Annotated in this window: 56 protein-coding genes, 1 tRNA gene and 1 other RNA gene (2 of these 58 cut by a window edge); 48 read left to right on the top strand and 10 right to left on the bottom strand. The window is 66.7% G+C overall.

The annotated features are described in order from the left end of the window. The 5 genes from ACZ5V4_RS02200 to moaC form a co-directional block, all read left to right on the top strand. Window positions 1-1854, top strand: partial view of a DUF6785 family protein gene (locus ACZ5V4_RS02200; protein ID WP_464316544.1) — the 3' portion only. It extends 126 nt beyond the left edge of the window; 1854 of the gene's 1980 nt are visible here — the last part of the coding sequence; the start codon falls outside the window, past its left edge; it ends in the stop codon at window positions 1852-1854. Between the two features lie 27 nt (window positions 1855-1881). Next, window positions 1882-3837, top strand: a complete 1956-nt coding sequence (locus ACZ5V4_RS02195) for an OPT family oligopeptide transporter (protein WP_464316543.1) — start codon at window positions 1882-1884, stop codon at window positions 3835-3837. Window positions 3838-3986: 149 nt separating this feature from the next. Next, complete coding sequence (gene rpoZ, locus ACZ5V4_RS02190) at window positions 3987-4211, top strand: DNA-directed RNA polymerase subunit omega (RefSeq protein ID WP_464316542.1); 225 nt, start codon at window positions 3987-3989, stop codon at window positions 4209-4211. 9 nt (window positions 4212-4220) lie between these two features. Beyond that, the gene (gene dnaJ, locus ACZ5V4_RS02185) at window positions 4221-5336 is read left to right on the top strand and encodes a molecular chaperone DnaJ (RefSeq protein ID WP_464316541.1); all 1116 of its coding nucleotides are present in this window, start codon (window positions 4221-4223) and stop codon (window positions 5334-5336) included. Further along, entirely contained in the window at window positions 5336-5818 is a 483-nt protein-coding gene (gene moaC, locus ACZ5V4_RS02180) for a cyclic pyranopterin monophosphate synthase MoaC (RefSeq protein WP_464316540.1), read from the top strand. The genes dnaJ and moaC overlap by 1 nt, the downstream gene beginning before the upstream one ends. A gap of 106 nt (window positions 5819-5924) precedes the next feature. On the opposite strand, the gene ACZ5V4_RS02175 is transcribed toward moaC, so the two are convergent. The 8 genes from ACZ5V4_RS02175 to ACZ5V4_RS02140 all read right to left on the bottom strand — a co-directional run bounded on the left by ACZ5V4_RS02175 (window position 5925) and on the right by ACZ5V4_RS02140 (window position 13359). Next, window positions 5925-6914 carry an HD-GYP domain-containing protein gene (locus tag ACZ5V4_RS02175; RefSeq protein WP_464316539.1) on the bottom strand — a complete coding sequence of 330 codons (990 nt, stop codon included), beginning with the start codon at window positions 6912-6914 and terminating at the stop codon, window positions 5925-5927. A gap of 98 nt (window positions 6915-7012) precedes the next feature. Further along, the gene (cysS, locus tag ACZ5V4_RS02170) at window positions 7013-8470 is read right to left on the bottom strand and encodes a cysteine--tRNA ligase (RefSeq protein ID WP_464316538.1); all 1458 of its coding nucleotides are present in this window, start codon (window positions 8468-8470) and stop codon (window positions 7013-7015) included. A 101-nt stretch (window positions 8471-8571) separates the two neighbouring features. Further along, window positions 8572-9795, bottom strand: a complete 1224-nt coding sequence (gene ispD, locus ACZ5V4_RS02165; RefSeq protein WP_464316537.1) for a 2-C-methyl-D-erythritol 4-phosphate cytidylyltransferase — start codon at window positions 9793-9795, stop codon at window positions 8572-8574. 68 nt (window positions 9796-9863) lie between these two features. Continuing rightward, window positions 9864-10230: RNase P RNA component class A (gene rnpB, locus ACZ5V4_RS02160), an RNA gene on the bottom strand. Window positions 10231-10263: 33 nt separating this feature from the next. After that, complete coding sequence (locus tag ACZ5V4_RS02155) at window positions 10264-11022, bottom strand: zinc ribbon domain-containing protein (RefSeq protein WP_464316536.1); 759 nt, start codon at window positions 11020-11022, stop codon at window positions 10264-10266. Between the two features lie 94 nt (window positions 11023-11116). Continuing rightward, complete coding sequence (locus ACZ5V4_RS02150; RefSeq protein ID WP_464316535.1) at window positions 11117-12148, bottom strand: Nif3-like dinuclear metal center hexameric protein; 1032 nt, start codon at window positions 12146-12148, stop codon at window positions 11117-11119. 130 nt (window positions 12149-12278) lie between these two features. Beyond that, window positions 12279-12354, bottom strand: a tRNA-Ile gene (locus ACZ5V4_RS02145). Between the two features lie 90 nt (window positions 12355-12444). After that, entirely contained in the window at window positions 12445-13359 is a 915-nt protein-coding gene (locus tag ACZ5V4_RS02140) for an NAD(P)/FAD-dependent oxidoreductase (protein WP_464316534.1), read from the bottom strand. A 218-nt stretch (window positions 13360-13577) separates the two neighbouring features. Between ACZ5V4_RS02140 and ACZ5V4_RS02135 the strand changes: the two genes are divergently transcribed. The 12 genes from ACZ5V4_RS02135 (at window position 13578) to ACZ5V4_RS02080 (ending at window position 30199) form a co-directional block, all read left to right on the top strand. After that, entirely contained in the window at window positions 13578-15857 is a 2280-nt protein-coding gene (locus ACZ5V4_RS02135) for a Rossmann fold nucleotide-binding protein (RefSeq protein WP_464317803.1), read from the top strand. Window positions 15858-15926: 69 nt separating this feature from the next. Beyond that, window positions 15927-18617, top strand: coding sequence for a PAS domain S-box protein (locus ACZ5V4_RS02130; protein ID WP_464316533.1), 2691 nt, complete (start codon window positions 15927-15929; stop codon window positions 18615-18617). A 629-nt stretch (window positions 18618-19246) separates the two neighbouring features. Then, window positions 19247-20905 (top strand): DNA primase family protein, encoded by a 1659-nt coding sequence (locus ACZ5V4_RS02125; RefSeq protein ID WP_464316532.1) that lies wholly within the window; start codon window positions 19247-19249, stop codon window positions 20903-20905. Window positions 20906-21248: 343 nt separating this feature from the next. Next, window positions 21249-22943 (top strand): CHC2 zinc finger domain-containing protein, encoded by a 1695-nt coding sequence (locus tag ACZ5V4_RS02120; protein ID WP_464316531.1) that lies wholly within the window; start codon window positions 21249-21251, stop codon window positions 22941-22943. Window positions 22944-23016: 73 nt separating this feature from the next. Next, window positions 23017-24354, top strand: coding sequence for a DNA modification methylase (locus ACZ5V4_RS02115; protein ID WP_464316530.1), 1338 nt, complete (start codon window positions 23017-23019; stop codon window positions 24352-24354). Further along, window positions 24351-25061: a hypothetical protein gene (locus ACZ5V4_RS02110; RefSeq protein WP_464316529.1), complete on the top strand. Its 711-nt coding sequence runs from the start codon at window positions 24351-24353 to the stop codon at window positions 25059-25061. The genes ACZ5V4_RS02115 and ACZ5V4_RS02110 overlap by 4 nt, the downstream gene beginning before the upstream one ends. A gap of 237 nt (window positions 25062-25298) precedes the next feature. Continuing rightward, window positions 25299-25547: a hypothetical protein gene (locus ACZ5V4_RS02105; RefSeq protein ID WP_464316528.1), complete on the top strand. Its 249-nt coding sequence runs from the start codon at window positions 25299-25301 to the stop codon at window positions 25545-25547. A 3-nt stretch (window positions 25548-25550) separates the two neighbouring features. Continuing rightward, complete coding sequence (locus ACZ5V4_RS02100) at window positions 25551-25961, top strand: hypothetical protein (protein WP_464316527.1); 411 nt, start codon at window positions 25551-25553, stop codon at window positions 25959-25961. A 57-nt stretch (window positions 25962-26018) separates the two neighbouring features. Beyond that, complete coding sequence (locus ACZ5V4_RS02095; protein ID WP_464316526.1) at window positions 26019-26324, top strand: hypothetical protein; 306 nt, start codon at window positions 26019-26021, stop codon at window positions 26322-26324. Beyond that, on the top strand, window positions 26321-27736 hold the full coding sequence (dcm, locus tag ACZ5V4_RS02090; RefSeq protein ID WP_464316525.1) for a DNA (cytosine-5-)-methyltransferase: 1416 nt from the start codon (window positions 26321-26323) through the stop codon (window positions 27734-27736). Before ACZ5V4_RS02095 ends, dcm begins: the two co-directional genes overlap by 4 nt. Continuing rightward, window positions 27733-29643 carry a terminase gpA endonuclease subunit gene (locus ACZ5V4_RS02085; RefSeq protein WP_464316524.1) on the top strand — a complete coding sequence of 637 codons (1911 nt, stop codon included), beginning with the start codon at window positions 27733-27735 and terminating at the stop codon, window positions 29641-29643. Before dcm ends, ACZ5V4_RS02085 begins: the two co-directional genes overlap by 4 nt. 289 nt (window positions 29644-29932) lie before the next feature. Continuing rightward, a complete protein-coding gene (locus ACZ5V4_RS02080; protein WP_464316523.1) occupies window positions 29933-30199 on the top strand; it encodes a hypothetical protein in 267 nt (88 codons plus the stop codon). On the opposite strand, the gene ACZ5V4_RS02075 is transcribed toward ACZ5V4_RS02080, so the two are convergent. Next, window positions 30189-31300, bottom strand: a protein-coding gene (locus ACZ5V4_RS02075; protein WP_464316522.1) for an IS3 family transposase whose coding sequence is annotated in 2 segments (ribosomal slippage) — window positions 30189-31042 and window positions 31042-31300 — 1113 coding nt in all. Because the reading frame shifts where the segments join, the coding sequence is not laid out codon by codon here. The genes ACZ5V4_RS02080 and ACZ5V4_RS02075 overlap by 11 nt on opposite strands. A 356-nt stretch (window positions 31301-31656) precedes the next feature. Between ACZ5V4_RS02075 and ACZ5V4_RS02070 the strand changes: the two genes are divergently transcribed. The 31 genes from ACZ5V4_RS02070 to ACZ5V4_RS01920 all read left to right on the top strand — a co-directional run bounded on the left by ACZ5V4_RS02070 (window position 31657) and on the right by ACZ5V4_RS01920 (window position 56081). Beyond that, window positions 31657-32181, top strand: a complete 525-nt coding sequence (locus ACZ5V4_RS02070) for an AAA family ATPase (protein WP_464316521.1) — start codon at window positions 31657-31659, stop codon at window positions 32179-32181. A gap of 98 nt (window positions 32182-32279) precedes the next feature. Next, window positions 32280-32504 carry a DUF6148 family protein gene (locus ACZ5V4_RS02065; protein WP_464316520.1) on the top strand — a complete coding sequence of 75 codons (225 nt, stop codon included), beginning with the start codon at window positions 32280-32282 and terminating at the stop codon, window positions 32502-32504. Continuing rightward, window positions 32501-34036: a phage portal protein gene (locus ACZ5V4_RS02060; RefSeq protein ID WP_464316519.1), complete on the top strand. Its 1536-nt coding sequence runs from the start codon at window positions 32501-32503 to the stop codon at window positions 34034-34036. The genes ACZ5V4_RS02065 and ACZ5V4_RS02060 overlap by 4 nt, the downstream gene beginning before the upstream one ends. Then, the gene (locus ACZ5V4_RS02055; protein ID WP_464316518.1) at window positions 34033-35289 is read left to right on the top strand and encodes a S49 family peptidase; all 1257 of its coding nucleotides are present in this window, start codon (window positions 34033-34035) and stop codon (window positions 35287-35289) included. Before ACZ5V4_RS02060 ends, ACZ5V4_RS02055 begins: the two co-directional genes overlap by 4 nt. Further along, window positions 35289-35654, top strand: coding sequence for a head decoration protein (locus tag ACZ5V4_RS02050; protein WP_464316517.1), 366 nt, complete (start codon window positions 35289-35291; stop codon window positions 35652-35654). Before ACZ5V4_RS02055 ends, ACZ5V4_RS02050 begins: the two co-directional genes overlap by 1 nt. A 13-nt stretch (window positions 35655-35667) precedes the next feature. After that, entirely contained in the window at window positions 35668-36702 is a 1035-nt protein-coding gene (locus ACZ5V4_RS02045) for a major capsid protein (RefSeq protein WP_464316516.1), read from the top strand. 11 nt (window positions 36703-36713) lie between these two features. Next, a complete protein-coding gene (locus ACZ5V4_RS02040; protein WP_464316515.1) occupies window positions 36714-36968 on the top strand; it encodes a hypothetical protein in 255 nt (84 codons plus the stop codon). Window positions 36969-36976: 8 nt separating this feature from the next. Continuing rightward, entirely contained in the window at window positions 36977-37279 is a 303-nt protein-coding gene (locus tag ACZ5V4_RS02035) for a hypothetical protein (RefSeq protein WP_464316514.1), read from the top strand. After that, a complete protein-coding gene (locus tag ACZ5V4_RS02030; protein WP_464316513.1) occupies window positions 37279-37728 on the top strand; it encodes a putative holin in 450 nt (149 codons plus the stop codon). The genes ACZ5V4_RS02035 and ACZ5V4_RS02030 overlap by 1 nt, the downstream gene beginning before the upstream one ends. 86 nt (window positions 37729-37814) lie before the next feature. Then, a complete protein-coding gene (locus ACZ5V4_RS02025; protein WP_464317802.1) occupies window positions 37815-38429 on the top strand; it encodes a transglycosylase SLT domain-containing protein in 615 nt (204 codons plus the stop codon). After that, on the top strand, window positions 38426-38983 hold the full coding sequence (locus tag ACZ5V4_RS02020; RefSeq protein WP_464316512.1) for a hypothetical protein: 558 nt from the start codon (window positions 38426-38428) through the stop codon (window positions 38981-38983). The genes ACZ5V4_RS02025 and ACZ5V4_RS02020 overlap by 4 nt, the downstream gene beginning before the upstream one ends. After that, window positions 38983-39201, top strand: a complete 219-nt coding sequence (locus tag ACZ5V4_RS02015) for a TraR/DksA C4-type zinc finger protein (RefSeq protein ID WP_464316511.1) — start codon at window positions 38983-38985, stop codon at window positions 39199-39201. The genes ACZ5V4_RS02020 and ACZ5V4_RS02015 overlap by 1 nt, the downstream gene beginning before the upstream one ends. After that, window positions 39198-39521, top strand: coding sequence for a hypothetical protein (locus ACZ5V4_RS02010; protein ID WP_464316510.1), 324 nt, complete (start codon window positions 39198-39200; stop codon window positions 39519-39521). Before ACZ5V4_RS02015 ends, ACZ5V4_RS02010 begins: the two co-directional genes overlap by 4 nt. 2 nt (window positions 39522-39523) lie before the next feature. Then, window positions 39524-40099, top strand: coding sequence for a phage tail protein (locus tag ACZ5V4_RS02005; RefSeq protein ID WP_464316509.1), 576 nt, complete (start codon window positions 39524-39526; stop codon window positions 40097-40099). Further along, window positions 40099-40647 (top strand): hypothetical protein, encoded by a 549-nt coding sequence (locus ACZ5V4_RS02000; RefSeq protein ID WP_464316508.1) that lies wholly within the window; start codon window positions 40099-40101, stop codon window positions 40645-40647. The genes ACZ5V4_RS02005 and ACZ5V4_RS02000 overlap by 1 nt, the downstream gene beginning before the upstream one ends. Beyond that, the gene (locus ACZ5V4_RS01995; protein ID WP_464316507.1) at window positions 40628-40927 is read left to right on the top strand and encodes a hypothetical protein; all 300 of its coding nucleotides are present in this window, start codon (window positions 40628-40630) and stop codon (window positions 40925-40927) included. The genes ACZ5V4_RS02000 and ACZ5V4_RS01995 overlap by 20 nt, the downstream gene beginning before the upstream one ends. Beyond that, window positions 40928-42388, top strand: coding sequence for a phage tail sheath family protein (locus tag ACZ5V4_RS01990; RefSeq protein ID WP_464316506.1), 1461 nt, complete (start codon window positions 40928-40930; stop codon window positions 42386-42388). Window positions 42389-42399: 11 nt separating this feature from the next. Beyond that, complete coding sequence (locus ACZ5V4_RS01985; RefSeq protein WP_464316505.1) at window positions 42400-42924, top strand: phage major tail tube protein; 525 nt, start codon at window positions 42400-42402, stop codon at window positions 42922-42924. Window positions 42925-42933: 9 nt separating this feature from the next. Continuing rightward, window positions 42934-43230, top strand: coding sequence for a phage tail assembly protein (locus ACZ5V4_RS01980; protein ID WP_464316504.1), 297 nt, complete (start codon window positions 42934-42936; stop codon window positions 43228-43230). Further along, window positions 43230-43373, top strand: coding sequence for a hypothetical protein (locus ACZ5V4_RS01975; RefSeq protein ID WP_464316503.1), 144 nt, complete (start codon window positions 43230-43232; stop codon window positions 43371-43373). Before ACZ5V4_RS01980 ends, ACZ5V4_RS01975 begins: the two co-directional genes overlap by 1 nt. 3 nt (window positions 43374-43376) lie before the next feature. Next, a complete protein-coding gene (locus ACZ5V4_RS01970; protein WP_464316502.1) occupies window positions 43377-45860 on the top strand; it encodes a phage tail tape measure protein in 2484 nt (827 codons plus the stop codon). Between the two features lie 8 nt (window positions 45861-45868). After that, window positions 45869-46078 carry a tail protein X gene (locus tag ACZ5V4_RS01965; protein ID WP_464316501.1) on the top strand — a complete coding sequence of 70 codons (210 nt, stop codon included), beginning with the start codon at window positions 45869-45871 and terminating at the stop codon, window positions 46076-46078. Next, window positions 46078-47460 carry a phage late control D family protein gene (locus ACZ5V4_RS01960; RefSeq protein WP_464316500.1) on the top strand — a complete coding sequence of 461 codons (1383 nt, stop codon included), beginning with the start codon at window positions 46078-46080 and terminating at the stop codon, window positions 47458-47460. The genes ACZ5V4_RS01965 and ACZ5V4_RS01960 overlap by 1 nt, the downstream gene beginning before the upstream one ends. Beyond that, window positions 47457-48113: a phage baseplate assembly protein V gene (locus ACZ5V4_RS01955; protein WP_464316499.1), complete on the top strand. Its 657-nt coding sequence runs from the start codon at window positions 47457-47459 to the stop codon at window positions 48111-48113. The genes ACZ5V4_RS01960 and ACZ5V4_RS01955 overlap by 4 nt, the downstream gene beginning before the upstream one ends. Next, window positions 48114-49079, top strand: coding sequence for a phage tail protein (locus ACZ5V4_RS01950; RefSeq protein ID WP_464316498.1), 966 nt, complete (start codon window positions 48114-48116; stop codon window positions 49077-49079). It begins immediately after the preceding gene. Beyond that, entirely contained in the window at window positions 49079-49438 is a 360-nt protein-coding gene (locus ACZ5V4_RS01945) for a GPW/gp25 family protein (RefSeq protein WP_464316497.1), read from the top strand. The genes ACZ5V4_RS01950 and ACZ5V4_RS01945 overlap by 1 nt, the downstream gene beginning before the upstream one ends. Further along, window positions 49425-50543 (top strand): baseplate assembly protein, encoded by a 1119-nt coding sequence (locus ACZ5V4_RS01940; protein ID WP_464316496.1) that lies wholly within the window; start codon window positions 49425-49427, stop codon window positions 50541-50543. Before ACZ5V4_RS01945 ends, ACZ5V4_RS01940 begins: the two co-directional genes overlap by 14 nt. Continuing rightward, window positions 50544-51863 (top strand): phage tail protein, encoded by a 1320-nt coding sequence (locus ACZ5V4_RS01935; protein ID WP_464316495.1) that lies wholly within the window; start codon window positions 50544-50546, stop codon window positions 51861-51863. Then, window positions 51860-54130 (top strand): hypothetical protein, encoded by a 2271-nt coding sequence (locus ACZ5V4_RS01930; RefSeq protein WP_464316494.1) that lies wholly within the window; start codon window positions 51860-51862, stop codon window positions 54128-54130. Before ACZ5V4_RS01935 ends, ACZ5V4_RS01930 begins: the two co-directional genes overlap by 4 nt. Before the next feature lie 11 nt (window positions 54131-54141). After that, window positions 54142-55182 (top strand): zinc ribbon domain-containing protein, encoded by a 1041-nt coding sequence (locus tag ACZ5V4_RS01925; protein ID WP_464316493.1) that lies wholly within the window; start codon window positions 54142-54144, stop codon window positions 55180-55182. 8 nt (window positions 55183-55190) lie between these two features. Continuing rightward, the gene (locus ACZ5V4_RS01920; RefSeq protein ID WP_464316492.1) at window positions 55191-56081 is read left to right on the top strand and encodes a DUF4376 domain-containing protein; all 891 of its coding nucleotides are present in this window, start codon (window positions 55191-55193) and stop codon (window positions 56079-56081) included. A 15-nt stretch (window positions 56082-56096) separates the two neighbouring features. On the opposite strand, the gene ACZ5V4_RS01915 is transcribed toward ACZ5V4_RS01920, so the two are convergent. Then, window positions 56097-56238, bottom strand: partial view of an SOS response-associated peptidase gene (locus ACZ5V4_RS01915; RefSeq protein ID WP_464316491.1) — the final stretch only. Its footprint extends 551 nt past the window's final position; 142 of the gene's 693 nt are visible here — the last part of the coding sequence; its start codon lies off the right edge, out of view — the gene reads right to left on this strand; its stop codon occupies window positions 56097-56099.

Raw genomic sequence — 56238 nt, 5'->3', positions numbered from 1 at the left:
CCCCTGGCCCCGTTCATCCTGCTGGTCTGCCTCACGGTGGCCGTGGCGCTCGGCGCGCGCGTCTTCAGGGCCAAGCCGCTGCTCACGGGCGCGGAACTCCTGGTGGTCTGGATGCTGGCCGTGGTGGTCTCGGGCATCGCCTACACCGGGCTCTTCAGGACGTTCCTCATAAACGTCACGGCCGTGGAGCACTTCGCCACGGCGGGCAACCGCTGGTCCGAGACCCTGGCCCCGCTTTTGCCCGGGGCCTGGACCGTCTCCGACCCAAAGGCCGTGGAGCTCCTCTACAACGGCCTGCCCGACGGGCGCAGGCTCGGCTGGCTGGAGATACTGAAGGCCGTGCCCTGGAGCGCCTGGGCCGGTCCCATGGCTGCCTGGGGCGTGTTCATCGGGCTTTGCTACCTGGTGATGATCTGCCTGGTGAACCTCTTCAGCAGGCAGTGGATCGTGAACGAGCGCATGAACTTCCCGCTCCTGCGCCTGCCGCACATGATGGAGGAGTCCTTCCAGGAGGGCCAAGTGGGCGGCTTCTTCTCGGACCGCTTCCTCCTGGCCGGGCTTCTCATCCCGCTTCTGCTGCACACCATGAACGGGCTCGCCACCTACATGCCCACCATCCCGCAGGTGCCCACGGTGCTGCTGGCCGGGCCGTATTTCTCCAAGACCGGGCTCTTCTCGGGCTTCACCAAGCTCAAGATCTACTTCATCCCGGCCTTCATCGGCTTCGCCTACCTGACCTCGCGCCAGATCTCGCTGTCGTTCTGGGTCTTTTTCATCCTGGGCGGGCTTTTCTCCGGGGCCCTGTCCATGGTGGGCTACCAGGTGCCGCAGTCGGCGCTGGGCGTGACCTTCGGCCCCACCCTGACCATGGCCGAGGAGACCCAGATGATCGGGGCCTACGGGGTGTTCTTCCTGTTCATCGTCTGGCTGTCCAGGCACCATCTGCTGGAGGTGCTGAAAAGCGCGTTCAGCCGCGCCCCCGTGCACGCGCGCGAGTCCGAGTGGTTCTCGGTGCGCGCGGCCTTCTGGGGGCTGGTGCTGGGCGGGTGCGGGCTCGTGGCCTGGTGCGCGTGGTTCGGAATGCCCTTTCTGGTCTCGGTGCTGCTCATCGGGGCCTTCTTCATCGTCATGCTGGTGGCCACGCGCGTGATCTGCCAGGGCGGCATCGCCTACTTCACCCTGACCGCAGCCCCCACGGACGGCCTGCTGGCCTTCTTCGGCTCGGGCTTCTTCACCCAGGCGGGCCTCGTCATGGGCGCGGTGATGCAGAAGGTGCAGTTCCTGGACCTGCGCGAGTCGCTCATGCCCTCGCTGGTGCACGCGGCCAAAGTGGGGGAGCCGATTGCGCGCAAGCGCCTCTATTTCTTCGGCATGTGCCTGGCCCTGGGCGTTGGCGTGGTGGCCTCGTTCGCGGCCATGCTGGTGCTCTGCCACAAGGTGGGCGTGCGCGACCTGCAGGCCGAGTGGGAGATATCCTCGGTGCTTCGCGTCTACGAGGACGCCCAGCGCCTCATGGACGCCCCCTCGGGGCTCAACCCCTGGATCGTGACCTTCGCCAGCCTGGGCGCGGCGGTGATGCTGGCGCTGGTGCTCTGCTTCCAGCGCTTCTACTGGTGGCCGCTGCACCCGGTGGGCTACCTGACCATGTACAGCTCGGCCATGCGCATCCTCTGGTTCAGCTTCCTGGTGGGCTGGCTGTGCAACCACGTGACCCTGCGCTACGGCGGGGTGGAGCTTTTCAGGAAGGTGCGCATGTTCTTCATCGGGCTCATCCTGGGGGACTTCCTGATGGGCGGGGTGTTCGCGGCGGCGGGGCTGTGGCTCGGCCAGAGCTACCAGGTGCTGCCGTCATGACGGCCGGGACGAACGCGGGGCCGACCCATGTATGACGACAAGGAACTGAAGGAATACCGGGACCTCCTGGAGGCCCCGGCGCACTTCGAGGAAGGCTTCGACTGGAAGGCCATCGTCGGGGCGATCTTCATCGGCTTTTTGATGATGCCCGGGTCCATGTACCTGAACCTGGTGATCGGCGCGGGCATCGGCCCGGCCGCGCGCTGGGTGACCATCATCCTCTTCGCCGAGGTGGCCAAGCGGGCCTTCACGGACCTCAAGCAGCAGGAAGTCTTCATCCTGTACTACATGGCCGGGGCGGCCATGCATTCGCCGTTCTCCGGGCTTTTGTGGAACCAGTACCTCGTGCAGTCCGACGCGGCCAAGATGCTCGGGCTCACGGAATTCATACCGTCCTGGGTGGCCCCGGGCATCGGCTCGGAGTCGCTGGTCGAGCGCACGTTTTTGCACAGCGACTGGCTCACGCCCGTGCTCCTGCTCATCGGCTCCCAGATCGTGCAGCGCGTGGACCACTTCGGCCTGGGCTACGCCCTCTACCGCATCACCTCGGACGTGGAGAAGCTGCCCTTCCCCATGGCCCCGGTGGGGGCGCTCGGCACCATGGCCCTGGCCGAGTCCGCCGAGGAGCGCAAGACCGGCTGGAAGTGGCGGGTGTTCTCCATCGGCGGGGTGATCGGCATCCTCTTCGGCTGCTTGTACGTGCTCTTCCCCGTGGTCTCGGGGCTCATCTTCACCGAACCCGTGCGCCTGATCCCCATCCCCTGGATCGACCTGACCCGCCACACCGAGGAAGTGATGCCCGCCGTGGCCACTGGCCTGCAACTGGACCTGGGCCTGGTGTTCACGGGCATGGTCCTGCCGTTCTGGGCCGTGATCGGCGGGCTCATCGGCCAGATCATCACCTTCGTGGCCAACCCCATGCTCTACAAGCACGGCATCCTGCACCGCTGGCACCCGGGCATGGGCACCGTGGACACGGTCTTCGCCAACAACTTCGACTTCTACCTGAGCTTCGGCCTGGGCCTGGGCCTGGCCATCGGGGTCATAGGCATCTGGCATGTGGTCAAGAGCTTCCGCAAGGGGCCGGGCAGGGTGGACTACCGCGAGGTGTTCAAGAGCCACCCCAGCCGGGGCGACATCAACTTCTGGGTGTCGGTGGCCATCTACGTGTTCTCCACCCTGGCCTACGTGCTCATGTGCCTGTGGCTCGTGCCGGATTTCCCCTGGATCTTCTTCGTGCTCTACGGCTTCGTGTACACGCCGGTGATCTCCTACATCACGGCGCGCATGGAGGGCATCGCGGGCCAGTTCGTGAGCCTGCCCCTGGTGCGCGAGGCCAGCTTCATCGCCGGCGCGCGCTTCTTCGGCTACCACGGCATCGAGATATGGTACGCGCCCATCCCCATCCACAACTACGGCAAGGCCACGGTGGACTTCCGCGAGATCGAGCTCACGGGCACGAGCCTCAAGGGCATCATCAAGGCCGAGATAGTGGTCTTTCCGGTGGTGATGATCGCGAGCCTGCTTTTCTCGCAGTTCATCTGGCAGCTGGCCCCCATCCCCTCGGCCGCCTACCCCTACGCGCAGGAGCTCTGGCACCTCCAGGCGCTGAACAGCCTGCTGATGCAGACCTCCACCCTGGAGGGCAACTCGCTCTTCTTCCAGGCCCTGAACGGCGGTTACCTGAGCGCGGGGCTGGGCCTCGGGCTCGTGACCTACGCGGCGCTCAACGCCTTTGGCCTGCCCGTGCTCCTGGTCTACGGCGTGGTGCGCGGCCTGGGCCAGCACATCCCGCACGGGCTGGTGCTGGAGGTGATCGGCGCGCTGCTCGGCCGGTACTATTTCCACAAGAAGTACGGGGCCATGTGGCGCCAGTACGCGCCGGTGCTCCTGGCCGGGTTTTCCTGCGGCATGGGGCTCACGGGCATGTTCGCCATGGGCTGCACGCTCATCCTCAAGAGCCTGGGCAGGCTGGCCTACTGAGTGTTGACCCTGGGGGGCGCATCGGCTAATAAATCCTGTTTCCGTCTCGCGGGCAAGCTTTTCGACCGCCCCTTGACGGCTCCACTATTCTGATTATTCACACATTCTGACCGGCGGGAGATCCCGCGCGGATAAAGCGAGAGGAAAACATGGCCCGCATCACAGTCGAAGATTGCCTCGAGCGTATCAACAACCGCTTCATGATCGTCCAGATGGCCATCAAGAGGGTCCATCAGTTCCGCGAGGGCTACGACCCCCTGGTGGAGTGCAAGAACAAGGAAATCGTCACCTCCCTGCGCGAGATCGCCGGGGGCAAGGTGCTGCCCGCCGAGTCCATCGAGGAAGCCGGCATCTACGTGGCCAACCCCCAGTAAGCGCAGTTCATGTCCAAAGCCGATTATTACGAGATCCTGGGCGTCCCCAAGGACGCGAGCGAGGACGAGATCAAGAAGGCCTACCGCCAGATGGCCTTCAAGTTCCACCCCGACCGCAACCCCGGCGACGACGAGGCCGAAGCGCGCTTCAAGGAGGCCGCCGAGGCCTACGAGGTGTTGCGAGACCCGCAGAAGCGCGCCCGCTACGACCGCTTCGGGCACCAGGGGCTGGGCGACACGGGCTTCGGGGGCTTCTCCAACGCCGAGGACATCTTCAGCACCTTCTCCGACATCTTCGGCGAATTCTTCGGCTTCGGCGCGGCTCGCGGCCGAGGCCCCAGGCCCCAGGCCGGGAACGACCTGCGCTACGACCTGCGCGTCTCCTTCCGCGACGCCGCTTCGGGCACCGAGGCCGCCCTCAAGATCCCCAAGAACGTGCCCTGCTCCGAGTGCGACGGCACGGGCGCGGCCCCCGGCACCAAGCCCGAGACCTGCCGCCAGTGCGGCGGCATGGGCCAGGTGCACCAGAACCAGGGCTTCTTCCGCATCGCCGTGACCTGCCCGGTCTGCCGTGGCGAGGGCACGGTGGTCGTCACCCCCTGCCCGCGCTGCAAGGGCCGGGGCCAGACCCCGGACGTGCGCGAACTCAAGGTGCGCATCCCCGCCGGAGTGGACGACGGCTCGCGCCTGCGCCTGCGCGGCGAGGGCGAGCCCGGCATGCACGGCGGCCCCCCGGGCGACCTCTACGTGGTCATCCACGTGGAGGAGGACAAGGTCTTCCGCCGCCAGGGCCAGGACCTGGTGGTCTCCCTGGAACTCACCATGGTTCAGGCCGCGCTGGGCGACAAGGTCAAGGTGCCCACGCTGGAGGGCGACGAGACCATGGAAATCCCCAAGGGCACCCAGTCCGGCGAGGTCTTCTCGCTTCGGGGCAAGGGCTTGACGCATCCCGGGCGCAACGTGCGCGGCGACCTGCTGGTGAAGGTGACGGTGCTCACGCCCAAGGGGCTCTCCAAGAAGCAGGAGGAGCTCCTGCGCGAGTTCGCCAAGCTCGAGGAGGACAAGCCCCTCAAGAAGGTGAAGAACTTCTTCAAGAAGGCCAAGGACGCGGCCATGGGCTCCTGATGGCTGGGGAACTGACCCACCTGGACGAGAAGGGCCAGGCCCGCATGGTGGACGTGGGCGGCAAGGCCGCGACCGTGCGCACGGCCGTGGCCGAGGCCTTCGTGCGCCTCTCGCCCGAGACCTACCGCATCCTCACTGGTGAGGGCATGCCCAAGGGCGACGCCTTCGCCTGCGCGCGCATCGCCGGAATCATGGCCGCCAAGAAGACTTCCGACCTGATTCCCCTTTGTCACCCGCTGGGGCTCGACTCCGTGGACGTGCGCTTCGAGCTGGATGCGGAAGGACCGGGCGTGCGCATCGAGGCCGAGGCCAGGCTCTGCGCCAAGACCGGCGTGGAGATGGAGGCCATGACCGCGGCCAGCGTGGCCGCGCTCACGCTCTACGACATGTGCAAGGCCGTGCAGAAGGATATCGTGATCGAGCGCGTGCGGCTTCTGTACAAGTCCGGGGGCAAGAGCGGGGAGTTCCGGGTGCAGGGCTGACGCTTGCGAGCGGGAAGGTTTTTCTGGGCCTCGCCGGGTGACCGGCGAGGCTTTTTTCTTTCGAACGGCGCGAAGCCGTTGGCGGGGGGCCGGGGCGGCGTCCCGATCAGAGCGTGTCGATCTGGCCGTCGGAGAGGATCAGCACGAACTGCCTGCTGAGGTCCTTGTCCAGCCTGCCGGCCTCGGCGTCCTTGCTGATGATCTTGAGGGCCTCGAAGGCCGTGTAGGCCTTGGAATAAGGCCTGGCCGAAGTCAGGGCGTCGAAGATGTCCGCGATGGTCACGATGCGTACGTATTCCGGGATGCGCCGGGTCTGATATGGGTAGCCCGAGCCGTCCAGCTTCTCGTGGTGCTGGACGATGCACTCCTGGGTCAGGGTGTCCAGGTCCATGTCCCGGCAGACGTCCAGGCCGTGGGCGGGGTGGGTGTTGATCACGTCGCGCTCGGCGTCGGTGAGGGGGCCGGGCTTGTCGAGGATCTGCCTGGGGATCTTGGTCTTCCCGATGTCGTGCAGCAGCGCGCCCGTGCCGATGAGCTTGGCCCGGTGCTTGCCGTAATCGAGCGCCACCATCACGAGTATCGAATAGATGGAGACGTTCACGCAGTGGCTGTAGGTGCGGTAGTTGTGCGAGAGAAGCCCCGCGATGCTCTTGGCCGCGCCTTTCTTGCGCGTGATGTACTCGTAGGTGTTTTCCGTCAGCGCTTCGAGTTTTTCCCTGTACTTCGGCGTCGGGAGGCTTTTTTCTCCGGAATTCAGGAGCGTCCTGCCCATGCCGAGCGAATAGTCGTAGAGCATTCGTGAGCGGTGGTGCAGGGGGATGCTGTCGTTGTCCAGGAGCGTGGCGAAGTTGCGCTCGATGTACTCGTCGTAGGTGGCCACGTCCTGGGAGTGGATGAAGAGTTCGTCCACGTCGTGGGCGCGCAGGCGGCACTTGTGTCCTTCGCTCAGCTCGCCGTGGCGGGCCAGGAGGAAGTAGTTGTCGCCCTTGCGGATGTAGACGTCGAACTTGATGCCGCAGTCGTAGGACACCAGCATCGTGGGGATCTTGATGAACTCGTCGGGATCGACGTGAAACAGCTTGTTCAACTCATGCACTGCGAAATCCGTGCGTTCCCCGGGGTGACTTCCCCGCGCGGCCCCGGTCTCGGGTTCGAGGCGCGCGCGGGCATCCGGGCAGAACGCGTCTAGTCCTGTCAGGCCACGTCCCAGACGGCTCCGGCCGGGGTGTCCTTCACTTCGACGCCCATGGCGGCCAGCTCGTCGCGGATGCGGTCGGACTGGGCGAAGTCCTTGTCCGCGCGCGCCTGCTTGCGCGCTTCCATGAGGCCTTCCACCCGGGAAGCATCTATTCCCTTGCGCGCGGCCTTGCTGTCGCGCAGATCCAGCAGGAACCTCGCGGGCTCGGACCCGAAAACGCCGAGGATTTCCGAGTAGCGGGCCATGCCCGCCTTGATGCGCTCCAGGAGCTCCTTGCCGCCCACGCTCTTGCGCAGCCCCTTGTCCTCCATCACGCGCCCGGCCAGGCGGACCATGCCGAAGATGTGGCCCAGGGCCGCGGCGGTGTTCAGGTCGTCCTCCATGGCCTGGGCGAACCCGGCTTCGAGGGCGGCGAGTTCCTCGAGAAGCTCCTTGGGCGCGGGCGAGGCGGACCACTTGCTCCCGGCCAGCACCTCGCCTGCTTGGGCCAGGGCGGCGTAGACGCGCCTGATGCCCTTCTCGGCCTCGTCCAGGGCCTCGGTGGAGTAGTCCAGGGGCGAGCGGTAGTGCGAGGTGACCAGGAAGTAGCGCAGCACCTCGGGCAGGCAGTAGCGGAAGATGTCGCGGATGGTCACGAAGTTGCCCAGGGACTTGGACATCTTCTCGGAGTTGATCTGCACGAACCCGTTGTGCACCCAGAAGCGCGAGAAGTCCTTGCCCGTGGCGGCCTCGGTCTGGGCGATCTCGTTCTCGTGGTGGGGGAAGACCAGGTCCTGGCCGCCGCCGTGGATGTCCAGGGGCAGGCCCAGGAGGTCCTCGCTCATGGCCGAGCACTCCAGGTGCCAGCCCGGGCGGCCGGGGCCCCAGGGGCTGTCCCAGGTGGGCTCGCCGGGCTTGGCGCCCTTCCAGAGGGCGAAGTCCAGCGGGTCCTCCTTCTGCTCGCCCGGGGCCACGCGCGCCCCGGCCTGGAGCTCCTCCAGGTTGCGGCCGGAGAGCTTGCCGTAGGGCGAAAACGAGCGCACGCGGAAGTACACGTCGCCGTCCGGCGTGGCGTAGGCGTGCCCGGTGTCGATGAGGTGGGACGCGAGCTTGATCATCTCCCCGATGTACTGGGTGGCCTTGGGCTCCAGGTCCGCGCGCAGGATGCCCAGCTTGTCCATGTCCTCGTAGAAGGCGGCGATGTATTTCTCGGACACGGCCTCGGAGGACGTGCCTTCCTCGTTGGCGCGCCTTATGATCTTGTCGTCCACGTCGGTGAAGTTGCGCGCGAAGCGGACCTCAAGGCCCTTGGAACGCAGGTAGCGCACCAGGACGTCGAAGACCACGGCCGAGCGGGCGTGGCCGATGTGGCAGTAGTCGTAGGCGGTGATGCCGCAGACGTACATGTTGACCCGGCCCTCGGTGAGGGGGGTGAAGGCTTCCTTGGAGCGCGTGAGGGTATTGTAAAGCTGCATGGCTCGTCCTTGAAGTCTCGTTGGGGGAAAACCCGTTGCAGAGCGGGGGGCAAAAGTCAAGAATCCCCCTGCCCGGGCCTGTCCGGCCTCGGCTCGCCGCCTCAGGCCGGAAAGTCCCTGGCCAATTCCACGGCCGTGGCCGTGGCGTAGGCCTTGATTCCCTTCTTCTCGCCCGTGAAGCCGAGCTTCTCCTCGGTGGTGGCCTTCACGTTCACGCGCTCCTCGGGCAGGCCCAGAAGCCCGGCCACGTTGCGGCGGATGTGCTCGCGGTGGGGTCCGATCCTCGGGACCTGAGCCACCACGGTCAGGTCCACGTGCGTGAGCGTGAGCCCGGCCAGGGCGAATCTCGCCAGCACCTCGCTGACCAGGATGGAGCTGGCCACGCCCGAGAATTTGGGGTCGCTGTCCGGGAAGTGCGCGCCGATGTCGCCCTGGCCCAGGCAGCCGAGCAACGCGTCGGCCAGGGCGTGCAGGAGCACGTCGCCGTCGGAGTGGGCCAGCACGCGCGGCGCCCCCGGGATGGGCGTGCAGCCGAGCACCATGGGCCGCGAGTTCTCCGGATCGGGCGTAGCGGGCGATTCGTAGCGGTGCACGTCGTAGCCGAAGCCCACGCGGGGCAGGGCCACGGGGGCGCCTTGGCGGCAAAGCAGGCGCAGGTCCTCGGGCGTGGTGATCTTCACGTTGTCCTCCGATCCCTCGACCACGCGCACGGTGAGGCCCAGGGCCTCGGCCAGGCTCGCGTCGTCGGTGACGGTGAGGCCCTCGCGCCGGGCCTTGTCGAAGCCTTCGCGCAGCACGGAGAGCGCGACGCCCTGGGGGGTCTGCACGGCCATGAGCCTGCTTCTGTCCGGGGTGGCCGTGACCACGCCGTCCCGGACTTCCTTGATGGTGTCCTTGACGGGCACGGCCGGGACCACTGCCTCGGCCCCTTCCTTGAGGGCGTCGGCCACGCGGGCCACCACGGCCGGGGTGACGAAGCAGCGCGCCGCGTCGTGCACGAGCACGTGGGTGCACCCTCGCGGCAGCACGGCCAGGGCGTTCTCCAGCGAATCCTGCCTGCGCTCGCCTCCGGGCGCGGCCTTCCAGGCCAGGCCCAGGGGGGCGCAAGCGTCCAGGCGGGCGATTTCGGCCGAGGCGGCCTCGAATTCGTCCGGGGGCAGCACGAAGACCATGCCCGCTATCCCGGCCGTGCGCGAAAACGCCCTGGCGGATTTCCAGAACACGGGCTCGCCGCCCGCGTCCAGGAACTGCTTCTTGCGGGGCGCGCCCGCGGCGGCCATGCGCGAGCCGCTTCCGGCGGCCAGGAGGATGGTCCAGAGGTTCATGCGTTCAGGCTCCGTGCGTTCAAACCGGTTGCGGGGCGCAGCCCGAGGGGTGCGCCCCGCGAAACGAGAGGGGGAGCCGGCCATAAGCCGGATTCTGTTCCCCGGTTGCCCGGGGCGGCCATCATTCCTCTAGGGCGGCGGTCACCCGCCGCCTCAAGCAACCTACCCGGAAGCATCGGCCGGGCCGGCCTCGGGCGCTTCCCTATTTGGTCTTGCTCCGGACGGGGCATGCCTAGCTTGCCGCGTCGCCGCGGCAACTGGTGGGCTCTTACCCCACCGTTTCACCCTTACCCGCCGGGACGTGCCCGGCTGGCGGTCTGCTTTCTGTGGCGCTTCTCCGGGGATCGCTCCCCCTGGGCGTTACCCAGCGTCCTGCCCTGCGGAGTCCGGACTTTCCTCCCCGGGTTTCCCCGCGGCGACGGCCTGTCCGGCTCCCCCGTCAAACAATAAGCGCGTTGCGGCTCCAGGCTAGCCCTGGGCCTCGGCCGGGGCGGCCTCGGGGGCTTCCTCGGTGACGATGTGCTTCACCCAGTAGATCAGGCGCTGGCAGTTGGGGCAGGAGAGGATCTGCTGCCCTTTCTGGAGCTCGATGTAGTACTGGGGCGGGATGGAGATGTTGCAACCCGAGCACACGCCCAGGTCCACGGACACGATGACCGGGTTGGCCAGGCGCGAGCGGATGAACTCGTAGCGCGACAGGATCGGCGGAGGCAGGACCTTGCAGGCCTCCTTGCGCCGCCCGCCAAGCTCCTCGAGGCGCTTCTGGGCGGCTTCCATGCGCTCGGCCAGGCCCGCGCGGGCGGCCTCCAGCTCGGAGCTCACGGCCTCCACCTGCTCGGAGACTTCCTTGTCGGCGGTGGTCTGGCGCTCGAACTCCTCCTGGAAGGCGGCCTTCTCCTCGTCGCGGGAGCGGTTGAGCTTCTCCAGGGAATCCATCTCGCGCACCATGGCGTGGTATTCCTTGGAGTTGCCCACCATCATCATCTTGCTCTTGGACTTGCGCAGGCGGACATGGTCTTCCTCCATGTCGTTCTCCAGGCGCTTGAGCTGTTCGGTGAGGTAGCCGAGCTTCTCGCGCACGACGTTCCTGGAGGTTTCCATGTCCTGGTATTTCTTTTCCAGGCTCTGGATCTCCTGCGGGGCGTTCTCCAGTTCCGAGCGCAGGGAGAGCATCTCCCCGTCGATCAACTGGAGCATCACCAACTGTTCGATCTGCTTCTGGTACATTGCCGTCTCCGATGTGTTCGCCGGTTCCGGGTGATCCCGCGCCTAAGGCGCCCTCGCCGTGGAGCCGGATGGGTCGATGGTCTTGCCGTGAAAACTAGAGCGCCGCCTGGTCCCTGAGCACGGCCCGCATGGGGTCGGGGCTCTCGAAGAAGCGCACCTCCAGCCCCTGGCCGGCGCAACGCTTCTCGATGGCCAGGGCCGCGCGCCGGGTCATCTCTTCTTCCAGGGAGCGGTGCCCGGCGTCGATGGTCAGGCCCAGGCCCATGACGTCCAGGGCCGCGTGGTGGGTGACGTCGCCGGTTATGTACACGTCCGCGCCCATGGCGAAGGCCTTGGCCGCCAGCGACGCGCCCGAGCCGGTGCAGTAGGCCACCGTGCGCACCGTCTCCGGGGCCTTGCCCACGAGCGTGGCGAAGGAGCGGGGCACGGCCTTCCAGAAGGCCTGCATGAAAGCCTCGAAGCCCATGGGTTCGGGCAGCCTGCCCACCAGCCCGAAGCCGTGGGGCTCGGCGGGCTCGGTCAGGCGCACGGCCCCGGTCATGGGCGAGACGTCCTGGCAGCGGGCCAGGATTTCGCGCATTTCGGGCCACTGGGGCTCGGGGCAGGTGAAGGCCTGCGGGGCGTGGCGCAGGGCGTCGCGGTCGAAGTGCATGCGGTCCACGTCCAGGTGGTCCGGCAGCACGAGGCCGTCGAAGCCGTCCGTGGCCACTTCCTTGTAGAAGGCCATGACGCGCGGGGTCGCGCCCTGGGGGTCGAGGATGGCCCTTCCGGTCAGGCCCAGCTCGTCGGCCAGCCAGGCGGCCGGGCCGCCCGGGGCGCAATCGAGCGAGGTGTGCGCGGCGAAGAGCCAGGCCCCGTGGCCAAGCAGCAGCCTGAGCGCCTCGTGGTGCGTGTCCAGCCTGTCGGGCAGGCGCGGGGTCTTGCCCAGGGGATGGTGGGTGAGCACGGCCTGCGCGCCCCACTGGAGCGCCCTGGCGAGGGTCTCCGGGGTGGGGTCCAGGGCCACGGCCAGCTTGGAGGCCTCGGTGGCGGCGGAGGCCACCTGGACGCCGCAGCGGTCCCAGGAGGCGGCCATGCGCGGAGGCGCGATATCTTCGATGACGGAAAAAAGTTCTGAGATTTTCATTATTCCAAAAAAGAAGGCGCTTTCCGGGTAGACCCCTGGGAAAGCGCCTTTTCACGTGCGTTTGGCGTTTTGCTGGAAAAAAGAAGCTGCAACGCGTCGTTTCTTGTCAACGAATCTTCCTTGAGAAGCGTGGTGGGCCCACCAGGATTCGAACCTGGGACCACCCGGTTATGAGCCGGAAGCTCTGCCAACTGAGCTATAGGCCCCCATGCTCATGTCTGAATCAGGACTCATAGCTTCCCAGTGTGGTCATGTCAACCTGTTTCGTTTCGAACGCCGGAAAAAAACGGCATGTTTCAGGAACCCTTGGCCGCCCTGGCCGGGCATTGCTCCTTGAGCCAGGTGATGGCGGACTTGCCCGCCAGCGCCCCCTCGCCCACGGCCACGGCGATCTGGAGGAACCCGCCCGTGCAGTCCCCGGCCGCGAACACGCCCTCGACGTTGGTCTTCATCTCCGGGTCCACCTCGAGGAAGTTGCCCTTGCGCGAAACGCCCAGGGTGTAGGCGAAGTCCGTGGAGGAGGCCTCGCCCAGGGCGATGAACAGCCCGTGGGCAGGCATGGTCCTGCCGCTTGCGAGCGTCAGGGATTCGAGCCCCGGGTTGCCGGAAAGCGCCGTGACGTTCTCGCGCACCACCTCGATGGAGGCTGCCTCCAGCCTGGCCATGAACTCCGGCGGGATGGCGGGCTCCTTGCCCAGGGTGCAGACGCGCACGTCCGGTGTGTAGTTCAGCAGCTCCAGGGCCTGGTTGGCCGCGAAGATGCCTTCGCCCGCCACCACCACGGGCTTGCCCCTGAAGAAGTAACCGTCGCAGGACACGCAGTAGGACACGCCCTTGCCCTCGTAGTCCGCGAGCCCCGGGATTTTCGGCTTGTTGCGGCTCACGCCCGTGGCCAGGATCACGGCGCAGGCCGAGTACTCGCCCGCGTCCGTCTTCACCGTGAAGCCGCCCTCGTCCCCGTGGTGCACGGAGAGCACCTTCTCGCGCCTGACCTTCACCCCGAAACGCTCGGCCTGCCTGAGGCCGCGCTCCATGAGCTCACGGCCGGTGATGGTCTCCTCGAAGCCGAAGTAGTTGTCTATCTCGTAGTCGCCCGCGATCTTGGGCTCGCAGCCGATGACGACCGTGTCCATGCCCGCGCGGGCGGTGTAGATGGCGGCGGAGAGCCCTGCCGGGCCCGCGCCGACGATGACGCACTGGGTCTTTTCCATGACTGAAGCTCCTGGGCCGGTCCGTAAGTTGCAAAAACTGTCTCCCAGTATAAGCCTTTGCCGGAAAAAAGGAAGGGCTATGCCGGGTTACGCGCGGGACACGCTTTTGGAGGCTGTCCGGAATTACGGGATTTCCGAGGGTTGTTGCCACCGCGTGCGTTTCATCGTAACATCCTGGCAGAGTTGAGATTAGAAACTAGAAGGATTTCGTGCCCCAAATGAAACAGGCTCCTTTCGTTACCGGAGACGGGCAGCTGGTGGAAGCCAGCGTCATCCATTTCAACCAGGAACTCGCGGCCCCCCAGCTGTTCGGGACCATGCGCTTCAGCCAGGTTTCCGACGCCCTGCGCGGGCTGGTGCGAGACATGGCCGACAGGGCCAGGCAGTCCGGGCGCCCCCTGGAGGACTTCCTCGACATCAGCGGCCGCAGCGGCCACTCGCGCATAGGCATCGACATACACCTGGGCGAGGGCGAGCCCGTGATCTCCGACGCGGGCAAGTGCATCGAGCTGCCCGTGGTGGTCACGGCGCTGAACAAGCACCTTGCCGAATCGCTCTCCAACCTCCAGGCCCTGGCCAAACGCTCGCCCGTGGACATCGGGCGGCTCTTCGTGCCCATGGGGCAGCACCTGGGCCGCTCCGAGGTGATGGCGGCGCTCGAGCGCGAGGAGCTCCTGCTGCCCGAGCACTACGAGATCGGCCCGGACGGCGTGGTGGAGATTCCGCTGGAGAACGTGCGCTACATCATCTCCCAGAGGCTCATCTCCATCCCCAACAACTTCAACGAGATGATCGTGCGCGGCAAGCACGGCCTGTCCATGTTCCAGCAGCCCGCGCCCTCGGGGCTGCCCGAGGTCATCGCGCCCAAGGAGTTCATGGTCAGCGCGGTGCGCATCTCGCTTGGGCCCTACATGGCCTTCATCTCGCGCCAGCTCTCCAACCCGGCGGTGTTCCACCTGGCCTCCAGGCTCCTGGACGGCGTGCGCACCACGGGCATCGGCACGCTGCGCCAGGCCGAGATCTACAACAAGGGCGACGACCCCGTGGACTGCCGGGGGCTGCGCATCCGCATCAAGCTCTACCCGGCCGACGAACTGGTGGCCTCAATCTCCTCCCGGGTGCTCAAGCCCGGCAAGGCCACGGCCATCCTGGCCAGGGGCGTGGACTTCGCGGAGATCACCGACATCTTCAACCCCAGCGCCTGCAACGCGCTCTTCGACGAAATATCGCCGGCCCCGGGCCGGGGCGGCATGTACGGGCGCATCCTCATGCCCGGGCGCATCGTGAACATCCCCTGGGAGCAGGAGGACGGCCGCTGGATACCGGAGTTCCAGTGGCGGCTCGTCTACGAGTGCGCGCGCGGCAACGTGCCCGAGTCGGTGCTGGCGGGCGAGGAGATCCCCAAGCGCTTCAGGGGCTTCTTGCAGGACCTCAAGTACGTGGGCGGGGAGCAGAGCCTCTCCAAGGTGTTCGCCTCCGACTCGCTGCCCCCGGTGGACGCCCTGCGCGTGCTCAAGCGCAACGGCGTGGGCGTGGTGGTGATAAAGAGCATCAACATGCGCGCGGGCGGCAACGGCATGAAGCCCGAATACTATTTGGACCAGTCCTCCTACGAGGAACTGGCGCGGCTGTGGCGCGAGGGCATGCGCTTCTACATGATCTTCGGCGACGAGGAGCGCTGTCACGTGCGCGAGTTCAGGGGCGGGTTCTGGGTCAGCGCCGAGGGCAAGGAGCGCATCGCCAAGGTGCACACCACCGTGGCCTTCTTCGGCTCGGCCGTGGATGAAATAAAGCCGCTGCTCTTGCCCCAGTTGGAGACCTTCTTCGCGGCCCTGGCCTCGGACCCCCGCCTGGGCGAGTCCCTGGCCGTGGCCCACGGCAGCGGCCCCGGCGTGATGAAGGCCGTGGACGACGCGGCCGCGCGCCACGGCATCTGCCGCATCGGCGTGGGCATCGACGGCGAGAGGATCGGCCAGGAGACCAACTTCTCCCCCGAGGCCGTGGTGCAGTTCGTGAACATCGCCCTGAACACGCGCCAGGACATCCTGGACCGCCGCTCGCTGTTCAAGGTGTTCAACATCGGCGGCTACGGCACCTGCTACGAGATCAACATGGCGCTCACGTTCATGAAGATCGGCCACTGCCTGCCCGCGCCCTACGTGTTCGTGGACCCGCTCGGGCTGGGCGGCGACGCGGGCAACCTGTGGCGCAAGTCCATCGAGCAGTTCCAGGAGATCTCCACGGCCCACGACGTGGGGTCGGTGGAGATCCCGCCGCTCGGGCCCATGTGGGTGGTCAACTGCTGCCACCTGGTGCGCACCTACGAGGAGGCCCTGGAAGTGATCAAGGCCTTCCTGGACGACCCGGCCGCCTACTGGCGCCAGGCGGGCATCTCCCTGGACAAGGTGGCCTCGGCCAGGGACAACCTGGCGCGCGCCGGGGTGGCCATACCACCCTATATTGACAGGGCTCTGGAAATGGCCGAGGCAAGAGGATAGCCGGGGAGTCCGCCCCGTCCCCGGGGACAACCCGAACACGGTGGAAGCCGTCGCCGCACGGAGCGCTCGATGCGCCTCGATGACCAGATGAGCCGCGAGGAGATCCTCGAAGAGCTGCGCTCCCTGCGCAAGAGCTACGCCGTCCTCCACGAAGGCGAGGAGCTGACTGGCTCGGGCTCCTGGCTTTGGGACATCGAGAACGATTCCGCGCTGTTCTCCCGCCAGTGGCTGGACATCCATGGGGTGGAGCAGGCCGGGCTGTCCATGGACGAGATGTTCACGCTCATCCATCCCGACGACCGCCTGGCGGTGATGGCCGCGCTGCGCGACGCGCTGGACGGGGCCGCCCCCTTCGACATCGAGCATCGCGTCGTGCGCCGCTCCGACGCGGAGACGCGCGTGGTGCACGCGCGCGGGCGGGTGCGGCGAGACCCGTACGGCCGGGCCGCCGCCTTCCACGGGGCGGCCACGGACATCACCGGCCGCGCCCAGGCCGCCAGGGACCTGCGCCGCGCCAACGCCTTCCTGGAGCAGCTCATCGAGTCGGCCAAGACCCTGGTGGTCTGCCTGGACGCCTCGGGCAGGGTGCTCATCTGCAACAAGGCCGTGGAACGCCTCACGGGCTACAGCCGCACGGAGCTCATCGGCACGGACTGGTTCGAGGCGCTCGTTCCCCGCGACCGCTTCCCGGACATCCCCGAGACCTTCCGCTCGGTGCTCCACGACACCGACTTCCCCGAGTTCTACGAAAACCCCGTGGTAACCAAGGGCGGCGTGCTGCGCTTCATCTCCTGGCAGAACAGCCGCTTCCCCGGCGTGGACGGCCAGGTGTTCGTGGTCTCCTTCGGCCACGACATCACCGAGCAGGTCAAGGCCGAGGAGGCGCTCAAGAAAAGCCGAATCCAGGCCGCTCTGCTCTCCGACTTCCTGGAGAACTCGCTCCAGCCCTTCCTGGCCGCCCAGGCCGACGGCCGCATCGCCATCCTGAACAAGGCCTTCGCGGACCTTTTGGGCTACTCCCGGGACGAACTGCTCTGGCTGGACTGGATAGAGGACCTGAGCCCCCCCGAGAACCTGGCCGCCGAGCGCGAGCACCTGGGGCGGCTCACGCAGACGGGCCAGCCCGTGCGCTACGAGAAGGAGTTCCTGCGCAAGGACGGCTCGCGCGTGCCCGTGGAGATGTACGTGCACCTGCACAAGCGCGCCAGCGGCTCCGTGGACTACTGCTACGCCTTCATAAGCGACATGACCGAGAGCAAGGCCAGCCGGGAGCGGCTCCAGGCCGCCCTGGCCGCGGTGGAGGCTTCCAGCAGGGCCAAGAGCGAATTTTTGGCCAACATGAGCCACGAGATCCGCACGCCCATAAGCGCCATCCTGGGGCTGGCCGAACTCTCGCTGCGCGTGCCGGACCCCGAGTCCTCCAGCCAGCACCTGCGCATGATCTCGGAGTCGGCCAAGACGCTCCTGGCCATCATCGGCGACGTGCTGGACCTCTCACGGGTGGAGGCGGGCAAGCTGGAACTCGAATGCAGGCCGTTTCGGCTCGCGGACGTCATCCAGAAGGCCCTGGCCCCGTTCCGTTCGCCCTGCGAGGCCAAGGGGCTGGGGCTCTCGGCCAGGGTGGAGCCCGGCGTGCCAGAATTCCTGCTGGGAGACCCCGTGAGGCTCGGCCAGGTGCTCACCAACCTCCTGGGCAACGCCTGCAAGTTCACCGGCGAGGGCCGCATCGAGGTGGCTGTCGCGCGCATGGCCGCCGTGTCGCCGAGCCTGGCCATGCTGCACTTCTCCGTGGCCGATACCGGCATCGGCATCGCTCCCAGCCAGACCGCGCTCATCTTCGAGAGCTTCCGCCAGGCGGATTCGTCCTATTCCAAGTCCTACCAGGGCGCGGGCCTGGGGCTGGCCATCTGCCGGGAGCTGACGGCGCTCATGGGCGGGCGCATCTGGGTGGAGAGCACGCAGGGGCAAGGCAGCACGTTCCACTTCAACTGCGTGTTCGAGCTGGCCAAGGGCCTGGAGGCCACCTTGCCGCAGGCCCTGGACACGCACCCGGCCGTGTCGCGCGCCCGGGTGCTCGTGGCCGAGGACAACCCCTTCAACCGCCACGTGTTCGAGCAGTACCTGAAGCTTTTGGGGCACGACGTGAAGGGGGTGGCCGACGGCCAGGCCGCCCTGGACGCGCTGCGGCAGGACGAATTCGACATGGTGTTCATGGACGTGCAGATGCCCAAGCTCGACGGGCTGGAGGTCGTCCGGCGCATCCGCTCCGGCGATTGCGGCCTTGCCGCCGCCAGGCTGCCCATCGTGGCGCTCACGGCCTACGCCATGCAGGGCGACCGGGAGCGCTTCCTGGACGCGGGCATGACCGAATACCTTGCCAAGCCCGTGACCCTCGAGTCCATCAAGAAGGCCGTGGAGCGCCTGGCCGGGCAGCACGACGCCCAGGCCGCCCCGCCGCCCGCGACCGGCGTGCCCGACCCGTTCAAGCCGCTGCTCAAGGACTACATCCTCTTCATCCGCGAAAAGACGGACCTCGCCCAGCAACTGCTCGAGGACGGAGACCTGGCCAACGCGGCCAAGGTCGGCCACGACATCAAGGGCACGTCGCTGGCCTTCGGCGTGGAGGGCATCAACCAGGCCGGGGCGTCGTTCGACATGGCCTGCCGCGCGGGCGACCAGGCCGGGGCGTCCGTCTCCCTGGCCGAGATCAGGACCGCCCTTCAGAAGTTCGAGACGGGGTACGCGGTGGGGCAGGGGTGAAGGGGTATTGTTTCCACTCTGATCGGTAAAAGGAGTTGGCCTCCGGAGCCAACGGCCCAGGGTATCCGCGCCCGAATTACAGAAAAAGAAGAGGGGTTGCGACATTCCGTCGCAACCCCTTGAAATCTTTCTGGCGGGCAGTACAGGATTCGAACCTGTGGCCTTTGGCTCCGGAGGCTGGCGGCCCAGATACTCGACGTTCCCACGTCCTACTCTCGTCTTGCTCTCAGAAATTGGTGAAGAATGTGCGAAGTGCCAGTTCGCCCTCTTTTCAAGTTCAGCTGTTAACCTCTGCGTTAACCCCAGTGTCGTCACGATAAACCACACCCACCATGTCTGGCATCTGAATGTCTGCAGCCGCATTGCGGCTGCAACCACTCGCTTTGCACTTCGCCGCTCCCCCTCTCCCACCCCCTGGTCAAAAAGACCAGGGAATGGTCGTCAAGCCGAGTGGGCTTGGCGCTTGCCCTTGTCGGCTGGCCCCGTTCCCTCGGGTCCTTCCAGGGGCATCCCACCATGCGGGCGCTTGCGACCGCAAGACCTCGCGGATTTTCATGGAATAATTCCGCCGGACAAACGGACAAAAGGGGTTCGTTCCCCTCTGACACCCAGTTGTAACGGGTGTCGTCATGAACAATGATAAGCTCATCTGTGGTGGATCTTGTGGTATTGCAGAAGAAGTTCAGAATGCAGTTGTGCAAGAGTCAAGTGCGTTTTGCAGTGTTCAAGGTGGGAGTTCAGATGAATTAACTAGTCATGAAGTTGCAATACATCCTGATGAAATTGAAGCAGCATATTATCAAAACCAGTACGGTGACGCTGATCTAACCATCAAATTGTTTCGCGGTAAGTATGTCCATGACAATACTACCGATGAAACATATAGATTCAATTGTACACACTTTTATAAGGCCAGAAACAAGGAGCTTGTGCATGATATGCGCAAGGTCTCTGACCTTTATGCAAGTCGTGGAATACATTATGCTAAAGCGGCAAAAGAGATTGAGCATGCTGACAAGAAGGACGAATACAATAGGCTGAAGAAATTATCGGCGAATTTCAACGGGCGAGCTTGGTCATTGCTTGATTACCCGAGGGTGACCAAAGTCCTGAAGATAGCCACGTCCGGCCCCAACTCTCTCGGGATATCTGGAGACGAATGGAACCGCCACACCACGCTTCTCCCCTGCGCCAATTGTGTCATTGACCTGGAGACCGGGAAAAAGCTGAAGGCTTCCCCGGAGCAGTTCTTCAACAAAGCCTCGCCAATCGAGTACCGAGGACTTCTCGAAGAATCCGCGCTCTGGGACGAAATCCTGGCCAAGGCGCTTCGGTACCAGGACGACTTGATCGAGTACTTCGGCTGCTTCGCCGGGTCAGCGGCCACCGGGATCCAGACCAAAGACTTCTTCTGCGCCTACGGCCCCGGAGGAAACAACGGCAAGTCGCTCATCTTCGACTGGATGGCGGCAGTGCTGGGCGATTTCTCGGGAACGATTCGCGTGGAGTCGCTCCTGGAGGAGAAGCAAATCCGAGCCAGTTCGGGCGCGACCCCCGACGTTCTCGAGTTTCGAGGCTTGCGCCTGGCCGTGACCTCGGAGGCGCAACGCAACCACCGGTTCTCCCTGGCGAACATCAAGCGATACACCGCTGGCGGCGACCGGTTGAAGGCTCGAGGTCTCTACTCTCGCGAGTCGGTCGAATTCGACCAGACTCACACGCTCCTGCTGCACTCGAACTTCCTCCCCAAAGCCGAGGGCAACGACAACGCGTTCTATGACCGCCTGAAGGTCCTCCCTTTCAAGGCGAAGTTTATCCGCTCCGACGAAGGGCCAGAGCGGCCGTCCGAGCACGTCTATCACGCAATCCCCAGGCACCTCCTGGACAAGCAGTTCAAGGAGATCGCGCCGGCCATCCTTTCCTGGTTCGTTCGCAACGCAAAGAAGTTTCTTGATCGAGGAGGAGTCATGCCTAAGGCGCCGCCGTGCGTGCTGGCAGAGACCAACGAGTACCGCGAGGAGCAGGATCTGGTGGGCCAGTTCCTGCGCGAATGCTGCGACGCGGACCCGGACCACCAGGAGCAGATGAAGGAGCTCTATGACGCGTTCCACAAGTGGTGCGTCAAGGAGATGCGCATCCCTGAGAAGCACGTGAAGACCATGAAGTCGCTGGCTGGCGAACTGAAGATGCGCCCCGACATCGAGAAGATCGAGAGCCGCCTGGTCTTTTACCGCGGCTTACGGATCCGTGACGAGTGGAGGGCGGATTCCCAGAGGGGGCTGTGCTGATGCACCCTTCGCACCATTTCATCAGGGATCGTTGGGAAAGGGTGCAGCCTGTTTCTCCTGAAATGACAGGTTGTTGCCTTTCGACATTCACCCATTCGACCTTTTTACCCTTAAGTAAGGAAATAATAAAAAGTATAGTAGTATTAAGGGACAATAGGTGTTTTTGCGATAGTCGCCGATTGTCGCCTGAAAAGGTCGAATGGTCGCAGTTTCATGCTTATATCATTAACATAGTTTACATTTTCTGTCTTCTGTGCCCGCACGGATGGTCGCATACACCTGCGGGTTCATCTGTCCATTCGCCCATTCGCGGGATTTCCCGTGGAGAAAGGGGGTAGGGGTGATGGGCAAGTCGGAAGACTGGTTCGGCGTCGCCGACCGTGAGCGCATTGCCCTGGAGATTCTCGTGGGCGCGAAGCTCCACGGGGGCAAGGTCGCGGCTCATTGCCCCTTCCACGTGGAGAGCACCCCTGGCGGCGCATTCTTCTACGACCCCGCGAAGGATTGCGGCCATTGCTATTCCTGCGGGCAAGCCTCGGACCTCATCGGGATCTATTGCGCCCTGCAGGGCCGCCCTCTTGACGACACAGCCGGCTTCACGGAATTCCGTGACCGCTTCGCCCCTGAACAGGCGGGCAAACACATCAATCCCCGGCGGCCGTTGCGGGCCAAGCCTCAGCCTCGGGGCTGGACACCCGAGGAGAAGGGCGTCCCTCCGAAAAGGTGGCGCGAGAAGGCGGCTACGTTCGCTCGAGAATGCGCCGAGGTCTTGGAGCGCACCGTCTCGGTGCAGGAGCAGCTGGCGGCCTGGGGCATCCCAATGGACGTGGCCAGGGCCTGCCGCCTGGGTTGGAACGTAAAGGACACGTTCCGGCCGGTGACATCCTGGGGCCTGCCCTTTGCCACCGGCAACGGCGGTCTGGAATCGAAAATCTGGATCCCCGAAGGCCTGGTGCTGCCCTTCGCCAGCGACGGCGAGGTGATCAAACTGCGTATCCGAAGGCCGAACCCAGACACGGGCCCGGAATGGGCCAGGGGCAGACGATACCATGCCGTGGTCGGCAGCTCCACCAGGGTGTCACTCTACGGCGACAAATCCTGGCCTGTGTGGGTGCTGGTTGAGTCGGACCGGGATGCTGCCATGGTCTGGGGCGTCGGCCGCAGGCTCCGTGTGGGAGCGGTCGGGCTTGCCTCAGTGTCGGTCCGGCCGGACGCCGAGGCCGCCGCGGTGCTCCGCAGGGCCGAGCTCATCCTGAACTCCCTGGATCTGGACGCCGCCGGCGCGCAGCACACCCACTGCTTCTGGGAGAAGGAATTCCCCAACGTCCGCCGCTGGCCGGTCCCGCCCAGGTTCGGCAAGGACCCCGGCGACGCGGTGAAGGCCGGTCTCGATATCCGGGAATGGCTTCTCTCGGGTATGCCCTCGTTCGTGCGGCGCGAGGCGGAGAGGGCGGAGAGGCGCGCGCTCTGCCGTGATTCAGCCGAAACCGCAGGTTTGTCCGCCTCCGGAGATCGCGCCGGACTTGTTCAGGCCGTACCGCCAACCTTCGAACCTACCCGTCCCTCTGTGCTTCTTCCATCCTGGATGCACCAGCTTTCCGAACAGGACCTGGACTTTTTCGGCGGCGTCCGCGCTCCGCTTGAGGATCTGTGCGGCCTTATGCGCGAGCTCAGGGTCTATCCTGTCCTGCTGTCCGGAAGGGGGGAGGGGCAGGCTCTGGCTCTTTGGGCAGATGCGGCTGTGGTTCTCGAGCAGGGCATGAAATGGGCGAAGGTGCGCGAGCAGTTCTTCGGCCCATGCCTGGAAGCGGTTCTCGCCCTGATCGATACCGAGCGGTTGCGGGCGGTGGACGGCCGGGACTGCCACGGCGCGCCGGACGGTGACGGCGGGGAGTGGGCGGTGCTGGTGACTGTGGACGGTGGGCTGGCCTTCGAGGGCTGGACCCGCGTGGACTGCTGGAGGCCCGGGTTCAGGTCCGGGGCTCGATGTGAGGAGGGCTGCCGGTCGGAGTTGCAGCTCCTTCCGGCGGCCGGATGAGAGGGCATCCGGCCAGGAAACCCCAGCCCTCCAGCCACGCGTGGCGCGGGGGACGTAGCACGGGGACCGACGGATGGAAAGACTGAGGCTCGAATACTGGGCTGTTGAAAGGCTGAGAAACTACGGGCGCGCCCTGCGCAGCTTCGACGGGGCGACGGTGAAGCGGATGATGGACTCGATAAACGAATACGGCTTCCGGGTGCCGGTGCTCGCCAGGGGGGACGGAGAGGTTGTGAACGGCTGCCTGCGCCTTGAGGCCGCCAGGCGGCTGGGCATGGAGTCCATCCCGGTGGTCCTTGCAGACGGGCTTTCGGAGGCCCAGGTCCGGGCGTTCCGGCTGCTGGTCAACCGCTCCGCCACCTGGGCGTCCTGGGACGATGAGGCCGTCGCCCTGGAACTCGCGGATCTGCGTGACCTGGATTTCGACCTCGGCCTGACCGGGTTCGACATTCCCGAGTTGGACGCGTTGCTCGCGCTCATCCCAGGCATGGGCCGCACCGATCCTGATGACGTGCCTCCTGTTCCGGTAATTCCCTTCACCCGCCCCGGGGACGTGTGGACTCTGGGCGCTCACCGTCTGCTCTGCGGGGACGCCACTTCCGCAGCGGACATGGCCGCCCTGCTCGGAGGGGAGCGACCGGCCCTGGCCGTCACCGACCCGCCGTACAACGTGGCCGTGGAGGGCAAGGCCGGCAAGATCCTCAACGACGACTTGCCCGAGGCGGATTTCCGGGGCTTCCTCGGCCGCGCCTTCTCGGTCCTTTATGAGGTCCTGGCTGACGGGGCTCCCGTTTACGTGGCCCACTCCGACACCGAGGGACTGGCCTTCCGGGATGCCTTCCGGGCCGCAGGCTTCAAGCTGGCCTCATGCCTGATCTGGCGAAAGAACATCCATGTCCTGGGCCGCGCTGACTATCACTGGCAGCACGAGCCCATTCTCTACGGCTGGAAGCCCACCGGCCGCCACTCCTGGTTCGGCGGACGCCGCCAGAGCACCCTGATCGAAGAGCTCCCGGGCGTGCTCCTCCTGGACGACGGCCGCGTGCAGATCCCCGCCGGGGATGACCTGCTCATCCTCTCGGGCCAGGACCTCGTCGTTGAGGTGGTCTCGGGATCGGTGGTGAGCGTGGACAAGCCCGCGCGCAGCGACGCTCACCCCACCATGAAGCCCGTGGCCCTGATCGAGCGCTTCATCCGCAATTCCAGCAGGCCCGGTGCGCTCGTCATCGACCCGTTCGGCGGCTCCGGATCCACGCTCATGGCCTGCGAAACCCTGGGGCGGCCCTGCCGCACCATGGAACTGGATCCGCGTTTCGCCGACGTCATCGTCCGCCGGTGGCAGGCCCACACCGGGCGGGAGGCGGTCCGCCATGACGGCGGCACGTTCGCGGAAGCGGGAGGCGCAGCATGAGCGAGGACCTCAAGCCCATAATCGAACGCAGCGCCGCCACGGACCTGCCCTCCCTGCTCAAGGCCAAGGAGGAGGCCAAGAAACGCATGAGAGACCATCCAACGAAGGACAACATCGACGCGTTCCGCAAGGCCCGGGACGAGGTGAACCTCGCCTCGTCGGAGGTCTCCCCGCCCGGCGGCCGCCTCTTCGCCAAGCGCAAGGACGCCCTGGCCTACCTGCAGGGACGCGGCTTCAAGCTCGGGCGGAGCAAGTTCCATGACGACTGCAAGGCTGGGGCGATCCCCACCGATCCCGAGGGGCGCTTCGAGGAGAAGGTACTCCTGGCCTACGCCGCGAACCTGCCGACCGTGGCCAGGGAGGAGGAGGTCGAGACCACCAAGGCCACCCGGCAGCGCCTTGAGGCGGACGCCGACCACAAGGCGGAGCAGGCCAAGCTGGCCAGGATGCGCCGGTTGAAGCTCGAGGGCGAGCTGATCTCCCGGGCCGAAGTGGAGCGCGGCTTCGCGGCCAGGGCCCAGCACCTCAGGTCGCGGGTCGAGAACTGGGGGACGCTTTTGGGGCCGAAGCTCATCGAGCTGTTGAAGGGCGACCCCTCCACGCTGCCGGCGTTTCTCCGGTTCTGGGAGGAGTCCACGGAGGAGTGGCTGGACGTCTACGCGGCGGACCAGGAGTTCGTGGTGGATCTGCCGGATGACCCGGCCTGAAACCGAAACGGAGGAGTACCAGATGCACGCCGTTCACCCTGAAATCCGCATGGCCCTTGGAATGCCCGAGGCGACGCTCTCTGAGACCTGTGAGCGCATCCGTCAGCTGCGTCAGGTCGAAATTTCCGCGACTCATCTGTTGGCTGTTCGGGCAGACCGGAGGGGTCAGGAATCAGCCCCACTCGTGTCCTTCCCCGCCGTCAGCCAACACCGCCCCGACCCGGGGCCGGAGGCCGCGTGACTCCCCGGGAGGACGGGATCACCCGCGCGGAGGTCCGCCGCGAGGCCCTGGTGACGGCCCTGGCCGTCGTGCTCGTGGTCCTGGCCGGGTGGATGCTCGCCCGCTCGGTCGAACCACCGGAGCCCACCTGGCGCGAGCGCGCCCTGCGCCCGCATATCGGGCGCCCGGACGTGGAGCTGCTCCTGCGGGCCACCCGGCCTGTGCAGGGCCAGGATGCAAACCAGCGTGCGACTTCGTGGAGGTGACCGATGCCTGCTTCCCACACCGGTGTCAGTTTCCTGAGCGCTCACCTGGACGACTCGCGGGCCGCTCTGGCCCTGGCCTGCCGCTCTCCCCAGCTGCGCTGCGAGGAGTTGCGGGAACTCGCCGTGGTGCGCGGGGCGCTGATGTTCCTGCGCTCCCAGGCCTTCGGGGACGTTCCCTTTTTCGAGGCCGCGCCCGGTGGCACCGCGGCGTCCCTGCTGGCCAGGGCCGAGTCCGGCCTCAGGAGGCTTCTGGCGCGCGGGGACTTCTCGCGCCCGCAGATCAAGATGCTGCGCGGCTGCCTGTCGCGTGTGGCCACCGTGCGCAGGCGCGTGGACAGTGGCCCCGCACCCGGCGCGCTGGCCGCTGTGTGCGACTGGCGCGCGGCCCAGCTTCCTGCGGGGGACAGGTCGTGATCCCCGCGACTGCCGGCAAGGACTCTCCCATGAAAGGCCTTCGGTTGGAGGTGCTCCATGACCGATGAACAGCTCTTCAGGCTCGCGGAGGTTCTCGGTTGCGCCACTCCCGAGGCCATCGTGCAGGCATGGCGCTACGACGAGGGCAACGACCGCCAGATTCTCGCCTGGCAGGTGATCGAGGCGATGACTCGCGGCGGCTGGGGCTGCTCCGTGGATTTCGGCCATGACGTGTTCGCGGACATGTGGGCGGCGATGTTCACCGACATGGCCGCAGGTCGCGGCAACGGGTGGTCGGTGAGCAACCGCATGCCGGAAGCGGTGATCGAGGCGGCCGTCATGGCCCTGGAGGGGCGGCAATGAAGGCGCTTTCCGCCGGTACATTCTTCTCGGGCGTCGGCGGAGCCGACATGGGCCTTGTTGCTGCGGGCATGGTCCTGCACTGGGCGTGCGAGATCGACCGCAAGGCCAGGGCCGTCTTCCGCCGCCATTTTCCCGGCGTGCCCATCCACCATGACATCAAGGAGTTGAGAGGTGCAACGCTTGAACCTGTTGACGTACTGTTCTTCGGGAGCCCCTGCCAGGACCTCAGCATCGCTGGAAGGCGGGCCGGACTGTCGGGGGAGCGATCAGGACTGTTCTTCCATGCGATGCGCGTCGTTGACGAGATGGCTGTACCGCCTCGAATCGCAGTCTGGGAGAACGTGCGCGGCGCCCTGTCCAGCAACGGGGGAGAGGATTTCGCGACCGTCCTCACGGAAATGGGGAAGAGGTGGAGCGGGATCGCTTACCGAGTTCTGGACCTTCAATACTTCGGCCCTCCCCAGCGACGCGAGCGTGTCTTCGTTGTCGGTCATTCTGGAGGGTGGCAACGTGCCGCAGCGGTACTTTTTGAGCCCGAAGGCGTGCGCTGGAATCCTCCAGCGCGCCAAAAACCGGGGAAAACAGCTCCCACCATCCCTAGTCGAGGCTCTGGAGGCGGTGGCCTCGGCACGGACTTCGACCTCGATGGCGGCGTGATACAGGCTTTCGGCGGCAACAACACATCCGGTCCGATTCAGGTCGCCTCCCGGGTTGGTTGCAACGAATCCGGAAGCGGGTACCGAATCGATTTCGAATCCGACACGCTGGTGACCCATTCTCTCCGGGGTGAAGGTGCCGACGCCAGCGAGGACGGCACCGGACGAGGCACGCCGTTGGTACCGGTTTCAGTCGCTTTGCGTGGCCGGGAGGGAGGAGGCGCCGCCGAGATATCCGGCGACGTGGCCACTGCTCTGCGCTCCAGCCAAGGGGGAGGGGACAAACCCCACGTGCTCGCTCCCGTAGCGTTCGACACGACGCAGATCACGAGCCCGAATAACCGATGCAGCCCTCGCCCTGGTGACGCATGTCATCCGCTTGCATCCAGTGCGCACCCCCCGGCATTGGTGTTCCAGGATCGATTTCGTGGAGACGATGGTCGAGGCTACGACAGGCCCCCCCAGGCGTCGAACAACACTATCGGGGCTCTTGAGACCGTCAAACCGTGGAATGTCGTGCACTCCATGCAGGTGCGCCGTCTGACGCCAGTGGAGTGCCACCGGCTCATGGGCTGGCCCGACGACTGGTGCGCTTGGGGCGTGGACGACAACGGGCACCGGATAACCTTGAAGGATGGTCCGCAGTACAAGATGATCGGCAACGGCGTCGGAAAGCCCCACGCCGAGTGGATCGGGAGCCGAATCAACGAAGTGGAGCGAGAGGCCGCACGGGCAATGCAGGAGGCCGTCCCGTGACCTCAGTCTCTTTCAGGTACTCCGACGCCGAACGCTCCATCTTCCGCAAGCGCGTTCGCCCCCGGGTCTCGACCTGGGCGTCGCGCAACATCATCGTGCAGGACGGCCCCTACGCGGGCTCCCGTCTGCGCCTGGACGCCACGCCCTACCTTCCGGGCATCATGGACACGCTCTTTCAGCCGGGCATCCAGGAAGTGGCCGTGTGCGCCAGCCCGCAGATCGGCAAGAGCGAGCTGCTGATGGCCTGCCTGTTCTACTCCATGGAGCATTTTCCCGGACCGAAGCTCCTGGCCATGCCCGATGAGGACACCCTGGCCAGGGCCGTGCAGAAGAAGCTCCTGCCGCGCATGCGGGGTTCCGCGACCTTGCGCCGCCTGCTCCACCGCGACACGCGCAACTCGCTGGAGCTGCGCGACGGCTCCTCCCTGGTGCTGGCCTCGGCCCAGTCCCAGAGCCAGCGCGCGTCGGTTTCCATCCTGCACGAGTTCCTGGACGAGGTGGACCTCTACCGCCAGATCGCCGGGCAGGGAGCTCCCGTGCACGAGTTCCGCGAGCGCACCATCAGCTACAAGGACAAGCGCAGGGTTCTGCTCATCTCCAAGCCCATGGGCGACGAGACAAGCGCCATCTGGACCGTCATCACGCTCGAGTGCGACGAACTGCGCCACTACCACGTGCCCTGTCCTGCATGCGGCGTGCACCAGGTCATGGACATCGACCGCATCAAGGTGGTGGCCCCGGACAGGCCCAGGCCCGGTGACGACATCGAGGACCCGCGCACCGTCAGGCGTCTGCACCTCGGCCGCTATCCGTGCGAGCACTGCAAATACCTCTGGACCGACCACGCCCGCGACGTGGCCGTCGGGCGCGGGTTCTGGCGCGCCGACACCCCGGTGCCGGATCCCATCAAGGTGGGGTTCCAGCTGCCGTCCATCGTCTCCCGGTTCGTCTCCCTGTCCGAGATCGTGGCGGACCGCATGGAGGCCGAGGCCTCCGGCGACGACAGGAAGCTGCGCGACTACAACAACGGGCGCGGGGCCAGGCCCTTCAAGCAGAAGGAGATCGAGACCGACGAGCAGAAAATCCTCGCCCTCAAGTGCGACCTGCCGCCGCGCACCGTGCCGCGCGGGGCCATCGCCCTCACCTGCGGCGTCGACGTGCAGAAGCGCGGCTTCTACTTCGCCGTGCTGGCCTGGACCGAGGCAATGGAAAGCTGGCTGGTGGACTACGGCTACATCGCCGGGGACTGGGAAGACGTGGAGGTCATTCACTCGGCCCAGTACACGGGCGAGGGCGGGGCCCACTCACTTGGCCTGTGGCGGGTCGCCTACGACTCGGGCGGCGGCGAGACCGACTCCGGCCAGTGGACCCGCACGGAGGAGGTCTACCTCCACGTGCGCAAGCACGCCCGGACCCGCAAGGTCTTCGCCACCAAGGGCGCGAGCAGGGAGCAGCTCTCGCCCGTGCGCTGGACCACCATCGACAAGCTGCCGCGCTCGGGCAGGCTGCTCCCTGGCGGCCTGCAGCTGGCCGTCATCGACACAGCCTATTTCAAGGGGCTCATCCACGGGCGCATGAGCCCGGACTCCCGCCAGCCGTTCCACCTGCACGCGGAAACGGGGGAGGACTTCGCCGCCCAGATCGCTGCGGAACGCTTGGTGCGAACGAAGAACGGCGAGTTGGTCTGGGAGCGCACAAGCAGGAACAACCACTACCTGGACTGCCTGGTGATGGCGTCCGCCTGCGTTGATCCGAGCTGGCTGCCCAACCTGAAGATGCTGAACGCGGCGCAACGGCGGCGCGGGGTGGAGGGGGAGGTCCAGTCGCCCGGGAGGCAGCAGCCCGTCGGGGGCGGGCGGCCCGTGGCGGGGGGGAGTGCGAAATCGAGAATTCTTGGGAGGAGGTAGGAGAGATGGCTGCTGAACAGGGGAAGAGGGATGAGAGGTTGCGGGGGTGGAAGTATTTCTGTGAGAAGTGCGGGTTTTCGAAAACGGAATTTTACCGAAAAGTAGGGAGTGGAGAATTGGCACCGGCATATCGAATAGGCAAGAAAAAGGGGATTAAGCTACCGGCTTGGGTGGCTCAAGAATGGTTGGATAAGCGGTTGATCGGCTTATAATTTGAGCTGTGGTCTCGGTTTGATGGTGCATGTTTGGCTCGTGTCCTGCACTATTGATTGGATTGAAGGGTTCTTCGATGCTTGATCATTTGTTGCAATTCCTCGGCATTTTTTGGGTGGACAAGATTATTGGGATCGGTGTGGCAGCGATAATTTCAAAGTACTATGTTGATGATTTGATACAAACCATGCACGATCAAGTTCTGAGGAGGCATTGGGATGATTTAGAAAATGGTCAAGCAGTTGAAGTTCAGATTCAACAGTTTATTAAAGGTCTTAAACTCAATTATGGTGCAGAAATTGGTGGTGACCTGCCGGGTTTCTTCGGACCACTCAATTCTTGAGGGTGGCCCCCTGGTTCAGGTTGTTGCCGATCATTCCCGCGTAGGCCTTGGGGGTCATCTTTCCCAGGCTTGAGTGGGGCCGGACCTCGTTGTATAGCCTGCGCCAGTCCTCAATGACGACCTTGGCTTCCACTCTGGAGCGAAACCACTCCATGGACAGGCACTCGTCCCGGAACTTCCCGTTGAAGCTTTCGACCATCCCATTCTGCCAGGGCTTGCCAGGATCAATCAAGGCGATGCCCAGCGATTCGTTCGTTGCCCAGCGCAGCAGCGCCTTGGATACAAACTCCGGTCCGTTGTCGGAGCGCAGGTATCGCGGCGCTCCCCGCTCGCTGGCAAGGCGCGCCAACACCTCGATCACCCGCCCGGAACGTATGCTCCCGGCCACATCGATGGCCAGGCATTCGCGGGTGTATTCGTCAATGATCGTCAAGCATTTCAGCTGCTGTCCGTTGGCGCAGGCATCAAACACGAAATCGTAAGCCCACACCTCATTGGCTCCGCACGGCAGTTGTGGCCGGGGACGTGACCCCGCAACGCGTTTCCTGCCGCGTTTCTTCGGCACTTGTAGGCCCGCCTTGCTCCAGAGCCGGAACGTTTTGTCAGGCCCCATGAAATAGCCCAGATGCTCCATGAACACCTGTATCCGGCGGTAGCCGTACCGGGGATACAGGTTCGCCAAGCCGGTCATGGCCTCGATGAGCGGGCTGTCACGGGCTTCCATGCGCGACTCGTAGTGCAAAGTCGAGCGGGAGGTGGACAACAGCGCACACGCCCTGCGTTGTGACAAGCCGCGCTTCGTCGCGAACGTCACCTGCTGGCGGCGGACGGGTGCGCCTACCATTTTTTTGCCGCGATCTCCTTCATCACCTCGATTTCGAGGTCCCGCTCGGCCAGCAACTTCTTCAACCTGGCGTTTTCCTGCTCCAATTGGCGGAGCTTCTTCACGTCATCGGCTGTCATGCCGCTGAAACGCTGACGCCAGGTATAGATCGTCTGCTCGCTGACGCCGTGACGCTTTGCCACCTGGGGCACCGGATCGCGGTCGGCCTCCCGCAAGATGCCCACCATCTGCTCTTCCGAAAATCGTGACTTCCTCATGGCTCCCTCTTTGTCGGCGAGAGCCACCTTCTCAAGTTTCAGCTGGTCTGAAAAGAGCCGAGCAGGTCAGTGGACTTGAGCGCTTGTTGTATATTGGGTCTGTTTATGGGGGTGAATACTCATTGGTAGGTGGTTGGATGGTGCTTAAGGGTTTTTTTGGATGGATCAAAAGTGAGCGGCTTGGTTATGGGATACCTGATGATCTTAAAGACAAGAGAGAGAGCTTGGTGATGACAAAATTCTATATTTATATATATGGGAATGTTCTGTCTCTTATTTTTGGTTTGGCCCTTGGTTTCTTTGCGCTCGGATTTTCTAATCTGATTAAGATGCAATTGTTTTGTGGTTAGTCTGTTGTGAAGTACGTCATAACGGGAGCCCCTTCTTCTGGCAAGACTACGCTTGTTGATGGATTGTCTGGGGTTGGGTATTCTGTATTCCATGAGTCTGCTCGGATATACATAGAGAATTGCATTGGCCTTGGCCGAGATATTGATGAGAGTTCCATTCAGTTCCAGCTTGATATTATGAATTTGCAACTTAGTCGCGAGATGCAAATTCCTAAATCTCGCGTGACTTTTTTGGATAGAGGTATCCCAGATTCATTTGCGTATCTTCGTTTGTTGGGCGTTGATCTTGATGATGTCCTTGCTAAGACTGGTCTGCCGGATTACACAAAAGTTTTTTTTCTGGAACAGCTGCCAATTGTGTCGGACGGTATCCGTGTTACTGACAAGGTTGTTGTTGAATCAATTGGTAGAAACATATTTGATATTTATGCTGGGCTTGGTTATGATGTCGTTACTGTGCCAATGTTCGCAGGTGATGACATTGAATCCAGTGTTTCAGAACGTATTCAGTTTATTCTAGGCAATATGTAGCGAGCTGATACTGTGTCTGGAACTTGCTGCCATAACATTTGAACCTCACGTCCCCATAGCTCCGTCATCCGCCATGCGAATCGGCTATCCCGATTCGCATGGCTTCCATCTGGACCCCGACCGAACTCGAAGAGCAGATCGCCGCCTACAAGGCCGCCTCCCTGGCCTGTGCGGGTGGCCAGTCCTACCGCATCGGCACGCGTGAACTGACCCGCGCCGACCTGCCTGAGATACGCGCCCACCTCTCCTATCTCGCCGAAGAGAAAGACCGTCTCAACGGCGTGCCGCCCCTGGCCGGGGTCCGGGTGAGGCCTCGCAGATGAGCGGTGGCGGCCTGATACTCGACAGGTGGGGCACGCCCATCTCCGGCCAGGTTCTCCCTGTGCGCCGGACAGCGGCCACCAGCCGCGACACCCTCTCCAACTGGCATCCGGGCCGGGTCACCGCGCTCCTTGAGGAGCGCGACCGCAAGCTCGTGCACATGCGCGCCGAGGACCTGGTGGCCAGCGACGCCCACGCGGCCGGGCTGGTCGATTCCATGGCGGTCAACACCGTCGGGGTGGGCCTCGCCCCCCAGAGCAGGGTGGACGCCAGACGCCTTGGACTCACGCCGGACCAGGCCAAGCAATATCAGGCCTCGGCCGAACGCGCCTGGAAGATCTGGTGCCGCGAGGCGGACGCCGGGGGGCGCATGACCTTCGGCGCCTTCCAGTACCTGAACATCCGCTCCATGCTCACGCACGGTGAGTTCATCTCCCTGCCCCTCATGAAGAAGAACAAGCAGGGCCGCACCTTCTCCCTGGCCTTGCAGGATGTTCACCCCGCGCGGCTGGCCACGCCCGCTGACAAGGCCTCGGACCGCAACGTGCGCGCCGGGGTGGTCCTGGGCGATTGCCGCGAGCCGGTGGGCTACTACATCGCCAATCCGCGCGACGGCCTGCTGTCCTCCTCCCTGGATTCCTCCGGGTTCCGTCTTTACCCGGCCTGGCGCGGGCACCGCCCCCAGGTGCTGCACCGGTTCTTCGTGCGCGAGTGTGAGCAGGTGCGCGGCGACTCCATGTTCATCCCGTCCATGAAGGGCTTCCGCGACCTCAACGACTACCTGGACTACGAGCTGGTGGCCAACGTCATCACCAGCATGTTCCCGGTGTTCATCGAGACCTCGGACCCCAGCGGCATGGCGGCGGCCTTCTCGGGCGACCCCGACGACCCTGCGGCCGGACCGCGTTATCACACCTACGAGGCCGGGCAGGTGCTCTACGGCGGGCCGAACCAGAAGCCCCACCTGCTGGCGGCCAACCGCCCGGGCGGCTCCTTCGGCGTCTTCGTGGAGCGCGTCCTGCGCGCCCTGGGCGCGTCGGTGGGCATGCCCTACGAGATTTTCACCAAGGATTTCAGCAAGACGAACTACAGCTCGGCCCGCGCCGCGCTGCTCGAGGCCTGGCGCGTGTTCCGTCTTTACCGCCAGTGGCTGCGGGACCAGTTCTGCCAGGTGCTCTGGGAAATGGTTCTGGAGGAAGCCTGGCTCCTGGACATGCTCGATCTCCCCGCGTCCGCGCCCGACTTCTACGACGCCCGCCACGACTACTGCTGCGCGGAGTGGATCGGCCCGGCGCGCGGCCACGTCGATCCCGTGAAGGAAATGCAGGCCGAAATCGCGGGCCTCGAGGCCGGGGTGCTCACCCTGGCCGACGTGGTGGCCGAACGCGGCGGCGACTGGGAGGCCATGGTGGCCCAGCGCGCCCTGGAGCGGTCCGTGCTCAAGGAGCACGGGCTCGCACCCGCTGGCGGGCAGGCCGCTGCCCGCCTTGGAGAGGCCCTGGCGAACGAACCCAAGGAGGACGAGGCCGCATGAAATTCGACCGCATCCTGTCCATGCTCGGCAGCGGCTGGGCGATCCTCCCCGAGACGCTGGCCGCCCTGGCGCAGGCCCTGGACGTGGTGATGGCCGGGGGCACCCCGGACGTGGCCGCGTTCGCCGCCAGGGGGGCGGCCGAAAGCGGGGAGGAGCTGCCCTACGATCTGCGCGGGGGCGTGGCCGTGGTCCCGGTGGTGGGCACGCTGGTCAAGCGCAACTCATGGCTGTCCTGCTTCAGCACCTATGCCGAGGTGCGCGAGGCCCTGGCCCAGGCCCTGGACGACCCCCGGTCCTCCGCCATCCTGCTCCAGATCGAGAGCCCTGGCGGCACCGTGGACGGCTGCCAGGAACTGGCCGAGTTCGTCGCGGCTGCCGACTCCCGCAAGCCCGTCTACGCCTTCGCGGACGGCCAGATGACCTCGGCCGCCTACTGGATCGGATCGGGGGCCCGCGAGATCGCGGCCCCTCCCACGGCCGTGGTGGGCTCCATCGGCGTGCTCTCGGTGCACCACGACCGCTCGGGCATGGACGAGAAGGCCGGGCTCAAGCGCACGTTCATCTCCGCAGGCGCCTTCAAGGCCCTCGGGCACGACGCGGCCCCGCTCTCGGAAGCGGCGCGCGGCGTGATCCAGCAGTTCCTCGACGACACCTACGCCATTTTCCTGCGGGGCGTCTGCGCCAACCGCGGCCTGGACGTCGCCGACGCAGCAGCCTGGGCCGACGGGAAGGTTTTCCTCTCCGAGGCAGCCAGAGCGGTCGGACTCGTGGACCACGTCATGAACCTTGATGACTTCATCGGGCGCATCCAGGCCCAAACAACCAAGGGGGTGCAAACCATGGATCTGAAACAGTTGAAGGCCGAACACCCGGATCTGGTCCAGGAGCTCCGGGCCGAGTTCGAGGCCCAGGCCCCGCAGCGGGACGCATCCGCTGCGGTGACCGCCGAAACGGCCCGCGTCGTGGCCCTGGCCGGACACGTCTTCGGCCCGGAGGCCGCCGACAAGCTCGGCAGGGTCGCCGCCTCGGGCGTCACCGCCGAGCAGATGGCCGCCGTTGCCGGGGCCATCGCGGCCGCGCCCGCCGCCGGGCAGGCAGGCCCGGCCGCGTCAGACACCAAGAGCAGGATGCTGGCCGCAATCCAGGCCGCCGCGCCCGATCCCGTGGATCCCGCCCGGCAGGCTTCCGCAGACACCGAGAAGAGAGACAAGCTCAAGGCCGCCATGGCCGACGGCATGAAGGGGGTGAGCTGATGCCTTCCTACTTCGTCAACGCCACGTACACGCCCGACAACCTGATCGCGGGCAGCTTCCCGCAGACCAGCAAGCCCGTGACCCTGGCCGCCACAGCCGGGGCGCTCCCGCGCGGCGCGGTGCTCGGGCGGGTCACCGCCACCGGGAAATACGTCCTGAGCACGGCCGCCGCGTCGGACGGCTCCCAGGATCCGGATTGCATCCTGTGCGAAGCCGTGGACGGCGGCGGGCAGGAGGTGACAGCCGCCGCCTTCGAGGCCGGCGAGTTCAACCAGGACTCCATCACCCTGGGCGACGGGCATACCGTGGAATCCGTGCGCAAGACCCTGCGCGACCTCAACATCTACCTCCGCAAGGTGAAGTGAAGGAGCCCCACAGATGGCCGACATTGATTTGTTCGACAGCAGGACGATGCTCGATGTGCTGGACTCGACCCCCCAGCCCAAGACCTTCCTGCGTGACATGTTCTTCACCGGCACCAAGTTTCACACCACCAAGAAGGTGGACATCGACGTGGTGAAGGGCAAGCGGCGCATGGCCCCGTTCGTCAACCCCGACCTGCCCGGCACCACCATGGCCCGCGAAGGCTTCCGTACGGACACCTTCGAGCCGCCCTACATCAAGCCGTTCCGCACCATCACCCCGGGGATGCTCCTGGACCGCCAGCCCGGCGAGACGATCTACAAGCAGAACAAGTCCCACGCCGAGCGCCTGGCCGAGATGATCGGCAAGGACCTGGCCGACATGCGCAAGTACATCGTCCGCCGTGAGGAGTGGATGGTGCGTTGCGCGCTTCTGGAGGCCAGGATCCGGGTGGTGGGCGAAGGCGTGGACGCCGTGATCGATTTCCTTCGCGACCCCGCCCACGTCTTCGCCCTGACCGGGGACGACAAGTGGACGGCGGACGCCTCCGACCCTTTGGGAAACCTGCGGGACTGGAAGCTCATGATCGCCCAGGCCTCGGGCCTGGTGCCCAACGTGGCCGTGGTCGGCGCGGACGTGGCCCACGCCATCATGCGGAACAAGACGATCCTCGCCGCCCTGGACAACCGCCGGGTGACGCTGGGCCAGATCAACCCGCAGGACCTGCCCAACGGCGCATCCTACCTGGGGGACCTGGAGCAGGTCTCGTTCTACACCTACGCTGAGTGGTTCATCGACGACGACGACGTCGAGCAGCCCATGATCCCCGCCAACAAGATGATCCTGGGTTCCAGCAACGCCGAATGCACCCGGCACTACGGCGTCATCCAGGACCTCGACGCCATGGGCGAGGCGTTCTCCGCGGCCGTGGACTACTTCCCCTCGATCTTCGAGACCAAGAACCCCTCCCGCAAGCACGTCCAGCTCCAGTCCGCGCCGGTCATGGTCCCGCACGAAGTGGACGCCTTCGCCACCATCACCCCCATCTAGGAGCGAGCGCCATGGCCAAGAACGCGAACAAGCCCGGCAGGGCTTCCCTGGTCAAGGTCGAGTGCAGGCACTCAGTGATCCACGAGGGCAGAACCCACAGGCCCGGAGCCCTGCTCGAGGTGCCCAGGGCGGTCGCCGAGGAGCTGGAGGAGGGCGGTTTCGTGGAACCCGTGTTCGACGTGGTGGTGCCGCAGGCGTCCGCCGCAGCTGACGGCGAGGGCCAGACCCTGCCCGGACCCCAGGCCGGAACCGACAACCCCGAGTAGGAGGGGCCGTGCAGTTCTCCCCCCTCGAAACGGCAGCCATCACCGGGTTCGTGTCCCTGGTGGTGGCCCTGACCGTTCACGCCGTCACCCGGCGCAACTACGTGAGCCACTCCCAGTGCGACGAGCGCCGCCGCGCCGTCTGCCAGAGCCTGGAGCAGTTCAGGGACGGCCAGGCCGATCTGCGCCGCGACATCCGCGACCGCACCAACACCATCTTCCGGATGGTGCGCGCCATGGTCGCCCACGACAAGGACATGCCGCCCGATGTCAAGGCGGACATCCTCAACGAGACACCCGGAGGAGGGCAGTGATGTTCGGAACATCGATCATCTGGATCCTGGCTGCCGCAGGCGCGGTCATGCTCGGCCTGCTGGCCTGGCGACACCGCGCGGCGATCATCGCCTATTTCGACAGGACGGCCTCGGCCAACCCGTTCCGCATGGTCATCTGTCTGGTGCTCGCCCTGTCCTGTCTGGGCGTTGTGGGCGCGGCCTCTCCGGTCCAGCTGGCGGTCATCGCCTACAAGCTGTCGTTGGTGCTTCTGGCTGGATACCTCGGCTACTGGATGGACTTCTGGCTGTTTCCCTACGCCAGGCCGGACAGCTACCTGCGCAAGGACTGGCAGGCCGAGCAGGGGTTCAAGGCGGGGGTCGCCGACCATGCCGTGGCCCCGGGCTACGAAGGCGTGTTCGCTGCCGCGCTGATCCGCCGGGCGATCATCGTCGGCATGTTCATGCTGGGCATGGGGCTCGCGCTGTGAGCGCGCGGGGGGCATTCAGGGCGATGGCTCGCGAGGCGCGCCAGCTCGCCCTGTTGGCCTGGCACGGCTCCTGTCTCGGCCTGGGCATGGTGGCCGCCGCCGTGCTGGCGGGGATGATCCTCTGTTCCGTCACCCGCGCCGAGGCCATCCCGGCGGACGCGGCCCGACACCGCGCGGACCTGATCCGTTGCGCGCGCGTCTCCTGGGGGCTTGATGCTCCCACGGCCACCTTCGCCGCGCAGATTCACCAGGAAAGCCGCTGGAAGGCGGACGCCAAAAGCCCCGTGGGCGCGTTGGGCCTGGCCCAGTTCATGCCCGGCACGTCGGCCTGGATGGGTAACGTGGACCGGGCGCTCTCTTCCAACCAGCCGCTCAATCCGGGCTGGGCGTTGCGCGCGCTCTGCGCCTACGACCGCTGGCTCTGGGAGCGGGTGGACGCCGCCACGCCGTGCGAGCGCATGGCCATGGTGCTCTCCGCCTACAACGGCGGCCTGGGCTGGATCGCCAGGGACAAGGCCAAGGCCCGCGCTCGTGGGCTCGATCCCGGGCGCTGGTTCGATTCGGTGGAGACCGTCAACGCCGGGCGTTCGGGCGCCGCCTACCGCGAGAATCGGGGTTACCCGCGCCGGATCCTGCACGTCTTGGAGCCCGTCTACGTCCGCGCCGGGTGGGGCCTGGGCATGTGCGGGGGGACGTCGTGAGCGCCGCCATCTCCCCTCTGCTGGCCCTGCTGTTGGCCTTGGCCGTGTTCGGCGGCGGGTATTGGGCGGGCCATTCCCGCGCGGACGCGGCCCGTCTGGCCGAGGTGGCCGAGCTCAAGCGCGGGTATGCCGAGGCTTACGCCGAAGCCCAGCGCCAGGCCCGCGCAGCCCTCGAGGAGGAAGTGCGCCGGGGAGCCGCCATCTCAGCCGCCCTCATCGAAACCCGCCAGGACCTCCTTAACCGCACCAAGGACATCAACCGGAGGATCGAAAATGCCGCGCGCTCTGCTGCTGGCTGCACTTTTGGGCCTGCTTTCGTGGAGTTGTACAACGAAGCCCTCGGATACGGCGGCGCTGCTCTGCCCGCGAGCGCCGGTGCCTCCGGAGCTGGCGACGATCCCGCCGCCACCGCCCCCGCTGGCCCCGGGATACTGGCCGGGCAGTCCGTGACGCCGGAGGATCTGCTGGCCCATGTGCGCGACTACGGCGCGTGGGCCAGAGGCCTGGAGGCACAGGCGCGCGGCCTGGTCGACTTCGCCGGGGAGGGACGCTGATGGACGCCGCCGACGAAGCGCAACGGCACGAAGCCGCATTCCTCCAGGCAGCGGTCAACGCTCGCAGGAATGAGCAGGAAGGTGAGCAGATGCGCGACCCGGCCAGGACTGTGATCTGCGCCGACTGCGGCGAGCCCATCCCCCCGGCGCGCCTGCGCTCCATCCCCGGTGCCGTTCGCTGCGTCGAGTGCCAGGAATCCTGGGAGGCGTATTCGTGAACTTCAAGCAGCAGTTGAAGGTTGATGTGGGGGCCGTCTTCCTGAACCGGGCCGAGTTCGCCGCGCCCGTTGTCATCGAGGGCGTGGAAACCTCCGGCGTCTGGACCGACACCCAGGAGCCCTACAAGGACTACCACCACGACTCCCTGCCGCGCCTGCCCCTGGATACGGACGAGCGCATCCTGGAGATCCCCGAGGGCGTGGTGGACGTGCTGCCGCAGCAGGAGATCGAGGTGGACGGCGTGGCCTGGACCGTCCGCAAGGCCTTCCCCTTGGGCGGGCTTCTCACCCTGCACCTGTACCGGAATCAGGGGTTCTGACCATGATCTCCATCACCTTGCGAGGCACGGACATCGAGAAGGGCAAGCGGGCTCTCTCCCAGCTCGGGGATCAGGCACGCCCGGCCGTGGCCAGGGCCATCAACCGCTCCGTGCAGGGCGTGGCCACGGACGCCGGGCAGCTCTCCAGGCAGTCCTACAACGTGCGGTCCGGGGACGTGAAGAAGTCCTTCGCCCTGACCAAGGCCAGCCCCTCCAGCCTGTGGGGCGCGGCCGTGTCCAAGGGCCGGGTGCTCTCCCTGCGGGCCTTCTCCCCCTCGCCGGGTCCCGGCGGGCGGCGCGCCGCCAGGGGCCTCTCCGTGGTGGTCAAGCGCTCCTCCGGCCGGGCGCGGATCGCCGGGGCCTTCTGGGGCCGGATGCCGGGCAGGGATGTGGCCTCCGTGTTCCGCCGTATGGGTGATTCCCGTCTGCCCATCCAGAAACTTTTCGGCCCGTCCGTGCCCCAGATGCTGGGCAACCGGGAGGTCATGGACCGGATCCAGGAGAAGGCCGCCGACCGCTTCGGCGCCAACCTGGACCACGAGGTGAACCGCTTGTTCGCCAGCCTGGGGGGCATGTGATGAGCGCCGGACTGCTCACCGAGCTGAAGCGGCTGGTTGAGGCGGAGTTCGCCCAGACAGGTTTCCGCAAGGCCCCGGCCAGCCCCGAGCGGTGGGAGCCCCCGGCCGTGCACCTCTACTCTCTGCCCACCCGGCGCGCCCACCCCAAGGGGCCGGAGACCCAGGAGCTGCGCGAGGAGTTCCCCTTCATCCTGTTGCGGCCGGTCTCCGGCCGGGATGACGACGAGGATGCCCTGGCCGCCCGCGTGAGCGAGGTGGAGGTCTGGATCATCTGCGGCGTGTTCACAGCAGGCGACGTTGCCGACGGCGCGCGCGACCTGGAGGCCATGATGGGCCGCCTGCGCCGGATGCTTCTGCGCAAGAGGCTTTACCTGAAGCGATGGGAGCGCAAGCTCCCTGTCCGCTGGGAAGTGGGCGACGGCGAAGACCACGCCCAGCCCCATCCCTACCACGGCGGCAGCGTCCGGGTGACCTTCCAGGCCCCGGCCCCCGCAGAATTCATGGAAACCGAGGAGGAGGTGATCGTTTATGGCCAGCTCGAAGGCTAAAACCCCCGACCCCACGCCCCAGGAAATACGCCTGGTCTACGTGGGGCCGAACATGGGCGGGGACATGCCCATGCAGCAGTTCACCACGTTCAAGGACGGCCTGCCCCCGGCCGTGGCCGCCCGCCGCGCCGACGATCCGGACTTCGCGTGCCTGTTCGTCCCTGTGTCCGGCCTGTCCACGGCGCGCGAGGCCCTTGGCCGGAAGGGCTCCCCCATGCAGCGGGCCTTCGAGTCCGTCTGGAACGCCTACGCGGCCACCCGCCGCAAGGAGGGCAAGTAAATGAGCCTCGCCTACCGTCACGGCGTCTACATCTTCGAGCAGCCCACGGCCATCCTGCCGCCCGTCAGGGTGGACGCGGCCCTGCCCGTGGTCGTGGGCACGGCTCCGGTGCACAAGGCCCAGGCAGCGGCCGGGGTCAACGAGACCCGCCTGATCTTCAACGCCTCCGAGGCGGCCAGCGCGTTCGGCTTCGAGCGCACCGACGATTTCGCCGCCTACACCCTGTCTGAGTTCTTCGACGCCTACTTCGCGCTCTTCGGAGTCTGCCCGGTGGTGGCCGTCAACGTCTACGACCCGGCCGTGCACAAGTCCTCCCAGGCGCCCGTGGCCAGGGCGTTCGACGCCAAGGGCGCTCTCGCCCTCGATCACGAGGGCCTGCTGGCCGGGACCGTGGCGCTGACCAACGAGGCAGGGGACACCACCTACGTCCCGGGCACGGACTACACCGTGGACCTGCCCACGGGGCTCGTGTCCGTCAAGGCCGGCGGAGCCCTCGCCGCTGGCGCCGCCGTGAAGGTCTCCTACGACTACGGCGATCCGTCCCGGGTCACCAAGGATGACGTGATCGGCGGCGTGGAGGCGCTCACCGGCAAGGCCACGGGCCTGGAGCTGGTGAACGAGGTGTTCCCGAAGTTCCGCCTGGTGCCCGGCCAGTTCCACGCGCCGAGGTTCAGCACCGATCCCGAGGTGGCCGCGCTCATGCACGCCAAGGCGGGAAACATCAACAGCCACTTCAAGGCCATCGCCGTGGTGGACGTGCCCAGCGACGGCGAGGACGGCGTGGGGCTCTACACCGACGTGCCCCAGTTCAAGGAGAGCAACAACCTGGTGGACCCGCAGCTGGTGGTCTGCTGGCCCAAGGTGAAGCTGGGCGACCGGGAGTACCACCTCTCCACCCAGCTCGCCGGGATCATGGGCAGGGCCGACGCCGAGAACGAGTCCATCCCCTACCGTTCCCCCTCGAACCTGAGCCTGCAGGCCGTGTCCGCCGTGGCCGACGGCAAGGAGGTGTGGCTCGGGCCGGACCAGGCCACCTACCTGAACAGCCAGGGCATCGTCACCGCCCAGAATTTCATCGGCGGCTGGCGGGCCTGGGGCAACCGCACCGGATGCTACCCGGCCAACACCGACCCCAAGGACAGCTTCATCCCCCTCCGGCGCATGTTCAACTGGATCGGCAACACCCTGGTGCTCACGTTCTGGCAGCGCGTGGACTTCCCCATCACCCGCCGCCTGGTGGAGACGGTGGTGGACTCCGCCAACATCTGGCTGAACGGCCTGGCCGCCCGGCAGTTCATCCTGGGCGGGCGCGTGGAGTTCCGGCGCGACGAGAACCCCACCACGGACCTCATGGACGGCATCATCCGCTTCCACGTCTACGTCACCCCGCCGAGCCCCGCCCGGGAGCTGGACTTCATCATGGAGTACGACCCGGCCTACCTGGAAACCCTCTTCGGTTAAGGAGCACAGCCATGGCCAACGCCATACCCGAGAAACTGATCAACTACCGGGTTTACCTGGAGGGCGAGGACCTTCTGGGCACCGCCGACGTGACCCTGCCCACCCTCGAGGCCATGACCGAGACGGTGAAGGGCGCGGGCGTGGCGGGCGAGGTGGAGAGCCCCGTGCTGGGGCACTTCAAGTCCATGACGCTCGCCGTGAAGTGGCGCACCGTTCACAAGGAGGCCGTCAGGCTCTTCGTGCAGAAGCCCCACCAGCTGGACGTGCGCGGGGCCATGCAGGTGATGGACCACGGCGCGGGCGAGTACGTCACCGTCCCGGTCAAGCTGGTGGTCAAGGGCGTGCCCAAGAAGATGGCCCTGGGCAAGATGGACCCCGGCAAGCTCATGGACACCGAGACCGAGATGGAACTCACCTACCTGAAGCTCACCGTGGACGGCGAGGACCAGGTGGAGATCGACAAGTACAACTTCATCTTCAAGGTTCAGGGCGATGACCAGCTCACCAAGGTCCGCGCCGCCCTGGGCCTGGAATAGGAGGGGCCCATGACGAAGGAGCAGCAGGCCGGAGCGGCCACGGACGGCGGGCACACCCTGAAGCACCCGGTGGCCTACGAGGGCAAGGAAATCAAGGAAGTTCTGCTCAGGCGGGTCAGGGGCAAGGGGCTGGTCAAGGCCGAGCGCGAGATGCGCGCCCGGGGCGTGAAGGACCCCGGGGAGATGGAGCGCACCATGTACGTGCTGGCCGTCTCCCTGGAACTGCCCGTGGAGGCCGTGCTGGAGTTCGATTCCAGCGACCTCATGGAGCTGAACCAGAAGGCCCAGGAGATGGGTTTTTTCTGATGACGGCGCGCGAGGCGCGGGTGCTCTGCCTGCGCCTCGCGGCCGCCGCGGGTGGCGCAGTGGAGTTTTTCATGGACCAGCCCCTGGATGAGTTGGCGCGGTGGGCTGAGGCGGCGGAAGAAGCTTTTCCCAAAGACGGGTAGGACATGGCGAAGATATTCGAGTTGGCCTTCCAGATCGGCGGCAAGCTGGGCTCCTCCTTCTCGGGGGCGCTTTCCGGCGCTTCCGGGGCGCTCACGGCCCTGGGGCGGCGAGCCAAGGAGCTGGAGCGCGGTCAGGCCGACGTATCCCGCTTCCGGGTGCTCAAGATGGACGCCCAGGATACGGCGAAGAAGCTCCAGGAGGCCCAGGGGGAATGCGCGCGCCTGGGCAGGGCCATGCGCGAGACCGAAAGGCCGTCCAAGGCCCTGGCCCGCGACTTCGAGGCCGCAAAGCGCAAGGCCGGTGACCTGAAGGACAAGCTCGAGGGACAGAATCAGGAACTGCACCGCCTGCGCTCCTCCCTGCAGGCGGCCGGAGCCTCAACCTCCAACCTCGCGGGGCACCAGAACAGGCTCGCCAAGGCCGCCGAATCGGCCCGGGCCGCGCAGGGCCGCCTGCAGTCCACCATGGCGCGCATCCAGGCCAACCAGGCCAGGCGGGAGCGCATGGGCGGGGCCATGATGTCCGGCATGGGCGGCAACCTCATCGGCGGCCTGGCCGCCGGGTTCGCGGCCGACAGGCTCATGACGCCGGGCATCGACCTGGAGCACCTCATGGCCATGGGCGGCAACATCGCCAACATGACCCGCTCCCAGATCGCCTCCACCACGGCGGCCATCCGCTCGGCATCTCTGGAGAGCAACCAGGCCGTCATGGACATGGCCAACGCCTGGCAGAACCTCCTGGCCAAGGGCATGGAGAACGATCAGGCCGTGGCCGCCCTGGGAACGCTGGGGCGCGTGGCCACGGCCACCGGATCCTCCATGGAGGACCTCTCCAACACGGCTTTCAGCCTCATGGACAACCTGAAGATCGGCGCGGACCAGCTCCCCCAGGTGATGGACATCCTGGCCCAGGCGGGCAAGGCGGGCTCATTCGAGCTTCGGGACATGGCCAAGTTTTTCCCGCAGCTCACTGCCGGTTTCCGCTCGCTGGGCATCGAGGGTCCGCAGGCGGCGGCCTCCCTGGGCGCGGCCCTGCAGATCGCCATGAAGGGCGCGGCCAACCCGGACGAGGCCGCCACCAACATGAAGAACTTCCTGGCCAAGATGACCGCGCCGGATACCATCAAGAACTTCTCGGAGCACTACGGGATCAACCTGGAGAAGGCCCTCAAGAAGGCCATGGCCAGGGGGGAGAACCCCGTGGAGTTCATGCTCAAGATGATCCAGCGCGTCACCGGCGGCGACCAGTTCCGCATCGGCGAACTGTTCGGGGACATGCAGGTCAACAACTTCCTGAAGCCCATGATGGCCAACATGGAGGAGTTCAAGAAGATCCGCGAGGAGGCCATGGGAGCGTCCGGAGTCGTGGACAAGGACTTCGCCCGGATGATGGAGACCTCCAAGGAGAAACTCAAGGGGATGGAGAGCTCCGCCAGGGACCTGGCCATCACCCTGGGCGGCACGCTCACAGGCTCGCTCGGCTCGGTGCTCGGGGGCGCCCGTCCCGTACTGGACTGGGCGAATTCCCTGGCCAAGCGTTTTCCTGTCCTCACGGGCGCGGTCATCACCGGTGTGGCCGGTTTCGCCGCTCTGGGCCTGGCCAGCGCGACGCTGGGCTACGTCTGGACGTTCATGGCGGGCGGATGGCTCAACCTGCTCAAGCTCTTCCAACTGGGCGGGGCGGCCATCGCCCTGTTGCGCACCAGCACCATCGGGCTCACCGCCGTGCAGCTCGCATCCGCAGCCGGGGCCAAGGTCTGGGCCGCAGCCCAGTGGCTGCTCAACGCCGCGTTCTGGGCCAACCCCATCACCTGGGTGGTGGCCGGTGCCGTGGCCCTGGGCGCGGCCGCGTGGTGGGTGGTCTCCAACTGGGACACGGTCAAGGCCTTCTTCTCCGGGCTCTGGGAGCACATCGCCGCCGGAGTGGCCCCGGCGGTCGAGGCCGTCAGGACGGCGTTCTCGGGGATCATGGAGTGGTTCGGCGGGCTCGACCTGGCCGAGAGCGGCGCGAAGCTGATCATGACCTTCGTGGACGGCATCACGTCAAAGGCCGCTGCCGCCTGGGAGTCCGTCCAGGGTGTGCTGCAGGGCATCCGCGACATGCTGCCGTTCTCCGACGCCAAGGTGGGGCCGCTTTCGGCGCTCACCGCTTCGGGCCGGGCCATCATCGAGACCATGGCCTCGGGCCTTGCCTCCATCGGCGGCGGACCGCTGGCCCACGCGCTGGGCCTGGCCCTCGGGCAGGCCCGCGACACGGCGGGGGAGGGCGTGGACCTCCCCGTTTCGGCCGGGGCAGGACAGGCGGGAGGCGCCCTCCGAGGCGCGGCGGCCGGGGGCATCACCATCAACTTCGCCCCGGTCATCACCGTGCAAGGAAGCGCGGTCCCTGGCGCGCTGGACGCCTCCCTGCGCGAATCCGAGGAGCGCCTGCGCGAGATGGTGGAGCGCATCCTCTCCGGCGAGCGCCGCATCGCGTACGCATAGGAACGAACATGGCCAGGATCTACGAAACCAGACAGGGCGACACCTACGACATCATCGCCTACCGGGTCTACGGCTCGGAGCAGCGCGCCATGGACATCGCCCAGGCCAACCCCGTGCACATGGACACGGTGTTCTTCCGGGCAGGGGTGGCCCTCCTGCTGCCCGAGATCGCCCCCGGAGAGGCCGACCAGCCGTCGCCGCCCTGGAGGAGACGCTGATGCGCCGCGCCCGCCTGACCGTCCTCTACGGTGGGAAGGACATCTCCTCGGACATCGCCCCGTACCTGGAGGGCTTCACCTACACGGACAACGCCCACGGCAAGGCCGACACCCTGTCCATCGACATCGAGGACACAAAGGGCCTCTTCGTCTCCGGATGGTGCCCGGAGAAGGGGGGAAGGATCGAGGCCGTCATCACCTGCGAGGACTGGTTCGCTGCGGGCGACAGGCTGACCATGCACTGCGGTTCGTTCGAGGTGGACCAGGTTGGCTTTTCCGGCCCGCCGGACATCCTGAGCATCGACGCCGTGTCCGCCGCCACCACCTCCAGCATCCGGCGGGAGAAGAGGACCAGGGCCTACGAGAACACCAGCCTGGAGGCCATCGCCGGGGACATCGCCAGGCGTCAGGGCCTCGAGCTGGTCTACGAGAGCTCCGACACCATCGCGCTCACCCGGGTGGACCAGCGCGGGCAGAGCGACCTTGAATTCCTGCAACGCCAGGCCGAGGCCCATGGGCTCAAGCTCAAGGTCACCGACGACAAGCTGGTGCTCTTCGATGACGAGGAAGCCGACGCCAGGCCGAGCTCCTTCACCATTCGGCGCGGCGACCAGAGCCTTGTCCGCTACCGCTTCCAGACCCAGAGCCACGACACCTACGACGGGGCCAAGGCCACGTACTGGAGCCCCGAGGAGAAGGAACTCTATGCCGTGGAGTCCGCCCCGAAGAAGCCCCCGCAGGGCACGGGGCAGACCCTCTCTGTGAACGAGCGCTTCGAGAGCCGCGAGGCCGCCGAAAAGCGGGCGGCCAAGCGCCTGCGCTCCAAGAACAAGGGCGGCACCTCCGGGACGATCACCTACAAGGGCCACCCGGGCATCCAGGCCGGGCTCAACGTCACCACGTCCGGCTTCGGCAAGTTCGACGGCAAGTATTCCATCGAGACCGTCCGGCACGCCATGAACCGTCAGGGCGGCTACGTCACCACCCTGGAGATCAAGCAGGCCGTGGCCAGGGACGGCGGGGAAGCCGACGATTCCCCGAAGTTCACCGCCCAGGAGCGGGAGCTCTACGCCGTGGAGAAGTCCCCGGCCAAGGCGTCCACGTCCTCCGCCAAGGCCAGGGCAGCCTCCCCCCGGGCCGCGCAGGATCAGGGCAGCCAGCCCCAGACCGCGCAGACCGGACAGCAGGCCGCCCCGGTCCCGTCTGGCCAGCAGTCCCAGGCCACGGAGCGCATGAAGACCCCGAGCGAAATGGCCGCCGACCCCAAGAGCAGGGATGCCGGCGTGAAGCAGCGCTACCAGGAGGCCGTGAAGTCCGGCGACACGGCCAAGGCCGAATCCTGGAGGAAGTACGCCGCCCAGAAAGGAATCTCGGTGGAATGATGAGCCTCGCCGACATCCATAGCCGCCTGGACCTCCTGGAGTCCTGCCTGGCCCACGTGATCCGCGTGGGAGTGGTGGCCTCCACGGACCCCGCCGCGGGCACGGTGCGCGTGCGCTTCCACGACGCGGACGCGATGGTCTCCTACCACTTCCCCGTGCTGCAGCGCAAAACTCTCAGGGACCAGGACTACCACATGCCCGACATCGGCGAGCACGTGGCCTGCGTGTGCCTGGGCAACGGCCTGGAGCAGGGCGTGTGCCTGGGAGCCATCTTCTCCAGGCAAGACCAACCCCCCGTGGCCGACCAGGACAAGCGCCACGTCCAGTTCGAGGACGGCACCTGGTTCCAGTACGACCGCCGCGCCCATCGCCTCTCGGGCGAGATCGCGTCGGGCGAGGTGGTGCTCAAGGTCGGCGGGGGCGTCTCCCTCACCCTCACCGGCGGGGCCTGCGTGCGGATCGAGGGGGATTCCAGCCTCGTCTTCGGCGGCCGCCTGGACGTGGTGCTCGACGGCGAGGTGGACGTGGATCTGCGCGAGAAGGTGCGCGTGCGCCGCCTCAAGGAGCTGGAGAGCTGGACCACGGCCCCGGTGATTGCCCATCCCTACGAACCCCTGGAGGGCCTCGAGGCCCCCAAGACCCCGGAGAAGTAGATGCTCGGCACCTTCGGCGACGTCACCTTCGAGGTGAGCGAGGAGCGCGTCCGCTCCTGGCAGGACTTCAGGCGCACCGGCAAGGCCCGCTGGGCCGCCCACGAGCTGGTGCAGGACAAGCCCGTGCTCCAGTACGTGGGGCCGGACCTGGAGGAGATTTCCTTCACGGTGGCCTTCGGAGTGTCCCAAGGCCTGAATCCGGCCGTGGAGATAGACGCGCTGCGCAGGATCCGGGATGCCGCCGAACCCCAGATGCTGGCCATCGGCGGGCATCCCGTAGGCAAGTTCGTCCTGGAGGCCCTGGAAGAGGCGCACAAATACCACGATAACCAGGGGCGCTTGTACTTCGCGGAGGTGGGCCTCTCCCTCAAGGAATACCACGAGCGGGGCCAGGAGCCCAAATACCGCCAGGGCCTCTCCGGAGTGACCAGCCTGGCCGACGACGCCCAGGTGCTGCCCTGGCAGGTGGCTGACGCCGCCGATGGCGTGGTGGACGTGCCCGAGGAGGCCGTGGATCAGGTGGCCGCCGTCGCCGAAGACGCAGGGGGAGGCTTCCGCTCCAAACTGGCCAAGGCCGCCGCCGGGCTCCAGAAGGCCGCATCCCTGACGCAACAGGGCCTCCGGATGCTGGACCTGAATCCCGCCGAAATCTCCGGCCTGGCCGGGAAGAACCCGGCCCAGGCCGTCTCAACCGTGCTGGGCAAGGCGCAAAGCCTGCCCTTGGGGGACGCCAGGGCGGCCCTGAACAAGACCCTGGGGCCGGACATGGCGGCTGCGGCCGAGAAGTACATGGGGCGCGCCAGGGAGGTTGCCGACGTGGCCAGGCACGCCGACCTCGGCTGGCTGCCCGGCGTGAACCCGGACACCGCCCTGGGCGACGTGGGCGTGAGCCGCGCCGCCTCCATGGCGGGCAAGCTGGCGAGCACAGCCTCCAAGGCGGCCGTCCTGGCCAGGATCAACATCTGATGGCCAGCGTCAGGGATTTCACCCAGGCGAGCGAGTTCGACATCCTGGGCGGCCCGCTCGGCCCGGTGGAGATCGGGGCTTTGGGCGTGCGGGGGGTCATCCAGAACGTGCGGACCATCCTGGCCACGGTGCGGGGCACCGTCCCCCTGGATAGGACCTTCGGCATCGACGACACCATCGTGGACACCCCGGCCCCCGTGGCCCAGGCCAGGCTCACCGGCGCGGTGATCGAGGCCGTGGAGCGCTGGGAGCCGAGGGTCAAGGTGGTGAAGGTCACCTGGGTGCGGCTCGACAACTCCGAAACTGCGGACGGGCGCATGGTCCCCCGCGTGAGGGTGAAAATCCGTGGCACTGTCTGAACTTCCCGCCATCTCCTTCACCGACACCGACGCCGCCCGCGTGGAGGCGGAGGTCATCGGCGCGTATGAGGCCATCACTGGAGCCACCCTCTACCCGGGCAACCCCGTGCGGCTTTTCCTCGAGGCCCTGGCGTACACCATCGCCCAGCAGCGGGTGGTCATAGACTACACCGGCAAGCAGAACCTGGTGCGGTTGGCGGACGGCGCGTTCCTGGACCATCTGGGCGCGTTCACCAACGCCGTGCGCCTCTCTGCCCAGCCAGCCAGGACCACGGTGCGCTTCACCCTGGCCGCCGCCCTGGGCACCGTGCTGGCCATCCCGGAGGGGACCCGGGTCACCCCGGACGGCAAGACCTACTTCGCCACCACCCGCGCGGCCGAGGTGCCCATCGGGGGACTGGCCGTGGACGTGGAGGCCGCCTGCACGTCCACCGGCAGCTCGGGCAACGGCTTCCTGCCCGGACAGATCAACCGCATGGCGGATCTCGTGGACGGTGTGGTCAGGGCCGTGAACGTCACCATGTCCGCAGGCGGGGCCGACCAGGAGGCCGACGTCAAGTTCCGTGAGCGGGTGCAGCTCTCGCCGGAGCGCTTCTCCACCTGCGGCCCGCGCGACGCCTATCGCTATTTCGCGCTCTGCGCCCACCAGGACGTCACGGACGTGGCCGTGGTGTCGCCCGCGCCCGGCCGCGTGAACGTCCATCCCCTGATGGCCGGAGGGGCCATGCCCACGCCCGAGGTGCTGGCGGCCGTGTCCGCGCTCCTGCGCGAGGAGTCCGTGCGCCCGCTCACCGACATGGTGGGCGTGCTGCCCCCCGTGCCCGTGACCTATGACGTGACCGTCACCTGGACCCTGGGCGGGTCCTCCTCCGGGATCGCGGCGGCCGTGGCCGAGCTGGTGGAGCAGTCCGTGGAGGAGTTCGTCACCTGGCAGCGCGCGGTGCTGGGGCGCGACGTGAACCCCACGCGGCTCTCCACCCTGATCGAGCAGGCCGGGGCCAAGCGCGTGGTGCTGACCGCCCCGGAGTTCCGGGTACTTGCGCCCGAGGAGCTGGCCGTGGCCGGAAACGTGAGCGTGGTCTACGGCGGGATCGAGGGGGACTAAGTGGACCAGTACCTGGCCGACACCCCGCTCATCGACCTGTTGCCGTCCTCCATCAAGAATGATCCGTCCATGGCGGCCGCTGCCGCCGCCTGCCAGCCGGAGCTTTCGGCCGTCGTGGCCGAGACGCCGCGCGTGCTGGTCTACCACAACCTGGAGGGCCTGCCGGACGCGGTGCTTTCTCTGGTGGCCTGGGGCTGGCACGTGGACGGCTACGACCTGCTCGCCACCCGCGCCGAGCGCCTGGGCGTGGTGCGCCGCTTCTTCGACTACCACCGCTTCAAGGGCACCCGAAAGGGGTTCGAGCTGTACTTCGAAACCTTCCTCAAGCGGGACCTGCTGGCGGCCTCGCCTCCGCACAAGAGCTTCCTTGGGGCTTCCCTCACCGCATCCGAGCGCGCGGCCTTCGAGGCACCGCACCCCGAGGTCCGGGTCTATCCTTTCCGCCACGGCGGGCGGAAGGAGTTCTCCTTCCCTGGCGACTTCCTGGGGGCGTTCTGGCCGGGCCGCTCCGACGCGCTCCTGCGCATCGGGGACCAGGTGGCACTCTTCGACCCGCTCACCGGGGAGGAGACCGCCCTGGACAGCCTGGAAACCGCCCGGGACACGGTCCAGGGCCTTGCCGTTTCGAGGACGCCCGTGCGCCTGCGCGGCAAGGCCGGGCGGGGGCTTTGCTGCGGCCGGTTCCTGACGGGCTTCACGGCAGACCTGGGCGCGGCCTCGCGCCTCTACGAGATGGACCTCGCCGTGGGCTACGCGGACGAGGTCGAGCGCCGCAGACCGCTCTCCATGCGCCCGTCGCTCGAACCCGTGCGCCTGGGCTCGGACGTGGTGGCCGCGCCAGGGACTGCCAGCCCGTTCGCCCTGTTCCCCGGCAACCGCTGGACCGAGGTCTATCCCGAGCGCGGTGGGCGCGTCCTGGCCAGGGTGTTTCCGGTCAGGTCCGGGGCGGGTGACCGCATCCACCGCCGCACCAGGCTTTTCGACCCCGCCCGCGTGGTGTTCCCGCGCAGCGCCTCCGGCACGTTCGCCGGCGCTTTCCGCCTGGGGCAGCTGCCGCCCCACACGGCGGAGATCGCCGTGGACATGCTGCGCAAGGCCCCGGCCCGGGCCATGTTCTGCGGCACGTTCGCTGGCGGGCACGCCAGCGCCCTGGGCGTGGGGGAGTGGGTGGCGCTGATGCTTCGCGTGGGGCGCATGGCCTCGCGGTTCTCGGACAAGGTCCTCGTTTCGATCACCAACCGCAAGCCCTTCCGGGCGAGCTCCGGCCTGCGCGCCGGAGACGCCCGCGCGGGCGAATACCGTCTGGAGGTTCTCAGATGATCCATTCCGTGCTCTACCGCGACCGCCAGGAGGTCCAGGCCGCCGACCTGAACCGCTCGCAGGAGTTCGTCGACGCCTCTTTCCAGGCCCTGATCCTGGACGCCATCACTGCCGAGCGGATGTTCACCGGGCTCACCGTGACCATGAAGTCGGCTGTGGAGCTGGAGATCGCCCCGGGCCGCCTCTGGGTGGGGGACCAGGGCAGGATCTACGAGAAGGCCGCCGCCGAGGTCCTCTCGGTGTTCTCCTACCTCCCGGTGCAGGACACGCGCTGGCTCTGCCTCTCGGTCCTCGGGCAGGGGCAGGAGACTGACGTGCAGCCGCGCGATTTCCTGATCGACCTGCAGTCGGGGCAGACCGAGCCCCGCGCCGTGGCCATGGAGACCGCGCGCGTGGCCGTGCTGCACGTGACCGCCGGGCTCGAGTCCTCCGACCCCCAGAAGCCCGTTGCTCCCACGGGCTACACCACCGTGGCCATGGCGCTCCTGAACCCCTCGGGGATCGTCGAGGTGCAGCAGGCCGAGAACCGCCGCCTGATGCGCCTGTTCGAGACCTGGCAGGGCATGCGCGCCAACGCGGCCTGGATCGCCGAGGCCTCGCCCAAGCTCTCCTCCCTGATGTCGGACATGGCCAGCCTCGCGGCTGCGGTGAAGGCCCAGCAGGTGGCAGGGCTGGTCACGGGCCTGGCCGCCGAGATCGCGCTCATCCGCGACAGGCTGCAGCTGCCCGCGACCTACGCCGAGTACGAGGCCGACAACTTCCTGGACAGGCTCAAGTCCGACACGGCCGACCCTGGCTTCCGCGCGCTGGTGATGATGGGCGTGCGCTTTCCCTGGGACGGCCAGACCGAACAGCAGCTCTCGCTCTTCAACCCCTACGACACGGCGGTGAGGAACTTCGAGGGGCTCCTGCTGCCCGCGCACGGCCTCGCGGCGCGCCTCAAGCTCTCCGGGATGTCCGGCGAGCTGCCGCTCTCCCAGTACCAGTACCAGACCGTGACCACCCGCGAGCTCACCCGGGTGCGCCGCCGCACGATCTACTCGCCCACCATGCGCTGGTGCACCAACGGGGCCTACTGGGGCGCGCAGGACGCCGGACGGGTCATCGAGGACGTGTTCGAGGGCGAGGTCCCGGCAGGGGTGACCCTGGGCGACTCCCGCTATCACGAGGATGTGTTCCTGGGCGGGGAGCCCGGGCACCTGATCTACGACTCCAGCGACGTGTGGGTGCACACCTGGGAGGAGAACTACTGGGTCACGGATTCGCAGACCAACTCCATCAACGGCAGCGTCAACGCCCAGACGTTCTTGAACTCCCAGAACGGCTGGCTGCGCAAGGTCGGGCTCACCTTCACGCGCAAGGCCGCCGAAGGGGCGGTGACGCTTCTGGTCACCGACACCCTGAACGGCCTGCCCAACCTGGAGCGCGTCCTGGGCCGGGCCGTGGTCAACCCAGCCGACATCCGCATCAACCCGGAGGAGACGCTCTTCGAGTTTCCCCAGCCCGTGTTCCTCTCCCCGGGCCGCCGCTACGCCCTGGTCATCGTCACCGGCGGGGCACACTACGTGGCCCTGGTGGCGGGCACCCAGTACAGCCAGGGCACGCTGTTCTACTCGACCGACGGCGAGTACTTCCAGGGCGATTTCACCAAGGACCTGATGATGAGCCTCTACTACGCTTCGTTCGCCAACCCGCGCACCGTGGTGGACCTGGAGCCTGTGTCCCTGGCCGGGGGCATCGCCGCGTTCGACGTGCTGCACGAGATCATCCAGCCCGACGCCACGTCGCTGGTGCTCGAATACCAGCCCGCAGGCTCCAGCGAGTGGCTGCCCATCCAGCCCGGGAGCACGCAGGGCCTGCTGGGCCTGCCCGCCATGTGCAGGCTGCGCGCCGTGTTCAACGGCAGCGGGGACATCATGCCCTGCCTGGGGCTGGCCGGATCGAAGTTCCGCGCGTCCCGCCCGGCCCAGACGTTCAGGCACGTGAGCGCCGCCCGGGTCCTGACCGGGGCCTCGGACGAGGTCGAGGTGATCCTGCGCCTGGAGGGCTGGGACCAGGCGCGCCACACCTGCGCGGTCAAGCTCCTGGTGGGGGAGACCGCGCACGACGGCACGGTCACGGACGTGGACCTCGGCAACGACACCATCCGCCGCACGGTGCGGTTCACCCCGCCAGCCACCTCGACCTACCGCATCCGCATCGACGGGACCACGGACACGCCCCTCAAGTGCTACCACGTGGCCCAGCGCATGGACGTGGCGCAGTAAGGAGCCCCAACATGCTCGACCTCGAAAACTATGCGTTCCGGGAGGGGCTGACCCCCCTTTCGGCAGAGGAGCTGAACAGGCGATTCTACGCTCTGGTGCGCCGCCTGCACGACCTGGAAACCCTGCGCGTGAACTGGGACGCGGCCGTGGCCGAGGTGCAGGCCAAGGGCGTGCAGCGTATCGACGAGGCCGTGCGCCCTCTGCTGGACGCCTTGTCCCTGGACCTCCAGGGCCTGGTGGAGCGCGGCGAGCAGGATCTGGAGAGCCAGGCCCTGGCCGTGGCCGCGAAGCTGGACGAGGTCGAGGTGCGCATGGCCCAGGCCGAGGCCCGGTTCTCGGGCATGAACGGCGAGATCGAAACGCGCCTGGCCGCTGCCGAGGCAGAATTCGCGCAGATGACCCAGTCCGGGGAACTCTTGGTCACGCAGCCGGAGATGGAGGCGGGCATCCTCTCCATGACCCGCGACATGTGGGCGGGGATGGTCCTGTACCTCTTTACCGCCAGCATACCGGTCCTGGCCGATGGCCTGCCCGCCGGATTGGAACTGGACGGGGCTGTGGCCGATCTTGCCGTGTATCCGCGGCTCATGCGCATCTGGTGCGGGGCGGCAACGAACGCCACGGCAGCGAACTGTTACCGGTGCACCGCGGGTGGCGCGCGCGACGCGGCCGGAGGGCACATCAAGCTGCCGGATTTGCGGGGCGAATTCCTGCGCTGCTGGGACCACGGGCGGGGGGTGGATTCGGGGCGCGCCCTGGGCAGCGCGCAGGCGGCGGACAACGCCCCGCACAGCCACGGCGTCGATCCGCCAGCCACCTATTCCCAGGCGGGCGGGGTGCACCGCCACCAGCAGGCGCCGCACCTTGAGACGCAATTCCCGGGCGGCGGCGCCGTCACCGGCGGACAGGGCGTCGGCAACAACGCCACGGCCTACACCGAGTACAGCGCCGAACACCAGCATCTGGTGGATATCCAGGCATTCACGTCCGGCTCGCAAGGCACCGAGGGCCGGCCGAGGAACGTGGCGGCCATGGCCGTCGTGCTCGTCTAGGGGGGACAATGGATAACATCGTTCTGCATCATTACGCTCACGACACCGGTGTTTATCTCGGCAGCGCCCAGTGCCCGCCCAGGCCCAGGGGAGTGGGGTTGCCCGCGAACAGCACGCTCGATCCCCCGCCTGACGGAGTCCCGGACGGGCACGTGGCCCGCTGGACCGGCGAGGGATGGGAGGTGGTTCCGGCGCCCGGCCCGCCTCCGCCCCTGTACGGCTACGACGAGTCCGGCATCTGCACCGGGCCGCTGCTCCCCGGCCAGCTTCCGGAGCGTGCCACGGAGCTGCCGCCTCCCGATCCGGAGCCGGGGGCCGTTGCCGTGTGGGACGGCCAGGCCTGGTCTGTCGTGGAGGACCACCGGGGGCGGGATCTCTATTCCACCGTGGACGGGAGCGCCGTTGTCATGAACGCCATCGGGCCGGTTCCGGAGGGGTTCACGCTCAAACCCTTCCCCGGGACGGGGTGGGCCTGGTCCGGGGACGACTGGACGCCGGACCTGCCGACGGCCCGGGCAACCCGGTGCTCCGAGGTGGACACCCTGCGCGACTCGCTGCTGCGGTCCGGGTATGCCTTTGAGTTCGGGGGAGAGCCCCACGCGCTCCAGACGCGCGGGGAGGACGACCGGCTCAACTGGCTGGGGGTGCTCGCCGCCTGCCAGGCCATGGTCGCCGCTGGCCAGGGGGAGGCGCTTCTTTCGATCCGCACTGCCGCCAACGACACTCTGGCCGTGCCCGCCGCCGGGCTCGCGCAGGTGCTTCTCGGCGCGCTGGCGCACCAGTCCGCGATCTACGCGGCCGCATGGGCCCACAAGGACGCCATCCGCCTGATGGGCGAGGACTCCGGCGGCGTGACCGCCGTGCTGGGGTACGACATCACCACCGGCTGGCCGGGCTAGCCGCCCGCCGCGCCTTCACTCCAGGAGACCCGCGCCCGGCATGTCCGGGAGCGGGTCCAGCAGTTCCCGGCCCTCGTGCTTGGGCGAGTTCACCAGGGTACCCACCCTGTACGCGTGCATCCCGGGCCACTCGCGCGGCTCGAGGATGTTCCGCAGC

This window comes from Fundidesulfovibrio sp. YSD1 (assembly GCF_055397115.1).
This window is presented reverse-complemented; position numbering and strand designations above follow the sequence as displayed.

Bases quoted from the DNA above. Each gene is read 5' to 3' on its own strand.
- ACZ5V4_RS01970 (WP_464316502.1), top strand. From the start codon at position 43,377: ATGGCGAAGATATTCGAGTTGGCCTTCCAGATCGGCGGCAAGCTGGGC.
- ACZ5V4_RS02095 (WP_464316526.1), top strand. From the start codon at position 26,019: ATGACCGATGAACAGCTCTTCAGGCTCGCGGAGGTTCTCGGTTGCGCC.
- ACZ5V4_RS02100 (WP_464316527.1), top strand. From the start codon at position 25,551: ATGCCTGCTTCCCACACCGGTGTCAGTTTCCTGAGCGCTCACCTGGAC.
- ACZ5V4_RS01965 (WP_464316501.1), top strand. From the start codon at position 45,869: ATGGCCAGGATCTACGAAACCAGACAGGGCGACACCTACGACATCATC.
- ACZ5V4_RS02155 (WP_464316536.1), bottom strand. From the start codon at position 11,022: ATGTACCAGAAGCAGATCGAACAGTTGGTGATGCTCCAGTTGATCGAC.
- ACZ5V4_RS02125 (WP_464316532.1), top strand. From the start codon at position 19,247: ATGAACAATGATAAGCTCATCTGTGGTGGATCTTGTGGTATTGCAGAA.
- ACZ5V4_RS01960 (WP_464316500.1), top strand. From the start codon at position 46,078: ATGCGCCGCGCCCGCCTGACCGTCCTCTACGGTGGGAAGGACATCTCC.
- ACZ5V4_RS02115 (WP_464316530.1), top strand. From the start codon at position 23,017: ATGGAAAGACTGAGGCTCGAATACTGGGCTGTTGAAAGGCTGAGAAAC.
- ACZ5V4_RS01980 (WP_464316504.1), top strand. From the start codon at position 42,934: ATGACGAAGGAGCAGCAGGCCGGAGCGGCCACGGACGGCGGGCACACC.
- ACZ5V4_RS01985 (WP_464316505.1), top strand. From the start codon at position 42,400: ATGGCCAACGCCATACCCGAGAAACTGATCAACTACCGGGTTTACCTG.
- rpoZ (WP_464316542.1), top strand. From the start codon at position 3,987: ATGGCCCGCATCACAGTCGAAGATTGCCTCGAGCGTATCAACAACCGC.
- moaC (WP_464316540.1), top strand. From the start codon at position 5,336: ATGGCTGGGGAACTGACCCACCTGGACGAGAAGGGCCAGGCCCGCATG.
- ACZ5V4_RS02045 (WP_464316516.1), top strand. From the start codon at position 35,668: ATGGCCGACATTGATTTGTTCGACAGCAGGACGATGCTCGATGTGCTG.
- ACZ5V4_RS02065 (WP_464316520.1), top strand. From the start codon at position 32,280: ATGGCTTCCATCTGGACCCCGACCGAACTCGAAGAGCAGATCGCCGCC.
- cysS (WP_464316538.1), bottom strand. From the start codon at position 8,470: ATGCAGCTTTACAATACCCTCACGCGCTCCAAGGAAGCCTTCACCCCC.
- ACZ5V4_RS02050 (WP_464316517.1), top strand. From the start codon at position 35,289: ATGCCTTCCTACTTCGTCAACGCCACGTACACGCCCGACAACCTGATC.
- ACZ5V4_RS02120 (WP_464316531.1), top strand. From the start codon at position 21,249: ATGGGCAAGTCGGAAGACTGGTTCGGCGTCGCCGACCGTGAGCGCATT.
- ACZ5V4_RS02055 (WP_464316518.1), top strand. From the start codon at position 34,033: ATGAAATTCGACCGCATCCTGTCCATGCTCGGCAGCGGCTGGGCGATC.
- ACZ5V4_RS02130 (WP_464316533.1), top strand. From the start codon at position 15,927: ATGCGCCTCGATGACCAGATGAGCCGCGAGGAGATCCTCGAAGAGCTG.
- ACZ5V4_RS02110 (WP_464316529.1), top strand. From the start codon at position 24,351: ATGAGCGAGGACCTCAAGCCCATAATCGAACGCAGCGCCGCCACGGAC.
- ACZ5V4_RS02150 (WP_464316535.1), bottom strand. From the start codon at position 12,148: ATGAAAATCTCAGAACTTTTTTCCGTCATCGAAGATATCGCGCCTCCG.
- ACZ5V4_RS01920 (WP_464316492.1), top strand. From the start codon at position 55,191: ATGGATAACATCGTTCTGCATCATTACGCTCACGACACCGGTGTTTAT.
- ACZ5V4_RS02195 (WP_464316543.1), top strand. From the start codon at position 1,882: ATGTATGACGACAAGGAACTGAAGGAATACCGGGACCTCCTGGAGGCC.
- ACZ5V4_RS02025 (WP_464317802.1), top strand. From the start codon at position 37,815: ATGGTGGCCGCCGCCGTGCTGGCGGGGATGATCCTCTGTTCCGTCACC.
- ACZ5V4_RS02000 (WP_464316508.1), top strand. From the start codon at position 40,099: ATGAGCGCCGGACTGCTCACCGAGCTGAAGCGGCTGGTTGAGGCGGAG.
- ACZ5V4_RS02140 (WP_464316534.1), bottom strand. From the start codon at position 13,359: ATGGAAAAGACCCAGTGCGTCATCGTCGGCGCGGGCCCGGCAGGGCTC.
- ACZ5V4_RS01995 (WP_464316507.1), top strand. From the start codon at position 40,628: ATGGCCAGCTCGAAGGCTAAAACCCCCGACCCCACGCCCCAGGAAATA.
- ACZ5V4_RS01990 (WP_464316506.1), top strand. From the start codon at position 40,928: ATGAGCCTCGCCTACCGTCACGGCGTCTACATCTTCGAGCAGCCCACG.
- ACZ5V4_RS01955 (WP_464316499.1), top strand. From the start codon at position 47,457: ATGATGAGCCTCGCCGACATCCATAGCCGCCTGGACCTCCTGGAGTCC.
- ACZ5V4_RS02005 (WP_464316509.1), top strand. From the start codon at position 39,524: ATGATCTCCATCACCTTGCGAGGCACGGACATCGAGAAGGGCAAGCGG.
- dcm (WP_464316525.1), top strand. From the start codon at position 26,321: ATGAAGGCGCTTTCCGCCGGTACATTCTTCTCGGGCGTCGGCGGAGCC.
- ACZ5V4_RS02135 (WP_464317803.1), top strand. From the start codon at position 13,578: ATGAAACAGGCTCCTTTCGTTACCGGAGACGGGCAGCTGGTGGAAGCC.
- ACZ5V4_RS02080 (WP_464316523.1), top strand. From the start codon at position 29,933: ATGCTTGATCATTTGTTGCAATTCCTCGGCATTTTTTGGGTGGACAAG.
- dnaJ (WP_464316541.1), top strand. From the start codon at position 4,221: ATGTCCAAAGCCGATTATTACGAGATCCTGGGCGTCCCCAAGGACGCG.
- ACZ5V4_RS01925 (WP_464316493.1), top strand. From the start codon at position 54,142: ATGCTCGACCTCGAAAACTATGCGTTCCGGGAGGGGCTGACCCCCCTT.
- ACZ5V4_RS02040 (WP_464316515.1), top strand. From the start codon at position 36,714: ATGGCCAAGAACGCGAACAAGCCCGGCAGGGCTTCCCTGGTCAAGGTC.
- ispD (WP_464316537.1), bottom strand. From the start codon at position 9,795: ATGAACCTCTGGACCATCCTCCTGGCCGCCGGAAGCGGCTCGCGCATG.
- ACZ5V4_RS02030 (WP_464316513.1), top strand. From the start codon at position 37,279: ATGTTCGGAACATCGATCATCTGGATCCTGGCTGCCGCAGGCGCGGTC.
- ACZ5V4_RS01945 (WP_464316497.1), top strand. From the start codon at position 49,079: ATGGCCAGCGTCAGGGATTTCACCCAGGCGAGCGAGTTCGACATCCTG.
- ACZ5V4_RS01975 (WP_464316503.1), top strand. From the start codon at position 43,230: ATGACGGCGCGCGAGGCGCGGGTGCTCTGCCTGCGCCTCGCGGCCGCC.
- ACZ5V4_RS02015 (WP_464316511.1), top strand. From the start codon at position 38,983: ATGGACGCCGCCGACGAAGCGCAACGGCACGAAGCCGCATTCCTCCAG.
- ACZ5V4_RS01930 (WP_464316494.1), top strand. From the start codon at position 51,860: ATGATCCATTCCGTGCTCTACCGCGACCGCCAGGAGGTCCAGGCCGCC.
- ACZ5V4_RS01950 (WP_464316498.1), top strand. From the start codon at position 48,114: ATGCTCGGCACCTTCGGCGACGTCACCTTCGAGGTGAGCGAGGAGCGC.
- ACZ5V4_RS02060 (WP_464316519.1), top strand. From the start codon at position 32,501: ATGAGCGGTGGCGGCCTGATACTCGACAGGTGGGGCACGCCCATCTCC.